Here is a 53,971-nt window from a genome sequence, read left to right on the forward strand (position 1 = left end):
GCGTTCAATCTGAGCCATGATCAAACTCTTCAATTTAAGTTTGGTTGCTTCGAAAAGCGGCTCAATGAATTGCTGAAATAAACTGTTCGACTTCTTATTGCTAAGAAATCGTCTTGGTCACTTCACCAGACATTGAAAATCAAAAATTGTTTTTGATGTTCGATGCTGCGAGTGCCCACACAGATTGCTTGATTCAAATTGTTAAAGAGCGACGCAACAGTGTGTTGCTGCGGGAGTGGCATTCTACTCAACCGCCTTCTCGAGTCAAGCCTTATTTGCAAAGGCTTTTCGAGGTTATCGACTTAGGCTTTGCGTTGCCGCTTGCCGTGTCGATGGAGGCGCATTATAGGGAGTGAATTCGTTCTGGCAACCCCTCTCCTGCAATAAAATTGCAAAAAACTGCTCTTTTTTAGTTATTCATATCCAGCCACAGCTTTTATACAAACTTATCCACAGAAACAGGCTTCAGGTTGTTAGAATGACCGAAAACAAGGAGGCCAAGATGGACTTGCGACTGAGACCCTACAAAGGAAAACGCCCGCAATTAGGCAAACGGGTATATGTAAGACCCCTGCGTCACCCTGGTAGGTGATATCAACTGGCCAATGATGCTTAAATGAAGTGAGCTGGCTATCCATCATTTCGCCAGGCTCAGGAACCACCCTTCCTTCATATATAGATGCAACAAGATGATAGAGTGAGGCAGTTGAGGCAGTTGAGGCAGTTGAGGCAGTTGAGGCAGTTGAGGCAGTTGAGGCAGTTGAGGCAGTTGAGGCAGTATCAAAATCTCTTAAAAGAAAAGCCGGGACAAGCCCGGCTTTTTCTTTATCACTCAGCAGCTGCTTCAGCAGCGGCCGGGCGGTCTACCAGCTCAATATAAGCCATAGGGGCGTTGTCGCCAGCACGGAAACCGCATTTCAGAATGCGAGTATAACCGCCGGCGCGCTCCAGGTAGCGCGGGCCCAGTTCATTGAACAGCTTAGCCACGATCGCGTTGTCGCGAGTGCGGGCAAATGCCAGACGACGATTAGCAACGCTATCAGTCTTGGCAAGGGTGATCAGCGGTTCAACTACACGACGCAGCTCTTTTGCCTTAGGCAGAGTCGTCTTGATGATCTCATGACGAACCAGGGAGCTGGCCATGTTGCGGAACATAGCCTGACGATGGCTGCTGTTCCGGTTCAGTTGACGACCACTCAAACGATGGCGCATGACCTTATCCTTCTAACTAAATCTGTGAAACCCGTAATCTGGATTACTCGTCAGCGATGCTGGCGGGCGGCCAGTTCTCAAGGCGCATGCCAAGAGACAGACCACGGGAGGCCAACACGTCCTTGATCTCAGTCAGGGACTTCTTACCGAGGTTAGGAGTCTTAAGCAACTCAACTTCGGTACGCTGTACCAGATCACCAATATAGTGGATAGCTTCTGCCTTCAGACAGTTCGCAGAACGAACTGTCAGCTCCAAATCATCGACAGGACGCAGCAGAATCGGATCAAACTCGGGTTTCTCTTCTTTCTTCTCGGGCACACTGACATCGCGCAGATCCACGAAGGCTTCCAGTTGCTCAGCCAAGATAGTGGCAGAACGACGGATGGCTTCTTCAGGATCCAGAGTACCATTGGTCTCCATGTCGATAACCAGCTTGTCCAAGTCGGTACGCTGTTCCACACGTGCTGCCTCAACATTGTAGGCAATACGAACGATGGGGCTGAACGCGGAGTCCAGCAGCAGGCGACCAATCGGACGCTCTTCGTCATCGTTGTGAACACGAGCAGAAGCAGGCACATAACCACGACCGCGCTGAACTTTCAGGCGCATGCTGATTTCAGCATTGGCACCAGTCAGGTGGCAGATTACGTGCTCCGGGTTTACGATCTCGACTTCATCACCGTGAGTGATATCACCTGCGGTAACGGGGCCTGTTCCAGACTTGGTCAGGGACAGAGTTACCTCGTCCTTGCCTTCCAGCTTCACAGCGATACCTTTCAGGTTGAGCAGGATTTCAAGAATGTCTTCCTGTACACCTTCTTTGCTGCTGTACTCATGCAGTACCCCGTCAATTTCGACTTCAGTAACTGCACAACCGGGCATAGAAGACAGCAAAATACGACGCAGGGCGTTGCCCAGCGTGTGACCAAAGCCACGCTCGAGTGGCTCAAGAGTCACTTTCGCATGAGTCGGGCTAACTTGCTCGATGTCAACTAGCCGCGGTTTAAGAAAATCTGTTACAGAACCCAGCATTGTGTCCTCTCTTTAGAAGCTAGCTTTACTTGGAGTAAAGCTCGACGATCAGCTGTTCGTTAATGTCGGCAGACAGGTCGGAACGCTCTGGCAGGCGCTTGAAGGCACCTTCCATTTTAGCGGCATCAACCTCTACCCAAGTCGGCTTCTCGCGCTGACCAGCAACCTCAAGGGCAGCTTTGATACGCGCTTGCTTCTTAGCCTTCTCACGAACGCAGATCACGTCCTCAGGGGAAACCTGGAAAGAAGGAATGTTCACAACGCGGCCGTTTACCATGATGGCCTTGTGGCTCACCAGCTGACGAGATTCAGCGCGGGTAGCACCGAAGCCCATGCGGTATACGACGTTGTCCAGACGACCTTCCAGCAGCTGCAACAGGTTTTCACCGGTGTTACCCTTTTGACGGGCAGCGTCGCGGTAGTAGTTGCGGAACTGTTTTTCCAATACGCCGTAGATACGACGAACTTTTTGTTTCTCGCGCAGTTGCACACCGTAATCGGACAGACGGGGCTTGCGAGCGCCGTGCTGACCAGGAGCGGTGTCAATCTTGCACTTAGAATCAATCGCACGAACACCAGACTTCAGGAAGAGGTCTGTGCCCTCACGACGGCTAAGCTTAAGCTTAGGACCGATATATCTTGCCATCTTCTTTCTCCAACAATCCTAGACCAAGTAGCTACAGCGTTACACGCGGCGCTTCTTGGGAGGACGACAACCGTTGTGCGGGATCGGAGTCACATCAGTAATGTTAGTGATGCGGAAACCAGCCGCGTTCAGGGCGCGGATGGAAGACTCACGACCGGGACCCGGACCTTTGACCATGACTTCCAGGTTCTTGACGCCATATTCTTTGGCCATCTCACCAGCGCGCTCGGCAGCTACCTGAGCAGCGAACGGGGTGGACTTACGAGAACCACGGAAACCGGAACCACCAGAAGTAGCCCAAGACAGAGCATTGCCCTGACGGTCAGTAATGGTCACGATTGTGTTGTTGAAAGATGCATGAACGTGCGCAATACCGTCGCTCACTTGCTTTTTAACGCGCTTGCGAGCACGAGTCGGAGTTTTAGCCATTTTCTACCTTCCCGTTACTTCTTGATAGCCTTGCGCGGACCCTTACGGGTACGAGCGTTGGTCTTGGTACGTTGACCACGAACAGGCAGGCTACGACGGTGACGCAAACCACGGTAGCAACCCAGATCCATCAATCGCTTGATGTTCATGGAAATCTGACGACGCAGGTCACCTTCAACGGTGAATTTACCTACTTGTTCACGCAGACTCTCGATCTGAGCTTCGTCCAGGTCTTTAATTTTCACATTCTCAGCGATACCGGCTGCGGCACAAATGGCCTTGGAGCGGGTACGACCGACGCCATAAATCGCAGTCAAAGCAATGACTGCATGCTTATGGTCAGGAATGTTAATGCCAGCGATACGGGCCACTATTCACTCCTACATATAGTAGATTACGACCACCACAAAGCCCGTGAGCGGATACGTGGCGGTCAACCAATACACAACAAAAGTTGGCTGGCTATATTAGCCAGCACAACTATTTGTTGCAAGTACTAACCGTAAAAAATTAGCCTTGGCGCTGTTTATGCTTTGGCTCGCTGCAAATCACACGCACCACACCGTGACGCTTGATGATTTTGCAGTTACGGCAGATTGCCTTAACGGAAGCACGAACTTTCATTGCTTAACTCCGTAACTACGCCGACCTTTAGCGGCCGTAGCCCTTCAGGTTGGCCTTCCTCAGGACGTCACCATATTGATGAGACATCATATGGGTTTGTACCTGAGCCATGAAGTCCATGATAACCACCACAATAATCAGCAGCGAAGTGCCACCGAAGTAGAACTGTACGTTCCAGGCAGTCATCAGGAACTGGGGTACCAGACAGATAAAGGTTATATAGAGCGCACCTGCCAATGTCAGGCGAGTCATAACCTTATCGATATAACGTGCTGTCTGCTCGCCCGGGCGGATCCCCGGGATAAAGGCTCCACTCTTCTTCAGGTTATCTGCTGTCTCGCGGGGGTTGAACACCAGCGCGGTATAGAAGAAACAGAAAAAGATAATGGCTGCTGCATACAGCATCTCGTAAAGCGGCTGACCCGGCTGCAGGACCATAGAGACCTGTTGCAGGATATCAGCGACTTTACCCTCACCCTGACCAAACCAGGAGGTAATGGTACCCGGGAAGAGGATGATACTGGATGCGAAAATCGCAGGAATCACACCAGCCATATTCACTTTCAACGGCAGGTGCGTGCTTTGCGCGGCAAATACCTGGCGGCCTTGTTGACGCTTGGCATAGTTAACGACGATACGACGCTGACCACGCTCCACGAACACCACAAAGTAAGTCACTGCGAAAACAATCAAGCCCAGCAACAACAACAGCAGGATGTGCAATTCCCCTTGACGTGCCTGTTCGGCCGTAGCGCCAATGGCATGCGGCAGACCAGCAACGATACCTGTGAAAATAATCAACGAGATACCATTACCAATCCCACGCTCGGTAATCTGCTCACCCAACCACATCAAGAACATGGTACCGGTGACCAGACTCACAACCGCTGTGAAATAGAAGCCCAAACCCGGATGAGTCACGAGTCCTTGCATCATATTCGGCAGACCGGTTGCAATACCAATGGCCTGGAAAGTTCCCAAAACCAGCGTGCCCCAACGGGTATATTGGCTAATCTTGCGACGGCCGGATTCACCCTCTTTCTTGAGTTCAGCAAGAGCAGGATGAACCACTGTCAGCAGCTGGATAATGATCGACGCCGAAATGTACGGCATGATCCCCAACGCAAGAATAGAAGCACGCGATAGTGCACCACCACTGAACATGTTGAACATCTCAATGATGGTGCCCTTCTGTTGCTGGAACAACTCGGCCAGTACGGCGGCGTCAATACCAGGAATCGGCACATAAGAGCCTGCACGGAAAACGATAATCGCCCCGAGAACGAAGAGCAGACGGCTCTTCAGTTCACTCAGACCACCCTGTGCTTTAACATCCAATCCTGGTTTCTTAGCCATTGTACTGATTATTCCTCGATTTTACCGCCAGCGGCCTCGATGGCTGCACGTGCACCTTTGGTGACGGACAGACCACGAACGGTCACAGCACGGTCAATGTTGCCAGACAGAACAACTTTAGCGAACACGATGTTCTTGGTCAGAACGCCGGCTTGCTTCAGAGTGCTCACGTCGACTACATCACCTTCTACCAGGGCGATTTCGTTCAGGCGCACTTCGGCAGATACCAAAGATTTGCGAGAGAAGAAACCGAACTTCGGCAGACGGATTTTCAAAGGCATCTGGCCGCCTTCGAAACCGTTGCGGACTTTACCGCCACCGGAACGAGAGGTTTGACCTTTAACACCACGACCACCGGTCTTGCCCAGACCAGAACCGATACCACGGCCCGGACGGTGCTTAACGCGCTTGGAACCAGCGGCCGGAGACAGAGTATTCAGACGCATGCTTAGCCCTCCACCTTAACCATGTAATAAACCTGGTTGATCATACCGCGTACGCAAGGAGTATCTTCCAGCTCAACGGTGTGACCAATGCGACGCAGACCCAGACCACGCAGAGTCGCCTTGTGCTTTGGCAGACGGCCGATAGAGCTGCGAGTTTGAGTTACTTTTACAGTGTTAGCCATGTCGCATTACCCCAGAATTTCTTCAACGCGCAGACCACGCTTGGCAGCGATCTGTTCCGGTGACTGACCGTGAACCAGAGCGTCTACAGTTGCGCGAACAACGTTGATTGGGTTGGTGGAACCGTAGGTCTTAGCCAGCACGTTGTGGATACCAGCAACTTCCAGAACGGCACGCATAGCGCCGCCTGCGATGATACCAGTACCTTGGGAGGCCGGCTTCATGAACACGGTGGAACCGGAGTGAACACCTTTCACCGGGTGGTGCAGGGTGCCGTTGTTCAGTTCAACCTTGTTCAGGTTACGCTTGGCCTGTTCCATTGCTTTTTGAATAGCAGCCGGAACTTCACGGGCTTTACCGTAACCGTAACCTACACGGCCGTTACCATCACCCACCACGGTCAACGCGGTGAAGGACATGATACGACCACCTTTAACAGTTTTCGAAACACGGTTTACTGCAATGAGCTTTTCTTGCAGTTCGCCGGCTTGAGATTCGACTTTAGCCATCTTCGACTCCTAGCTTAGAACTGAAGACCAGCGTCACGTGCGGCAGCTGCCAGGGCAGCGATGCGACCGTGATACTTGAAACCGGAACGATCGAAAGATACGTTCTGAACGCCTTTGGCAATAGCACGCTCAGCGATAGCTTTACCTACAGCGGTAGCCGCATCTGCGTTACCGGTGTATTTCAGAGCTTCACTGATGGCTTTCTCTACTGTGGAAGCAGAGGCCAGAACTTCGGAACCGTTGGCTGCAATAACCTGCGCATAGATATGACGCGGGGTACGGTGAACAACCAGACGGGTAGCTCCCAGTTCCTGCATCTTTTTCCGAGCACGAGTAGCACGACGGAGACGAGCTGCTTTCTTGTCCATAGTGTTACCTTACTTCTTCTTAGCTTCTTTAGTACGCACTTGCTCGTTGGCATAGCGTACACCCTTGCCCTTGTAGGGCTCCGGAGCGCGGTAAGCACGGATATCGGCGGCGACTTGGCCAACCAGCTGCTTGTCGACACCACGCAGAACGATTTCTGTGGCAGTCGGGCACTCAGCGGTCACACCAGCCGGCAGCGCATGCTCTACCGGGTGAGAGAAGCCCAGAGCCAGCGCAACAGCATTGCCCTTGATGGAGGCTTTATAACCTACACCAACCAGCTGCAGCTTGCGCTCGAAGCCTTGGGTAACACCGATTACCATGTTGTTGACCAATGCACGGGCAGTACCGGCCTGAGCGTCAGCACCAGCGATGCTGCCGCGCGGGGCGAACTTCAGTACATTGTCTTCTTTGGTCACTTCTACACCGGCGTGAATAGAGCGAACCAGAGAACCTTTACCACCTTTGATGGTCAGTTCCTGGCCGTTCAGAGTCACCTCTACGCCAGCAGGAATAGTGACGGGTGCCTTAGCAACACGAGACATTTCCTACCTCCTATTAAGCGACGTAGCAGATGATCTCACCGCCCATGCTTGCTTTGCGAGCAGCACGGTCAGTCATCACACCTTTAGACGTGGACACGATAGCAACACCGAGACCGCCCATAACTTTCGGCAGATCAGTAGTGCGCTTGTAAATACGCAGGCCTGGACGGCTTACGCGTTGGATCAGTTCTACAACTGGCTTGCCCTGGAAATATTTCAGTTCAATTTCCAGTTCCGGCTTCACGTCACCAGCTACGGAGTAGCCAGCGATGTAACCTTCTTCTTTCAGCACTTTGGCGATAGCCACTTTCAGCTTGGAAGAAGGCATGGAAACCGCAACTTTGCTCGCCGCCTGACCGTTACGGATGCGGGTCAGCATATCCGCGATCGGATCTTGCATGCTCATAAGTCTAACTCCCGAGATTCGTTACCAAGAAGCCTTCTTCAGGCCCGGAATTTCGCCCTTCATGGCATGCTCACGCACCTTGATGCGAGACAGGCCAAACTTGCGCAGGAAACCGTGCGGACGACCAGTAATATTGCAACGGTTACGCTGGCGGGACGGACTGGAATCACGGGGCAGCTGTTGCAGTTGCAGTACAGCATCCCAACGCGCTTCTTCAGAAGCGTTCATGTCAACGATGATAGCTTTCAGCTCGGCACGCTTGGTCGCGTACTTGGCTACCAGCTTGGCACGCTTTGCTTCGCGCGCTTTCATGGATGTTTTAGCCATAACCCTAACCTTACTTGCGGAATGGGAAGTTAAAGGCAGCCAGCAGAGCACGGCCTTCTTCATCGGTATTCGCGGAAGTGGTGATGGTGATATCCAGACCACGGACGCGATCGACTTTGTCATAGTCGATTTCCGGGAAGATGATCTGCTCACGCACGCCCATGGAGTAGTTACCACGACCGTCGAACGCTTTAGCGTTCAGGCCACGGAAGTCACGGATACGCGGTACGGAGATGCAGATCAGCCGTTCCAGGAACTCCCACATACGCTCGCCACGCAGGGTTACTTTACAACCTATCGGGTAGCCTTCACGAATCTTGAAGCCCGCAACAGATTTGCGAGCTTTGGTGATCAGCGGCTTCTGACCGGAAATGGCAGCCATATCGGCAGCAGCATTTTCCAGCAATTTCTTGTCAGAGATCGCTTCACCAACACCCATGTTCAGGGTGATTTTCTCGATCCGAGGGACTTGCATGATAGTCTTGTAACCGAACTGCTTGGACAGTTCATTTACTACATCGGATTTGTAGTAATCATGCAGTTTCGCCATCGTTAAACTCCAATTACTTCACAAGTTCGCCGGTGGATTTGAAGAAACGGACTTTTTTGCCGTCTTCAATCCGGAAACCAACGCGGTCAGCTTTGCCAGTGGCAGAGTTGAACAGCGCTACGTTTGATACATCGATGGGGGCTTCTTTGGTGACGATACCGCCAGCCTGACCCAGTGCGGGTACCGGCTTCTGGTGTTTCTTCACCTGGTTGATGCCTTCCACGATTACCTTACCTTTTGCAATCAGGACTTGAGTGACTTTGCCACGCTTGCCCTTGTCTTTGCCGGTAAGAACAATCACTTCGTCTTCGCGACGGATTTTAGCTGCCATCGTTCGACTCCTTACAGTACTTCGGGTGCCAGGGACACAATCTTCATGAACTTCTCATTACGCAGTTCACGGGTCACCGGGCCAAAAATACGAGTACCGATTGGCTGTTGGTTGTTGTTAAGCAACACAGCCGCATTGTTGTCGAAACGGATGACAGAGCCGTCCGGACGACGAACGCCTTTACGGGTGCGTACGACCACCGCGTTATACACATCACCTTTCTTCACTTTACCGCGAGGAATGGCTTCCTTGATGGAAACCTTGATGATGTCGCCGATGCCGGCGTAACGGCGGTGCGAGCCACCCAGAACCTTAATACACATTACACTGCGAGCGCCGGAGTTGTCGGCAACACCCAGCATACTTTGCATCTGGATCATCTTAGTGCTCCGCTTTGTTTACTTCTTATCCCTAATGGGATCTGGCTGCCTTCAAAAGGCGCGAAACTATAACACAGGATTTTCAGAAAAGGTAGCCTAAAAAACAAACGGCCCCTGAAAGGGGCCGCTTGGACTACAAAGTACCGATTAGGCCTTTTCTACAACGGCAACCAGGGTCCAGGACTTGGTCTTGGACAGCGGGCGGCATTCGCGGATTTCCACGAGGTCGCCAGCTTTGCACTCGTTGTTTTCGTCATGCACGTGCAGCTTGGTAGTGCGCTTGATGATCTTACCGTAGATCGGGTGCTTTACCTTGCGCTCGATAGCAACAGTGATGGACTTGTCCATCTTGTCGCTGATTACACGACCTTGCAGAGTACGGATCTTGTCAGTCATTACGCACCTGCCTTCTCAGTCAGTACAGTCTTGATACGTGCGACGTCACGACGCACTTGTTTCAGAGTGTGAGTCTGAGCCAGCTGGCCGGTGGACGCTTGCATGCGCATGTTGAATTGCTCACGCAGCAGGCCCAGCAGCTCCTGGTTCAGTTCTTCGACGCTCTTTTGACGCAGATCTTGGGCTTTCATCACATCACCGTCTTAATTACGAAAGTGGTCTGAACAGACAGCTTAGCTGCGGCCAGGGCAAACGCTTCACGCGCCAGAGCCTCAGGTACACCGTCCATCTCGTACAGAACCTTGCCAGGCTGGATCGGGCAAACCCAGTATTCCACGTTACCCTTACCTTTACCCATACGAACTTCGAGGGGCTTTTCGGTGATGGGCTTGTCCGGGAACACACGGATCCAGATCTTACCTTGACGCTTAACGTGACGGGTCATGGCACGACGGGCTGCTTCGATTTGACGAGCAGTCAGTTGACCACGGGATGTCGCCTTCAGGCCAAAGGTACCGAAGGATACTTCGTTACCAGAGGTGGCCAGACCGCGGTTACGACCCTTGTGGGTCTTGCGGAATTTAGTACGCTTAGGTTGCAACATTTACCGAATCTCCTTACTTAGCAGCGCGGCGCTTGTTGTCACGCTTGGGCTTTGCAGGAGCTTGCTCTTGAGCAGCGGCAGCGTTAACAGCAGCCAGACCGCCCAGAACTTCGCCCTTGAAGATCCAAACTTTAACGCCGATCACACCGTAAGTGGTGTGGGCTTCAGAAGTTGCGTAGTCGATGTCGGCACGCAGGGTGTGCAACGGCACACGACCTTCACGGTACCATTCGGTACGCGCGATTTCAGCGCCGCCCAGACGACCGGAAACTTCCACTTTGATGCCCTTGGCACCCAGGCGCATTGCGTTCTGTACGGCGCGCTTCATAGCACGACGGAACATTACACGACGCTCCAGCTGGGAAGTGATGCTGTCGGCAACAAGTTTGCCATCCAGCTCCGGCTTGCGGACTTCGGAAATGTTGATCTGAGCAGGCACGCCAGCAATAGTGGCTACAGCTTTGCGCAGCTTCTCAACGTCTTCGCCTTTCTTACCAATTACAACACCCGGACGAGCGGTGTGAATGGTCACACGGATGCTCTTGGCCGGACGCTCAATGGTGATCTTGGACAAGGACGCGTTTTTCAGTTCCTTGGTCAGGAACTGGCGTACTTGAAAATCGCTGTACAGGTTGTCAGCGAAGTCTTTGGTGTTCGCGAACCAGGTAGAATTCCAAGGCTTGGTAATACCCAGGCGAATGCCATTAGGATGTACTTTCTGACCCATTGCTTATCTCCCAGCCTTAGCGTCGGATACCACTACAGTGATGTGAGCGGTACGCTTGAGGATACGATCCGCACGACCTTTGGCACGCGGACGGATGCGCTTCATGGAGGGACCTTCGTCGACCATGATAGTAGCAACACGCAGCGCGTCGATATCGGCGCCTTCGTTGTGCTCAGCGTTTGCAATGGCAGATTCCAGCACTTTCTTAACCAGCACTGCAGCCTTTTTCGGGCTGAAGGTCAGGATATTCAGAGCCTTGTCTACGGACAGACCACGTACTTGATCGGCTACCAGACGAGCTTTCTGGGCAGAAGTACGGGCATAACGGTGTTTAGCGATAGCTTCCATCATTTATCCCTTAGCGCTTCTTAGCCTTCTTATCAGCAGCATGGCCGCGATAAGTACGAGTCGGTGCGAATTCACCCAGTTTGTGACCGATCATTTCTTCGGTAACGAAAACCGGAACGTGCTGACGACCATTATGGACAGCGATGGTCAAACCGATCATGTTCGGGATGATCATTGAACGACGGGACCAGGTTTTAACCGGCTTTTTATCCCCGCTTTCCACCGCTTTCTCTACCTTCTTCAGCAAGTGCAGGTCAATAAATGGACCCTTCTTGAGAGAACGTGGCATGGTGATTCCTCTATGTTAACAATTACTTGTTACGACGACGTACGATGTACTTGTCGGTACGCTTGTTCTTACGGGTCTTGAAGCCTTTAGCCTTCTGGCCCCATGGGGACACAGGCTGCATGCCCTTGTTACGACCCTCACCACCACCGTGCGGGTGGTCAACCGGGTTCATCGCCATACCGCGAACGGTCGGACGAATACCACGCCAGCGGTTTGCACCGGCTTTACCCAGTTGACGCAACATGTGCTCGGAGTTACCGACTTCACCGATGGTAGCGCGGCACTCGGCCAGAACTTTACGTACTTCGCCGGAACGCAGACGCAGAGTTACATAGTTACCTTCACGAGCCAGGATCTGGATGAAAGTACCAGCGGAACGAGCCAGCTGGGCACCTTTACCAGGCTTCATCTCTACAGCGTGAACGGTAGAACCAACCGGGATGTTGCGCATCGGCAGGGCGTTACCTACCTTGATGGCTGCATCAGCACCAGAAGCGATCGCGTCACCAGCTTTCAGGCCTTTCGGAGCCAGGATGTAACGACGCTCACCATCTGCATACAACACCAGAGCGATGTTAGCGGTACGGTTCGGATCGTATTCCAGGCGCTCTACTTTAGCCGGGATACCGTCTTTGTCGCGCTTGAAGTCGACGATACGGTAGTGCTGCTTGTGACCACCACCGATATGACGGGTAGTGATACGGCCGTTGTTGTTACGACCACCGGACTTGCTTTTGCTGTCCAGCAGAGCGGCGAAGGGCTTGCCCTTGTACAGCTCTTGATTGACGATCTTGACGACGTGGCGGCGGCCCGGAGAAGTAGGCTTGCACTTAACGATTGCCATTTTTGAGAACTCCTCTTACTCGGCTGCGCCCATGAAGTCGATGTCCTGACCAGCTTTCAGGGTCACATAAGCCTTTTTCCAATCGGAACGACGGCCTACGCGTGCACCTGCGCGCTTGGTCTTACCCTTCATGTTCAGGGTACGGACGGTCTCAACTTCGACCTCGAACAGTTTCGCAACTGCAGCTTTGACTTCCGCCTTGGTAGCATCAACAGCAACTTTGAACACGATAGTGTTCTGCTTTTCTGCAACCATGGTGCTCTTTTCAGAGATGTGCGGAGCCTTCAGAACTTTCAGCAGACGCTCTTCACGGATCATGCCAGCATCTCCTCGATTTGCTTAACTGCGTCAGCAGTCATCAGAACCTTGTCGAAAGCGATCAGGCTGACCGGGTCGATACCGGCAACGTCACGCACGTCAACTTTGTACAGGTTGCGAGCAGCCAGGAACAGGTTCTCATCGACTTCAGCAGTCACGATCAGAACGTCAGTCAGTTCCATTTCTTTCAGCTTGGCGATCAGTTCTTTGGTCTTCGGAGCTTCGATGCCGAACTTCTCAACAACGATCAGGCGCTCTTGACGTACCAGCTCGGACAGAATGCTACGGATAGCGCCGCGGTACATCTTCTTGTTTACTTTCTGGCTGTGATCTTGCGGCTTAGCAGCAAAAGTCACACCACCGGAACGCCAGATGGGCGAACGGATGGAGCCAGCACGGGCACGACCAGTACCCTTCTGACGCCACGGCTTTTTGCCGCCACCAGACACTTCAGAGCGAGTCAGCTGCGCACGAGTACCCTGACGGGCACCAGCGGCATATGCAACGACAACCTGGTGAACCAGAGCTTCGTTGAATTCGCGCCCGAAGGTAGTCTCGGAAACTTCAAGAGCGCTCTTGGCGTCTTTCATTACCAATTCCATTACTATCTCCTCAGACGTTACGCTTTGACGGCAGGTTTGACGATCACGTTGCCGTTGGTTGCACCCGGTACTGCACCTTTGATGAGCAGCAGGTTGCGTTCAGCGTCAACACGAACCAGTTCCAGGTTCTGAGTCGTTACACGCTCAGCACCCATGTGACCAGCCATCTTTTTGCCCTTGAATACACGACCCGGAGTCTGGTTCTGACCGATAGAACCCGGAACGCGGTGAGACAAGGAGTTACCGTGGGTCATATCCTGGGTGCGGAAGTTGTGGCGCTTAACAGTACCAGCAAAGCCCTTACCTTTGGATGTGCCGGTAACGTCTACCAGCTTAACGTCAGCGAGAAGATCTACTTTCAGCTCGCTACCAACAGTGAAAGTTTCACCGTTGTTCAGGCGGAATTCCCACAGACCGCGACCGGCTTCTACACCAGCTTTGGCGAAGTGGCCAGCTTCCGGCTTGGTCACACGGCTGGCTTTTTTGGCGCCAGTGGTAACCTGAATAGCGTTGTAGCCGTCGGTTTCTACAGATTTGACCTGAGTTACACGGTTAGCTTCAACTTCGATAACAGTCACCGGGATAGAAACGCCATCTTCAGTGAAGATGCGAGTCATACCCACTTTGCGACCTACAAGACCGATTGTCATTGTTATCAACCTCTTTCCGTAATTAACCCAGGCTGATCTGGACGTCTACACCAGCTGCCAGATCCAGACGCATCAGGGCGTCTACGGTCTTGTCAGTCGGCTCAACGATGTCTACCAGACGCTTGTGAGTGCGGATCTCGTACTGATCACGCGCATCTTTGTTGACGTGCGGGGAGATCAGGACGGTGAAGCGCTCTTTGCGAGTCGGCAGCGGAATAGGACCGCGAACCTGCGCGCCAGTGCGCTTAGCAGTTTCAACGATTTCCGCAGTGGATTGATCAATCAGGCGATGATCAAAAGCCTTCAGGCGGATACGGATTCTTTGGTTCTGCATTGACAGAGCTCCAATAGATAAAAGAACATAAATCAACACCGCCCGACCGAGATTGCTCCCGCCAGAGGTGTGATTTTTCACGTTTCCCCCCATATCGGGAGGACTGTATGGCTGGCTCCTGTAAACAGGAAACTCAGCAGCAGACATATCGTCTGGCTTACCTCATGGGTAAGCGGAGGGGATTATACGGATTTTTCAAATTTGCGCAAGGGCGAGCGAACAGATTATGCGCAGTTTTATGTGACAGATGGATCTCGCCTGCGGCAACGCACTCTGCTGCCAACACCCAGGTAACGACAATGTTACAAGCAGACTGGTAGACTGTGTGCTTGCCTCTGTCAGTGGAACAACATCCCATGCTCAAAGATCAAAAGAAAGCCTATCAGTATGGCCTTTGCGCCGTTGCCCTCTGGTCGACGGTCGCCACAGCCTTCAAAATCTCCCTCGCCTATTTCGAACCTGTGCAACTGTTGCTTGTGGCCGCCTTCACCTCGACTCTCACGCTGACAGCCGTCGTCGCCAAACAGGGCAAATTGCCGCTGCTGAGGAGCTACATCAAGGCCCGCCCTTTCTACTACCTGACTCTGGGCGTGCTGAATCCCTTTCTCTATTACCTGTTGCTGTTCAAAGCCTATGATCTGCTGCCTGCCCAGCAGGCACAGACCCTCAACTACACCTGGGCCATTACCCTCAGTCTGCTGGCCGTCCCCTTCCTCGGCCAGAAGCTGCGTCGGCGTGATGGCGTCGCTATCGTGCTGGGGTATTTTGGCGCGCTGGTGATCGCCACCAGAGGGGATGTATTCGGCCTCCAGTTCGACAGCCCCCTCGGCGTGACGCTGGCGCTGGTCTCGACCCTCATCTGGGCCAGCTACTGGATCCTCAACACCCGCAATCAGGGCGATCCCATTGTCAGCCTGTTGATCGGCTTTATGATCAGCCTGCCTTTTATCGTCGTGGCGACCTGGTTGCTCTCCGATTTTGCCATGACCGCCTGGCAGGGATGGGCTGGTGCCATCTATGTGGGACTGTTCGAAATGGGCTTCGGTTTCGTGCTCTGGCTGATGGCGCTGCGCCATGCCACCAACACGGCCCCCATCAGCAACCTCATCTTTATCTCGCCGTTTGCCTCACTGGTGCTGCTCAACCTGTTGATCGGCGAAGCCATCCATCCAGCCACCCCCATCGGGTTAGCGCTCATCGTTGCCGCCCTGTTGATCCAGCAGCTCAAGTACGGCAAACGCTATCGTGCATCAGTCGAAACAAAGAGCTGACCATGCAGAAGGGCGTATCCACGGATACGCCCTTCTCTCAATCCATCCACTCCTGTGGCTGATGTTTCGGCAGCCGCATCTCGACCAGCAGGCCGCCGAGATCCGAACTTCCCAACCGGATAGTGCCGTGGTGCTGGGCGACTATCTTGGCCACGATGGCCAACCCCAAGCCACTGCCGCCAACGGTCCGCGCCACATTACCCTGAGTAAACGGCTTGAGCACCCGGGAGTAGTCCTGCTCCGGAATGCCGGGACCATCATCGGAAAGGCGCAGGCGCACCCAGTGCCCATCGTCCTTGAGCTCGGCATGCAAGCGGCTCGCCCCATAACGCAGTGAGTTGCTTGAGAGGTTGTTCAACACCCGCCGGATGCTGACCGGATTGCAGGCCACCCGCACCGCCTCTTGCGGCAGCGCCAGATCGACCTCCAGCCCCTGCTCCGAGTAGATCAGCAGGGTATCATGCACCAACTGGGTCAGATCGACAGGTACCGGAGCCTGCCCCTCATCCGGACGGATGTAGTCGATGAACTGATCGATGATGGCATTGGACTCATCAATGTCTGAATTGATGCTCTCCTTGAGATATTCGTCACCGGAGGACATCATTTCGGTAGCCAAACGGATGCGAGTCAGCGGAGTACGCAGGTCGTGGGAAACCCCCGCCATCATCAGGTTACGCTCTTCGATTAGGCTCTTGATGGAGTGCGACATATGGTTGAAGGTGCGAGTCAGACGGCGTACCTCTCGTGACCCCTGCTCCCCCAGTGCCTCCGGGAAATGGCCTCTGGCCACTGCAACCGCGCCAGCCTCGAGATCCTCGAGCGGGCGCACCAGCTGGCGGGCAAAGCGCCAGGCCGCAAACAGGGTGATCACCAACAGTACACTTAGATAGATGATGAGGGGTTCAATATCGTCATCTTCAATCTCGGTCAGCGGGATCCGTACCCAGATTTTGCTGGCCTGCGGTGGCTGGATCCAGATGATGTAGTGATCCTGGATCTCGACCCGCACCTTGGCCGGACCGCCCAGTTCGCGGCTGATGTTCTCCTCCAGATAGGGGTACGGCTTGGCATCGTTGAAGCCATGCTGCACCGCCTCGCTCTGGGTGTAGATGTCGGTACCGGTCGTCACATAGACCAGCGCCTCGGCATCTTCACTCAACGCCAGTTGCTCGGTATTGACTGGAAAGATCAGCTTGACCTGATTGGCCAGCAAGTGACTGATCTGCTTGACGGTCGGCGCCAGTAGATAGTTGTAGAAGGTGACGTAGGATACCGCTTGATAGACCACCAGGACGGCGGCCAGAAACCAGAGCATGCGGGAAAACATGCTGCCGACTTTTTTCATGCACCGTCACCATCTGGCACAAAGACATACCCCAGACCCCAGACGGTCTGCAGATAGCGAGGTTGGGCCGGGTCCTGCTCCAGCAGGCGGCGCAGGCGAGAGACCTGTACGTCGATACTGCGCTCGGTGGCGGTATATTCGCGGCCACGTGCCAGATTCATCAACTTGTCGCGGGAAAGCGGCTCGCGCGGATGGCTGACCAGTACCTTGAGCACCGCAAATTCACCGCTGGTGAGCGCCATCGGCTCGCCATCCCGGCTCAACTCGCGGGTCGCCAGATTGAGCTGGAAGGCCCCGAAGTTGACGACTTTCTCTGCGGCAGAGGGGGCTCCGGGCAACTCGACGGTATGACGGCGCAGCACGGCACGGATCCGCGCCAGCAACTCACGGGGATTGAACGGCTTGGGCAGATAGTCATCGGCACCCATTTCGAGTCCGACGATGCGATCCACTTCATCCCCCTTGGCGGTGAGCATCAGCACCGGGATCTGGTTGCCCGCTTCCCGCAGACGACGGCAGATGGAGAGCCCATCCTCCCCCGGCAACATCAGATCGAGCACCATCAGGCTGAAGTTTTCACGAGTCAGCAGGCGATCGGCCTGTTCGCCATTAGCCACGCCGCGCACCACGAATCCCTGCTCGGTGAGATAGCGTTCCAACAGGGAACGTAATTTCAGGTCATCGTCCACGACCAGGACCTTGTATTGCTGCTGACTCATTGCTTTGCCTCTTCATTCTTTCGCTGCCCACCATACTAGGGGGGGATATCGCGGGAGAAAAGCATAAATATGTTACCGGTTATTACCCATGATCAGAGCGTGACGACCGTCAAGCCCTCCTCCAGACCAGTACCGCTGAATGGCTCCCGCCAAGCTGGCGCAATTTCTCTCGACAGAAGGAGGACAAAAGCTAATATTCCCGAGCAGTTAGCGATGAATCCCCCTCTTTGACCAGGTCCGCATCACCATGAAGACAAAGCTGATCACCCGCGAAGGCTACAACAAGCTGAAAGAAGAGCTCGATTTCCTCTGGCGCCAGGAGCGCCCCGAGGTCACCAGGAAGGTGGCATGGGCCGCCAGTCTGGGGGATCGCAGCGAAAATGCCGACTACCAGTACAACAAGAAGCGGCTGCGGGAGATCGATCGGCGGGTGCGCTACCTGCGCAAATGTCTCGAAGAGCTGGGGATCGTCGACTATGCCCCCGCGCAGGAGGGCAAGGTCTTCTTCGGTGCCTGGGTCGAGGTGGAAAACGATGAGGGCGAGACCAAGCGCTTTCGCATCGTCGGCTATGACGAGATCTTCGAGCGCAAGGATTACATCTCCATCGACTCCCCCATGGCCCGCGCCCTGCTCAAGAAAGAGGTCGGTGATGAGGCCATCGTCCGTACGCCAGTTGGTGACGTCTGCTGGTATATCAACGAGATCAGCTACCCCAAATAGCCGGACTGCTTGCCACAGGCACATCCTGAGTCACAGGTGCAATGGCAAGAAACGCCCCCCCTGCGACTTTATCAGTCTGACGGGTGCAGACCCCGGCGCAGGGTGGCATCCCGCAACACGACCCCATATAGTGCTCACACTTGGCGCCTGATGGCGCGGACTCGACCACAGAGGCCCTCAACAACATCATGATGCAAACCATAGAGAGACAGATTGCCGGTGAGCTCAATGCTCGCCCGGAGCAGGTGCAGGCCGCAGTGCGCCTGCTGGATGAAGGCTCGACCGTGCCCTTTATCGCCCGTTACCGTAAAGAGGTGACTGGCGGTCTGGACGATAGCCAGCTGCGTACTCTGGAGAGCCGCCTCGGCTATCTGCGTGAACTGGAAGATCGCCGTCAGGTGATCATTCGCTCCATCGAAGAGCAGGGCAAGCTGACCCCCGAGCTGATGCGCGAATTGAATGGCGCCGACAGCAAGACCCGGCTGGAAGATCTCTACCTCCCCTACAAGCCCAAACGCCGCACCAAGGGGCAGATGGCGATCGAAGCCGGGTTGGAGCCACTTGCCAACCTGCTGCTCAGCGACCCGATGCAGGATCCCGAGCAAGCGGCAGCCACCTTCCTCAATCCCGAACAGGGCATTGCCGACAGCAAGGCTGCCCTCGACGGCGCCCGCTATATCCTGATGGAGCGCTTCGCCGAGCAGGCCGACCTGCTGGAGAAGTTGCGCGACTACCTGTGGCAAAATGCCACCCTGCGCGCCCGCGTGGTGGCAGGCAAGGAGCAGGAAGGGGCCAAGTTCAAGGACTATTTCGAACACGACGAACCACTGCACAAGGCCCCCTCCCACCGGGTGCTGGCCATGCTGCGCGGCCGCAATGAGGGGATCCTCAATCTGGCGCTGGTCACCGGTGACGACGAGAGTGCCAGCCACTGCGAAGGGATCATTGCCCACCACCTCAAGCTCAATCTGCAGAACCGCCCGGCCGACAAATGGCTGCAGGGGGTAGTGAGCTGGACCTGGAAGATCAAGTTGTCGCTTCAGATGGAGACCGAGCTGATCGGTCGCATCCGCGAGTCGGCAGAGGAGGAGGCGATCAAGGTGTTCGCCATGAACCTCAAGGATCTGCTGATGGCGGCCCCGGCCGGCATGCGCTGCACCATGGGGCTGGATCCGGGCATCCGCACCGGGGTCAAGGTTGCCGTGGTGGATGCCACTGGCAAGCTGGTCGAGCACGCCACCATCTATCCGTTCGAACCAAAACGCCAGATTGATCAGAGCCTCAAGACCCTGAGCGAGTTGTGCCAGAAGCACAAGGTCGAGCTCATCAGCATCGGCAACGGCACCGCTTCGCGGGAGACCGACCGGCTGGTGAGCGATCTGTTCGAGCGCTACCCCGCAGCCAAGGCGCAGAAGATAGTAGTGAGCGAAGCGGGGGCCTCGGTCTACTCCGCCTCCGAGCTCGCCTCCCAGGAGTTCCCGGATCTCGACGTCTCGATCCGTGGCGCCGTCTCCATCGCCCGCCGCCTGCAAGACCCGCTGGCCGAGCTGGTCAAGATCGACCCCAAGAGTATCGGGGTGGGCCAGTATCAGCACGACGTCGGCCAGAGCCAGCTGGCCCGCCGACTGGATGCCGTGGTTGAGGATTGCGTGAACGCGGTCGGGGTCGATGTGAACACCGCCTCGGTCGCCCTGCTCAACCGGGTTTCCGGCCTCTCCCAGACGTTGGCCCAGAACATCGTCGCCTATCGGGATGAGCACGGCGCCTTCAAGAGCCGTCAGCAGTTGCTGAAAGTGAGCCGACTCGGCCCCAAAGCCTTCGAACAGTGCGCCGGCTTCCTGCGCATTCGCGGCGGCAGCAATCCCCTCGACAGCTCGGCGGTACACCCGGAGTCCTATCCGGTCGTGGAGCGGATCCTCGCCAAGCTGGATCAGACCGTGGAGAGCCTGCTCGGCAACAGCAGCCTGCTGCGCAGCCTGAAACCGGCCGATTACACCGATGAGCAATTCGGCGTACCTACCATCACCGACATCATCGGAGAACTGGACAAGCCGGGCCGCGACCCGCGCCCCGAGTTCAAAACCGCAACCTTCAAGGAAGGGGTGGAGCAGATCAGCGACCTGGTGCCCGAGATGGTGCTGGAAGGGGTGGTCACCAACGTCACCAACTTCGGCGCCTTCGTCGATATCGGTGTTCATCAGGACGGTCTGGTGCACATCTCCTCCCTGACCGACCGTTTCGTCAAGGATCCCCGTGAGGTGGTCAAAGCGGGCGACATTGTGCGGGTCAAGGTGCTGGAGGTGGATGCCCCGCGCAAACGGATCAGCCTGACCATGCGCCTCGACGAAAAGGCAGGGCAGCCCGCCCGCAAGCCAGCTGAAGCGCGCAACAGCAGTGCTGGCAACGCCAAACCAAGAAATGAGCCGCGCCAAAGCGCCCCTATGGGTGGAGCCATGGGCAACGCCTTCGCAGCGGCGCTCTCTAAAGCGAAAAAGTAACGAAACCGTCCGAAACGCCTCTGAATGCAAAAAGCCCCGCAAGGGGCTTTTTTACACGCGAAGCTCAGGATCACTGCGTCAGGGCAGCAAGAATACTCTCGGGCTCTCCATGCTGGGCCAGCACCTCCCGCAGTCGGTTGAATGCCTTGCAGGCCTCTTGCGGATATTTGCCGTAAGAGACGACGCCGGTGTGGCTCCAACCAGCCGCCAGCATCACTTTCTTCTTGAAACTGGTTCCTTCAGTTCCCCCTCCCCCGAGCTGCATCAGAAACTGCTCCATCTGCAGGTGGGGGGGCGGTACACGGGAGAAGGTGGTGAAATCTTCCGCTTTGACTTCATCGAAATGCATGACAGCTCCTGTGAAATTGGAATGGGCCTGATCTTCAGGTTAGTTGCAAAACAGGCAAAGCAGCTGAAAGTTTGGCGAGGGTGATTCAGATATGCAGACTGAGGGACTGGGTCGAGGCCGGGCTGACAGCCTGTTGATAGTGGCCCGCGATGACGCTGTTGCGCTTGTCCATATAGGCACTCAGCACACCGCCCGATTTCGCGCTCTGCTCGGCCATCAGCTCTTTGCGTGCCTTGGCCTCACTCGCGGCGGCGCTGCGCGCGACGGCCAGATCCTGCGCGGAAGGCTCGGCAGGCGCCAGCGCTGCAGCGCGGATCTGCTGCATCTTGGCGATGGTAGCTGCAGGGTCACCGGGTACGACACTGGTATCGATCTGGACTTCGCCACCCGTCGCATAACGCTTGCCATCCGGCCCTTGCGTAAACTGATAGGTGGGCGAGCTGGCGTACTCTCCACCCGCAGACTGGTGCGCCTGCTCGTGAGTGCGCACCTCCTTGTCACGCTCGACAAGATCCTGAACCTGCTGCTCTTGCCGCTGTTGCTGCTCCTGCTGTTTAGGATCTTGCTGCTTGCGCTGACCCTCTTCACCAGTTGCCTCAACAAAGCGATTGTCTGGCAGTGTCGTCGGGGCTAATTGCCCGGTTTCACGGCTGTTCTGGGAGGTCTGATTGCTGGAGGCCTGACCGGCTTTGGATTTCTCTTTCTGGGAGCCGACTTCAGATTCGGCAACGGAGGCTTGGCCCGCACGGGCCTGCGGGATCAGTTCTGCCCGGCGATTATCCGTCCTCGCCGCTTCCACCTGGGGTTGCAGCTGTGTCGGGATAAGGGGAGGCAGACTGACATTGATGTTCATCTCACACCCGGATGTCGATCAGGGTTCCCATCATCTCGCTGGCGGTCTGCACTACCTTGGCGGAAGCGCCAGCCTGCTGCTCGGCCACCTTGAGATTGACAAGCTCATCGGTCACTTGCACCTGATCCCCGCTGGGGGTGTTGAGGCGGGCGATCTGATTGGATGCCTTATCGGCAATCTGCTCGGCTCGCTGAAATCCCTGTACCCCGCTGTTGAAAGCAGAATCAATACGCATGATGTTACTCCTCTGGTCACAGCTTAATTATCCGCCAGACCAGAGGATTAATGAAGCTTGCAGGCTGTTTTTTAGCCAACAAAATCTCGAACGATTTCAATGAATTCGTCAGGATGGGAGATAAAAGGTGCGTGTGAGGCCTTATTAAGGGTCACGCTGCGGCTGGCAGGGTAGAGATCATCCAGCAGGGGAATGGCCGCCTTGGGTACCAATGAATCCAGTCGGCCATAGATCCGCAACCAGGGCAGATCCAGCTCCTGAAGCGGTTCGCGCAGATCAATCTCGGCCAACAGCGTCAGTCCAGCCTCGAGTGCGGCAAACGCGGGCGCCGGCCGCTCGGCCAGCCAGTGGCGCAACTGACGGATATCGTCCCGGGCGTGTTCACTGCCCATGGCCTGGATCGCCAGAAAACGCTCTATGGTCTGGCGAAAATCCCCTGCCAGCATCTGGTTGAAACCGGTCAGTACCTTGGGGGCGATCCCCGGCCACTCATCGCGGGCCATGAAACAGGGAGAGCTGGCTACCGTGATCAGGGAGTGCAGCCGATCGGGATGCGTCAGCGCCAACTGGCTTGCCACCAGACCGCCGAGCGACCAGCCAAGCAGATGACACTTCTGCGGCAAGATGGCAGCCACCTGCTCGGCAAGCCAGGGCAGGCTGTAATCCACCTCGTCTGCCAGCAGGCTGTTGCCAAAACCGGGCAAATCTACCAGATGAACCCGATAGTGGGGCGCCAACTGTTGGGCAATGCCATGCCAGACCGCACCGTTCATCCCCCAACCGTGCAACAGCACCAGATCGGGCCCCTGGCCAAACTGCTCTACCGATATGCTCATCTAGACTCAAGATCCCTGTTCATGCTCTTGGGGTCAGCATGTTAAAGCGACTGCTCGCTAAAGCAAGCCCGCTGCTCGGCAACCACGGCGACTGGCAAGGGAGTTGCCTCCTCTGTCATCAGCCTTGCGACAACGAGCCCCTGCTCTGCAGCTGGTGTCGGCAGGCGCTGCACCAGTCACAGCCGAGATGCCGCCTCTGCGCCGCACCGCTGACTGAATATATAGAAGAACGCATACCGGTCTGCGGCCGCTGCCAGCGCAGACCTCCCCCCTGGGAGCGGTTGCAGGTGATCGGCGACTACCAGGCTCCCTACCCCATGCTGATCCCCCGGCTCAAATATTCCGGCCAAATCCTGCTGGCGCCACTCCTGGCACGCCTCCTGGCCGATCATCTGGATGACAACGAGCCGCCGGAGGCGATCATTCCGGTTCCCCTGCACTGGTGGCGGCAGTGGCGGCGTGGGTTCAACCAGGCGGAGGAGATCGCGCAAGCCCTTGGCGAGTTCACCGACATTCCCTGCGACAACACCCTGTTGCAACGCATCAAGGCGACCCCGCAACAAACAACCTTGAGCGCCGGGCAGCGGCGGCGCAATCTGCGCGGGGCATTCCGGATCCGCCCCCACCACTATCGCCATGTCGCCCTGCTCGATGACGTCGTGACCACAGGCGCCACCGCTGGGCAGCTCAGCCGTTTGCTCCATGAGAGCGGCATCACAAAGGTAGAAGTGTGGGCAATCTGTCGTACCCTGCGGCACAGCAAGTAGCCATCGGCATGCTACCCAAGCATTAATAACCGCGTTATCATGAATACCCTAGTCGTACACTCAGGTTTATGAGGATAGTGATGATCAGCATTTCCGACGCCGCCCAGGCCCATTTCCGTAAACTGCTGGAAAAACAGCCTGATGGCACCAATATCCGGGTGTTTGTGGTCAATCCGGGAACCCAGAATGCCGAGTGTGGCGTATCGTATTGCCCGCCCGATGCCGTGGACCCGGAAGATCAACACCTGCCCTTCAGCGGCTTCGACTGCATGGTCGATCCCCTGAGCGCCCCCTTCCTGGTGGATGCCACCATCGACTTCGTCACCGATCAGATGGGCTCCCAGCTCACCCTGAAAGCACCGAACGCCAAGATGCGTAAAGTGGCCGACGACGCGCCGCTAATCGAGCGCATCGAGTACGTGTTGATGTCCGAAGTGAACCCTATGCTGGCCGGTCACGGTGGCAAGGTCACCCTGGTCGAGCTGACTGAAGATAAACTGGCCATCCTGCAGTTTGGCGGTGGTTGCAACGGTTGCTCCATGGTCGATTACACCCTGAAAGAGGGGATCGAGAAGCAGCTGCTGGAGAAGTTCCCGGGTGAGCTCAACGGTGTGAAAGACGCCACCGAGCACCAGCGCGGCGACCACTCTTACTACTGATTTGCAGCCCTTGCAGCAAAGAAAAGGCCCCGCCAGATGGCGGGGCCTTTTGCATGGGCAATCGGCAGATTACTCGTCCTTCTTGTCTCGCGACAGCAGGGCGATGGCCGCCTCTTTCGGGTTCTTACCCTCGTAGAGCACCTTGAAGATCTGCTCGCAGATGGGCATCTCGACGCCGCAGCGGGCCGCCAGCAGATGCACCTCTTTGGTGTTGCGATACCCCTCCACCACCTGACCGATCTCGGTCATGGCGGTGTTCACATCCTTGCCAGCCCCGAGGGCCAGCCCGAAGCGACGGTTGCGCGACTGGTTGTCGGTACAGGTGAGCACCAGATCCCCGAGCCCCGCCATCCCCATAAAGGTTTTGGCATCGGCACCCAGCGCCGCACCCAGACGCTGCATCTCCACCAGACCCCGGGTGATGAGCGCAGTTCTGGCATTGGCGCCAAACCCTAGCCCGTCGGAGAGACCGGCACCAATAGCGATGACGTTCTTCACCGCCCCACCCAGCTGCAGACCGACGAAGTCCGGATTGGTATAGACCCGGAACGAGCGGCCACAGTGCAGCAGGTGGGAGAGATTGTCGGCAAACTCGTCGTGAGTCGAGGCGACCGAGATGGCGGTCGGCAGACCGGCAGCCAGCTCCTTGGCGAAGGTGGGGCCGGAGATCACCGCCAGCGGTATCTCGTCACCCAGCACTTCACGGGCCACGTCCTGCAGCAGACGGCCACTGTCCGGCTCCAGACCCTTGGTGGCCCAGGCGATACGGGTATCGGGGCGCAGGAAGGGTTTGATCCGGGTCAGCACATCGCCAAATACATGGCTTGGCACGACCAGCAGCAGCACGGGAGCCGCTTGTACCGCACGTTGCAGATCCGCAGTTAGCTGCAAATCAGCAGGAAAAGGGACATCAGGCAAAAATGCCTTGTTGCAGCGGTCTTGTTCCAGCTCGGCGACATGAGCAGGGTCGTGACCCCACAGCAGGGTCGGATGACCATTGCGCGCCAGAGAAATGGCAAGGGCGGAGCCATAAGACCCCGCCCCCAAGACCGAGATAGCGATCTGGTCAGCCATTATCAGGCTTCCGCAGTCGCCTGCTGGGCCTGTGCTTGCGCCATGTGCTGGGCAAACAGGGCATCGAAGTTGACCGGTGCCAGGTTCAGCTGCGGGAAGGAACCCTTGCTCACCATGTTGGCCACGGCTTCGCGGGCATACGGGAACAGGATGTTAGGGCAGAAGGCAGCCAGGCAGTGAGCCAGTTGCGGCTCCGGCAGGTTACCGATGGTGAAGATACCAGCTTGCTGTACTTCGCACAGGAAGGCAGTTTCGGTTTCCAGTTTGCAGGTTACGGTCAGGGTCAGGACAACCTCGTACACGCTCTCAGCCAGGATGTTGGTCTTGGTATCCATATCCAGCTTGACGTCCGGCTGCCACTCTTTCTGGAAGATGTGCGGGGTGTTCGGCGCTTCGAAAGATACATCCTTGGTGTAAACACGCTGGATGTGGAATTCCGGTTGTACTTCCTGGTTGTTGATCTCGTCAGCCATTTCGTTTGATTCCTTGTTATATGGATAAGTGGGCTCAGGCCCTGCTTAAATCAGCGTTTCTTGGTTACCGGCAGATTTTCTGCACGCCATTGGGCCATGCCACCGCCGAGCACATAAACCTGCTTGAAGCCAGCTTTGCTCAACTGACGGCCCGCGCCGCCCGCAGTCATTCCCGACTCGCACACTACTATGATGGGGGCATCTTTATGCTTTTCAACCGGGCCCAGATTATTGCTCTGGATCTGGGTCAGCGGCAGGTGCTGGGCACCGGCCAGATGGCCCTTGGCGTACTCTTCCTGACTGCGAATATCCACCACGGTGGCATTCTCGCGGTTGATCAGCAGGGTCGCGGTGTGATTGTTGACGGTTTTTACCGGGGACAAACGGGCACGCACAGTGGTGTAAACCAGGGTGCCAGCCAGACCCAACCAGGCTGCGGTCAGCAGCGGGTTACGGGCCGCAAAATCCAAATACTCTTGCATCTTCTACTATCCAGGGACCAAGACAAGGGCCCGAGTATACATGGGGGTATTGATAAGATCAGCCATCTTGGCGGCAAAGCGCGAGCAGGCTCCCATCATCATTGGGCAGCGAGCATGGCAGGAAGGGCATGGCTTGCGGGGCCGCGGGAGCGCCCCTTGGCTATCAGGTGACTATTTCGGCAGATGTAGTAATATTACGCTAGTTTCATTTCCCGCATTTTTTCCAATCCGAGAGGACATAGTCTTATGTCAACAGCTAAGAAACCTTTGGTTCTGGTCATCATGGACGGTTGGGGCTACAGCACCAAGCAAGAGCACAACGCCGTCGCTGCCGCCAAGACTCCCAACCTCGATCGTCTGGCCCGTGACTACACCAGCACCCTGATCTCCGGTTCCGGTCTGGACGTCGGTCTGCCGGATGGCCAGATGGGCAACTCTGAAGTAGGCCACGTCAACATCGGTGCCGGTCGCATCGTCTATCAGGAGCTGACCCGCATCTCCAAAGACATCCAGGATGGCGAATTCTTCCAGAACGTCGAGCTGGCCAAGGCTGTTGACGCTGCCGTGACCAACGGCAAAGCCGTTCACATCATGGGACTGATGTCCCCGGGTGGCGTACACAGCCACGAAGAGCACATCATGGGCATGATCGAAATGGCTGCCAAACGTGGCGCCGAGAAGATCTACCTGCACGCCTTCCTGGATGGCCGTGACGTTCCGCCGCGCTCCGCCCAGTCCTCCATCGAGCTGTTCGACGCCCTGTTCGCCAAGCTGGGCAAGGGTCGTTTCGCCTCAATGATCGGTCGTTACTTCGCCATGGACCGCGACAACCGCTGGGATCGCGTGCAGCAAGCCTATGACCTGATGACCCAGGGCAAGGGCGAGTTCACCGCTGAGAGCGCCACCGAAGCACTGGCTGCCGCCTATGCCCGCGACGAGAACGACGAGTTCGTCAAGGCGACCCGCATCGGCGAAGCGGCACCGATGGAAGATGGCGATGCGCTGATTTTCATGAACTTCCGTGCCGACCGTGCCCGTGAAATCACCCGCGCCTTCGTTGACACCGACTTCACCGGCTTCGCCCGTGCAGTCGAGCCGAAGCTGAACTTCGTGATGCTGACCGAATACGCGGCCGACATCAAAACTGCCTGTGCCTACCCGCCGACCGCTCTGGTCAACACCCTGGGTGAGTGGCTGGCCAAGCAGGGCAAGACCCAGCTGCGTATCTCCGAAACAGAGAAGTATGCTCACGTCACCTTCTTCTTCAACGGTGGCGAAGAGTCCTGCTTCACCGGCGAAGATCGCGAGATCGTGGCCAGCCCGAAAGTGGCGACCTATGACCTGCAGCCGGAGATGAGCTCCGAAGAGCTGACCGACAAGCTGGTTGCGGCCATCAAGAGCGGCAAGTACGACGTCATCATCTGTAACTACCCGAATGGCGACATGGTTGGTCACACCGGTGTGTTCGATGCCGCCGTCAAAGCGTGTGAAGCCGTTGACCACTGCATCGGTCGCGTCACCGACGCCCTGGCCGAAGTGGGTGGCGAGTGCCTGATCACTGCCGACCACGGCAACGCCGAGAAGATGCTGGACGAAGAGACTGGTCAGGCCCACACCGCCCACACCAATCTGCCGGTTCCGCTCATCTATTTCGGTCGCAAAGCCGAGGTAGTTGAGGGTGGCAAACTGTCCGATCTGGCCCCCACCATGCTGACCCTGATGGGTCTGCCGGTGCCGCCGGAAATGACTGGCAAGCCCCTGATGATTCTGAAATAATCCTTCCCCATGCGGGGATGCGAAGTTATTTCACAGAAAACCAGTCGCGTCGGCCTGTTGGCCGGCGCGCTGTTTTTTTGCCTGTCGTTTGGCGCCAGCAAACCGGCTTTGGCCGCCAATCAGCAGCTGGGGACCATGCAGTCCCAGATCAAGGAACAACAGCAGACCATCAAGCTCAGCAAGCAGGAGCTTGCCAAGCTCAATACCCAGCTCAAGGCTGACGAGCAGGCCATCTCGGCCGCCGCCGCCAAACTCAACCAGACCAGGCAGCAGTTGAAGCAGAACCAGCAGAAGCTGGCGACCCTGCAAAAAGACAAGCTGGCGCTGGAAGTTCAAGCCAAACATCAAAAGCAGTTGCTGGCCAAACAGGCGGAGAGCGCCTTTCAAGCGGGCAACCACGACTACCTCAAACTGCTGCTCAATCAGCAGGATCCGGCCAAACTGAGCCGCTCACTCGACTACTACGACTACCTCAACAAGGCGCGCATCGAGGCCATCGACGCCCTGCGCGCCACCCGCGACAAGCTGGCGAAAAACCAGCAGGCCACCAAAGAGACCGAGACCAGACTGCAAACCCTGCTTGCCGAACAGCAAGAGCATCACCAGACCCTGCTGGCCAGCCAGCAGAGCCGGGCCAAGGTGCGCAACCAGTTGCAGCAGTCGGTACAGGATGACGAGCAGAAGCTCACCAAGCTGGTCAAGGCGGAGAAGGCGCTGAAAGCCCGGCTGGAAGAGCTGCGTCGCAAGCGGGAAGAGCAGGAGCGCCGTGAACGGGCCGAGCGGGAACGGCTGGCCAAGCTGAAAGCAGAGCAGGAGCGTCAGCGCAAGCTGGCCGAACAGCGCCGCGCCGAGCAACAACGACTCGCTGCCCAGCAGAACAAAACCGTCAAACCGGTAGAACCTGCCGAAGAGGTGGCCAGCAGCAAACCGGAGCGCGGCTCGGGCATCAGCAGTGCTGGCCACTATAGCGGCCTCAAGACCAATGGCAGCCTGCGCTGGCCGGTGCAGGGACCGATCCTCATCTCCTATGGCTCGCCCCGTACCGCCCAGCTCAAGTGGAAAGGCACCCTGATCGGCGCCAGCGAAGGAACCCAGGTCAAGGCGGTTGCACCGGGACAAGTGGTCTACGCCGACTGGCTCGACGGCTTCGGTATGCTGCTGGTGATCGACCACGGTAAAGGCTATATGAGCCTCTACGGTCACAATCAGTCGCTGCTGCGCCAGGTTGGCCAGAATGTGGAACAGGGTGAACCGGTGGCACTGGTCGGTGACAGTGGCGGTCAGGACAGACCTGGCCTCTACTTCGAAATTCGCTATCAGGGCGAGGCGATCAACCCGACCAAATGGCTGGCCAAGGGTTGAGTCAACCCGGCCGACAAACGCGTCACACGCTCACTAGCAAAAGCCTGCCTCACGCAGGCTTTTGTTGTTTCAGGAGCGCCCTCCCTACTGTCGGTCCCATTTGATGAAAAATTACCTAATTTTCGATCGGCTCAGGGGAAGACAACCAGACCGATCTGCTCCAGCAAGGTCTGCTGCTGATCCTCGTTAATCTGCACCCCTTGCAGATCGACCCGGCGCAGATCCAACCCCGGCAGATCGCACTGGCGCAGATCGCAGCCCTGCAGCTTGAAGCTGGTCCAGTCGATCTGGCCAAACTCGGAGCCGCTGAGATCGGAACCCGCCAGCGAGGCACCAAACAGGTTGGCTCCCTGCCAGCGGTTTCCGGTCAGCTCGCACTTCTCCAGCAGACAGCCCTCGAAGCTGGCGTAGCTGAAGTTGTTGCCGGTCAGATGGGCCTCGCAGAAGTAGCTTTTGGCGGTGATCTGGTTGGCGAAGCTGGCGTGGCCGAAGTTGATGCCGACCGCCTGACAGTCGCGCATCTCCAGCCCCAGACACAGGCTGCGGCTGCAATCGGCCATGGTGAGATCGCAGCGCAGGAAGCTGGCCTCGCGCAGCTCGCAACCCTGCAACAGGCAGCCCCGTTCACTCTCCCGATCGTAGAAGCTGCAGTCAATGAAGCGGCTATCGCTCAGATCCAGCCAGGAGAAGTTGCAGCCGATAAAGCGGCACTCCGAGAACTGTTCCCCCTCCACATCCTGTTGCTCGAACCGGACATCCACGAACTGCTTGCCTCTGATCATCGGAAAACTCCTGCAAAAACGGCTTCATATGCTGACTTTATCCGCCAAAAACGGTAATGTTACATGTAACATCCACGCTGGACACCCCTATGAGCCCCACCCGCAAGCGCCGCCCCACCCTGCAAGATATCGCCGACCAGACCGGCGTGACCAAGATGACTGTCAGCCGCTATCTGCGCGACCCGCAGACCGTAGCGGAGGGGACCCGCGAGCGGATCGCAGCTGTAGTGGAAGAGCTGGGTTATATCCCCAACCGGGCGCCAGATATTCTCTCCAACGCGACCAGCAAGGCGATCGGCATCCTGATCCCCTCCCTCTCCAACCAGGTTTTCTCGGCGGTGATCCACGGCATCGAGTCGGTGACCCGACCGGCCGGTTACCAGACCCTGCTGGCCCACTACGGCTACAGCCCGGAGCGGGAGGAGGAGCAGGTCGCGTCCCTGCTCTCCTATCACGTGGATGGGCTGATCCTCTCCGACAGCCAGCACACCGAACGCACCCGCAAGATGATCGCCACCGCCGGCATTCCGGTGGTGGAGACCATGGATCTGCCGCAAACCCCCATCGACATGGTGGTCGGGATGGACCATAGAGCCGCGGCCCGGGCCATGGTAACAGAGATGCTGCGACGGGGCCGACGCAAGGTGGTCTATCTGGGGGCGCGGCTCGACGTGCGTACCCAGCTGCGGATGGAGGGTTACTATCAGGCGATGACCGACTTCGGCCTCACCGGCCAGCATCTGCTGACCGAACAATCCTCCAGCTTCACTCTGGGGGGCGAGCTGCTGGATCAGGCGCTGGTGCGCTATCCCGACCTCGATGGCCTGTTCTGCACCAACGATGACCTGGCGGTGGGTGCTCTGCTGCAGTGTCAGGCCAAGTGGATCCCGGTGCCCCAGCAGATCGCCATCGCCGGTTGCAACGCCCTCGACATTGGCCACGCCATGACCCCCAAGCTGGCCAGTATCGCCACCCCGCGGGAAGCGATCGGTCGGGAGGCGGCCACCATGCTGCTGGCACGTCTCAACGGCCAATCTCAACCCGACCCCCGCAAGGATATCGGCTTCTCCCTCTATGTCGGGGAGAGTCTGGGGTAATCCCTTCCCTCACCCACTTAAGTCACGCTGATAACAAACAGGCCACCCGAGGGTGGCCTGTTTGGTTTTCGGCACAACTGATGCTTAGCGTTTAACCAGCTCAACCGCTTCGCGGGAGAGGCGGGTCACCTCCTCCCAGTTGCCGCTCTTGACCGCATCGGCCGGCAGCATCCAGGAGCCGCCGACGGTGGCGACGCACTTGAGCGCCAGATAGTCGGCCACGTTTTTCGGGCCGATACCGCCGGTCGGGCAGAACTTCACCTGGGGCAGCGGCGCGGCAATGGCGGAGAGCGCCTTGGTGCCGCCGTTCGCTTCGGCCGGGAAGAACTTCAGATGGTCATAACCCGCTTCCAGCGCCTGCATCACTTCAGACGGGGTAGCGACGCCCGGGATCAGCGGTGCAGTGCTCTTGGCCGCGTGGGCCAGCAGGGCCGGGGTCATCCCCGGGGAGATGACGAAGCGGGCACCGGCAGCGACGGCTGCGTCAAACTGCTCGCAGTTGAGCACGGTACCGGCACCGACCATGGCATCCGGCATCGCCTTGGCGATGAGGGCGATGGCATCGAGGGCCACCGGGGTGCGCAGGGTGATTTCGAAAACGGAGATGCCGCCGTCGAGCAGCGCCTTGGCCATCGGCAGGGCCTGATCCAGCTCGTTGATAACCATCACGGGTACCAGCGGGGAGGCGGCAAACACCTCGGCCGGGGTCACTTTCCAGTTCTGCATAGCTCTTCCTTAGTCAAAGATGGTAGCGCCACACTCGGCGCTCGATACCGCGCGACGCATCACGCTGAACAGTTCACGGCCCCACCCCTCTTGTTCCAGAGTGAGGTCAATCTCGGCCTGGGTACGGCCACTCAAATCGGTCAGGCAGTCGAGGCTGCCGTTTACCGCATCAACCCGCAGCAGGTCGCCGTCAGCAAGCAGGCCGATGGCCCCGCCGTGCAGCGCTTCCGGGGTGACGTGGATGGCGGCCGGGATCTTGCCGGAGGCGCCGGAGAGACGGCCATCGGTGACCAGCGCCACCTTGTAGCCCGCCTTCTGCAGGTTGCCGAGCACCGGCATCAGCTTGTGCAGCTCCGGCATGCCGTTGGCGGCCGGACCATTGTGGCGCACCACGATCACGGCATCCTGATTAAGATCGCCCGCCTTGTAGGCCGCTTCCACCGCATGCTGGGAGGAGAAGACCCGCGCCGGGGCTTCAATCACTCGATACTCGGGAGCCACGGCGGAGACCTTGACCACGGCGCGGCCCAGATTGCCCGCCAGCAGCTTGGTGCCGCCGGTAGCCTGGAACACGCTGCCGGAAGGTGAAAGCACGCTCGCATCGCCGCTTTCGCCCACCGGCTGCCATACCAGCTGGCCATCGACCAGTGCCGGACGGCTGAGGTAATCCTGCATCTCGCCAAAGACCGGAGTGGCATCCATGTGGATCAGCCCCTCTTGCGCCAGACGGCGCATCAGGCCGGGCACGCCGCCTGCCTGTTCGAAGGCGTTGACGTCGGCCGGGCCGTTCGGGTACATGCGAACCAGCAGCGGCACCACGTCGGAGAGATCGCTGATGTCATCCCAGGTCAGTACCAGACCGGCCGCGCGGGCCAGCGCCACCATGTGGATGCTGTGGTTGGTGCTGCCGCCGGAGGCGAGCAGGGCCACCAGACCGTTGACCAGCGAGCGCTCATCCAGCACCTCGCTCAACGGGCGATAGGCCGGGGAACCCGGGATCATGGCGCTGATACGACGGGCCGCTTCGGCGGTCAGGGCGCGGCGCAGCTCGCTATGCGGGTGCACAAAGGCAGAGCCCGGCAGCATCAGGCCCATGGCCTCGAACACCAGCTGGTTGGTGTTGGCGGTGCCGTAGAAGGTGCAGGTGCCTGCCGCGTGGTAGGCGCCGCACTCCATCTCCAGCAGGGCATCGCGACCCACTTCACCGGCAGCGTACTTCTGACGCACCTTCACCTTCTCGTCGTTGCTGATGCCGCTCGCCATCGGGCCGGCAGGCACAAATGCAGTCGGCAGGTGAGCGTGGGAGAGGGCCCCCATGATCTGGCCCGGGGCGATCTTGTCGCAGATACCGAGCAGCAGGGTCGCATCGAAAGTGTTGTGAGAGAGCGACAGTGCGGTTGCCTGAGCGATCAGGTCGCGGGAGAAGAGGGACATGTCCATTCCCGGCTGACCCTGAGTCACCCCGTCGCACATGGCGGGCACGCCGCCAGCGACCTGAGCACTGTGGCCCAGTTCGGCCAGCGCGCCCTTGATGATATCCGGATAGCCCTGATAGGGCTGATGGGCGCTCAGCATGTCGTTGTAGGCGGTGACGATGCCGACGTTGGCGCGGGTCATATCGAGAATGCGCCCCTTCTCGTCACTGCTGCAGGCGGCCACGGCGTGGGCCAGGTTGCCACAGGCCAGCGCGGCGCGGGTCTTGCCCTGCTCTGCCTGACGCTGGATGCGGGCCATAAAGGCCTGACGACGGGCGACACTGCGCTCGCGAATGCGGGCGGTGACGTCGGAAATTACCTGATGAATCATTGGGCTTGCTCCAATGCTGTGACGGCGCGGTCAACCACCTGTTCGAAGGTGCCGTCTATATCAATGTGGAATACACCGGCTTCGCCGTCCGGGCGCTCCAGGGTATCGAACTGACTTTGTACCATGCTTTCACGCATGAAGTGGCCCTTGCGGGCACGCATCCGCTCGAGGATCAGCGGCTGGCTGCCATCGAGGAAGATGAAGCTGACCGACTCGTTACCTTCGCGGATCTGGTCGCGGTACTTCTTTTTGAGGGCGGAACAGACAATGATGCCGGTCTCGTTCTTCTGCTCGAGACTGTAGGCGGCATCGCGGATCCGCTCCAGCCAGGGGGCACGATCCTCATCGTTGAGGGGGTTGCCGCCAGCCATCTTCTGGATGTTGGCCTTGGGGTGCAGGTCATCACCATCGATGAACTTGGCGCCCAGCGCTTCGGCCACTTTCAGACCCACGCTGGATTTGCCGCTACCACACACACCCATCACGATAATGCACTTACCCGCCATAATTTGACCTCTGTCCCACTTTTCAAAAAACCAGCTGTTGATGGGTTCTAATCTAACACGTTACCGGTAACATGTTACCGGTAACGATTGAAAATGTGAAGTCTGCCACAGACTGAGCAAACCCATAGTCACCTGGGCATATGATGTTGAGCCCTTGCCATAAATCTAAATAAATCATAAAGATATGGTTTGCCGACGGATCGGCAAGGTGTCACGACTGAACTTGGAAAAAGGAACGCATAACAATGTCTGACCTCTCCCTGATCATGACAGCCGCCGGCTCGATTGTGCTGCTGCTCTTCCTGGTGATGAAGGCCCGGCTCCACGCCGTGGTAGCCCTGATCCTGGTCTCCATGGTGGCGGGTCTCGCCGCTGGCATGAACCCGGCCGACATCGCCAACACCATCCAGAAAGGGATGGGTGGCACCCTCGGTTTCGTCGCGGTAGTGGTGGCGCTGGGCGCCATGTTCGGCAAGGTGATGGAAGTGACCGGTGCTCTCGACCGGGTGGCTCACACCCTGCTCGGCAAGTTTGGCGTCAAGCGCGCCAACTGGGCCATGGCCCTGACCGGCTTTGTCTGCGCCCTGCCGCTCTTCTTTGACGTGGCCGTGGTGCTGCTGATCGGCGTCGCCTTCGCCATCGTCCGTCGTGGCGGCGGCAGCGTAGTGAAGATCGGTATCGCCCTGCTGGCGGGTATCGCCACCTGCCAGGCGTTCCTTATTCCGGCGCCGGGCCCGATCCTGGTGGCATCCCAGCTGGGTGCCGACTTCGGTTACATGATCCTGTTCGGCCTGATCGCCGCCGTACCGGCGCTGATCCTGGCTGGCCCGCTGTTCGGTGACTTCATCAGCAAGATCGTCGATGTACCGCTGCCTGCCGATGCCCAGAACAGCGTCCACGATGACAGCAAATCCCTGCCCTCCTTCGGGCTGGCCATGGGCCTCATCGGTCTGCCGCTGCTGCTGATCGGCCTCAAGACCATCGTCGGTCGCTTCGTCGAGGCGGGCTCCACTCTGCACAACTGGCTGGAGTTCATCGGTCACCCCTTCACCGCCATCATGGTCGCCTGTCTGGCCGCCTTCTATCTGCTGGGTATTCGCCGCGGCATGTCCCGTGACGAGGTGATGAGCGTCTGCAACAGCGCCATCCAGCCGGCAGGTGTCATCATTCTGGTGACCGGTGCCGGTGGCGTGTTCAAACAGGTACTGGTTGATTCCGGCGTGGGTGCCGCGCTTGGCAACATGCTGGCCGACTCCGGTCTGCCCATCGTCGCGCTGGCCTTCATTCTGGCCGCTGCGGTACGGGTGATTCAGGGTTCCGCCACCGTCGCCATGCTGACCGCCTGCGGTCTGGTGCTGCCGATGCTGGAACCCCTCGGCCTGAGCGGTGCCCAGCTGGCTGCCGTCACCATCGCCATCGGCGGCGGTGCCATCGTGCTCTCCCACGTCAACGACTCCGGTTTCTGGCTGGCGAACCGCTACCTCGGCCTGACCGAGAAGCAGACCCTGCAGACCTGGACCGTGATGGAGACCATCATCGGCACCACCGGCGGCGTGATGGCGATGATCATCTACAGCTTCCTCTGACAAGGGCAAAAAGCTGACAAAAAGGCCTCACTCGTGAGGCCTTTTTCATCTTTCTGATGATTCTTTCTTTGGCTGAGAGGGCGAGATTGCTAGAATCGCCTATTCATCGCTCCGAGTGGAACGCTTAACCCCGTGATTTCAGGTTTATCTATGCATTCATCGGCCCATTATCGACAACTGCTGGCGCGCCTGCCCCAGATCGCCGTCGCAGCGGATCAGTTTGAAGTGCTCTACAGCGCCCAGGATTTCAAACGCCGCATTCTTGCGCTTATCGCCAGTGCCACCCGGCGCATCTATCTGGTCGCGCTCTATCTGCAGGATGACGAAGCAGGCCGGGAGATCCTCTCCGCCCTCTACGCCGCCAAGCAGCGCAATCCGGCCCTCGACATCAAGCTGTTCGTCGACTTCCACCGTGCCCAGCGCGGCCTGATCGGCAAAGGCAAGCAGGGCGGCAACCACCTGATGTACCAGGCCATGGCTGCCGAACACGAGCACCAGATCGAAATCTACGGCGTGCCAGTCAAGGGGCGCGAGCTGCTCGGCGTGCTCCACCTCAAGGGCTTCATCTTCGATGATGTGGTGCTCTACTCCGGCGCCAGCCTCAACGACATCTACCTGCACCAGCAGGATCGCTACCGCTTCGATCGCTATCACCAGATCACCAGCCCGGAGCTGGCCCGCAGCATGGTCAACTATGTGGATGACCTGTTCGTGAAGAGCGACGCGGTGCAGCGACTGGATCACAGCGATATCCCCAGCGCCAAACAGCTGAAGGGGCCGATCCGCCGCTTCAAGCAGAACCTGCGCCAGAGCCAGTACCGCTTCAGCACCATGCCGGTCAACACCCAGGAGGTGGCCGTCACCCCCATGGTGGGTCTGGGCAAGCGCAACAATCAGCTCAACCTGATGATCCGCAATCTGGTGCGCGCCACCGAGCGGGAGATCTTTATCTGTACCCCTTACTTCAACCCGCCCAAGGAGTTGAGCAAGGATATCGAGGATCTGCTGCAGCGCGGTTGCAAAGTCACCATCGTAGTGGGCGACAAGACCGCCAACGACTTCTTCATTCCGCCGGAAGAGAAGTTCTCCACCATCGGTGGCCTGCCCTATCTCTACGAGACCAACCTGCGCAAGTTTGCCGAGCGCAACCAGCGTCACATCGACGACGGTCGCCTCAACCTGATGCTCTGGTGTTGCGAGCGCAACTCCTACCATCTCAAGGGGATCTTCGTGGATGACGAGTGGGCCCTGCTCACCGGCAACAACCTCAACCCCCGCGCCTGGGCGCTGGATCTGGAGAACGGCCTGCTGGTGCACGATCGTCGCCACCTGCTGCGTCCCCAGTTCAACGCGGAGCGGGAGAACATCCTGACCAACACCAAGCGGATCAGTCACTTCGATCAGGTGGAACAGATCCAGGACTACCCGGAACAGGTGCGCAAGCTGCTGGGACGGATCCACCGGGTCAAGGCGCATCTGCTGCTCAAGCGGATCATCTGATTTCCAATAACCCATTGTTGTTGTACAAGAGGGATATATGTCATTAATCATCTCAACCCAAGATGTTGATACATGGAAAAAACGGATTCAAAAAGATGGGCTTAAAGGCTCAACATACTTTTGTCAGCAAGGTGGAAAAGTTTGGGTTTCAGCATCTGCGGATCATAAGCAGATATGCCAGCAAGTTCTTGGCGCAGATTCAGGCACAAGTTCTCTGCCAAGCTACCTTCGCTGGGATGATGTCAGTGCTGTGAATTTAGTAGAGTTGCTGTACCAAATTGAAAAGGCGTAGTTCTTTTAAAGAGTCACATTTACACACACCTCATCTGATTTTTCTCCAGCGCCAACAAAGGCCTCCCGTTTTCGGCAGGCCTTTGTTCTATCCGCCGTTTCCCCCGCCTTGACGGCCCTGCCAGCAGCAACTCGGCTTGCATCGGCCCCTCAACAACCCCTATCATCTGGACATATTTACAGTGTTTTCGGGCATCTAATTGATGAAATTGGATAAAATTCCTCTCGATAGCCTCAAGGGTGTCGGCAGCAAGATGCTGGAGAAGCTCGAGCGGCTGGGGCTGGCCACGGTACAGGATCTGCTGTTCCACCTCCCCCTGCGCTACGAGGACCGCACCCAGGTGTGGCCCATCGGCGATCTGCCGCCCGGCCTGCACGGCGCCGTCGAGGGCGAAATCCAGGACACTCAGCTGGTGATGGGGCGCCGCCGCATGATGGTCTGTCGCATCAGCGATGGCACCGGCACCCTCACCTTGCGCTTCTTCAACTTCACCGCCGCCCAGAAAAACAGTCTGGCGGCGGGCCGCCTGATCCGCTGTTTTGGCGAGGTGCGTCCCGGCAAATACGGGCTGGAGATGGCCCATCCCGAGTACAAGCTGCTCGGCGAGGAGCAGGCCGGTCAGACCGAAGAGGCGCTCACCCCCGTCTACCCGACTACCGAAGGACTGCGCCAGCTCACCCTGCGCAACCTCACCGATCAGGCGCTGGCCCAGCTCGACCTCTATGGCGTGGAGGAGCTGCTGCCCGCCGGCCTCTATCCCCACCAGATTGAGCTGGCCTCAGCTCTGAAATTGCTGCACCGCCCGCCCCCCTCGGTGGCGCTGCCGCTGCTGGAAAGCGGCCAACATCCGGCCCAGCAGCGACTGGTACTGGAGGAGCTGCTGGCTCACAACCTCTCGGTACTCAAGGTGCGTGCTCAGGCACAAACCCAGCTGGCTCGCGCTCTCAAACCAGCGCCCGAGCTGGTTGAACAACTGCTCGGCGCCCTGCCGTTCAAGCCGACCGGTGCCCAGAGCAGGGTAGTAGCGGAGATAAGTAAGGATCTGCAACAGAGTCACCCCATGATGCGGCTGGTGCAGGGTGACGTAGGCTCCGGCAAGACCCTGGTCGCAGCGCTGGCCGCCCTGCAGGCCATCGGCAACGGCTGTCAGGTGGGCTTGATGGCGCCGACCGAGCTGCTGGCGGAACAGCACGCCATCAACTTCGCCAAGTGGCTGGAGCCGCTCGGCATCGGAGTCGGCTGGCTGGCGGGCAAACAGAAAGGCAAGGCGCGGGAAGAGTCGCTGGCCGCCATCGCCGATGGCAGCGTCAAGATGGTGGTGGGCACCCACGCCATCTTTCAGGAGCAGGTAGTGTTCCAGCGTCTGGCGCTGGTCATCATCGATGAACAGCACAGATTCGGGGTGCATCAGCGCCTCGCCCTGCGCGAGAAAGGGGAGCGGGAAGGGGTGCATCCCCATCAGCTCATCATGACCGCTACCCCCATCCCCCGCACCCTGGCGATGACCGCCTATGCCGACCTCGACACCTCGGTCATCGACGAACTGCCGCCGGGCCGAACCCCCATCACCACGGTAGCGCTGCCCGACAGCCGTCGCGGCGACGTGATCGAGCGGGTCAAACTCGCCTGCACCGAGGGCAAGCAGGCCTACTGGGTCTGCACCCTGATCGAGGAGTCGGAGGTGCTGGAGTGCCAGGCTGCCGAGGATACCGCTGCCGAGCTGCAAAACCTGCTGCCGGGGCTGCATATCGGGCTGGTGCATGGCCGGATGCGCCCGGTGGAGAAACAGCGGGTGATGGAGGAGTTCAAGGCGGGCATACTGCAACTGCTGGTCGCCACCACCGTCATCGAGGTGGGGGTGGATGTGCCCAACGCCAGCCTGATGATCATCGAGAACCCGGAACGTCTCGGGCTGGCCCAGCTGCACCAGCTGCGCGGCCGGGTTGGCCGGGGTGCGGTGGCCTCTCACTGCGTGCTGCTCTATCATGCCCCCTTGTCCAAGACGGCCCAGAGCCGACTCGGGGTGCTGCGGGAGACCAACGACGGCTTCCTCATCGCCCAGCGCGATCTGGAACTGCGCGGCCCGGGGGAACTGCTCGGCACCCGCCAGACCGGTCTGGCCGATCTCAAGATCGCCGATCTGGTGCGGGATCAGCCGCTTATTCCACAGGTGCAAAAGATGGCGCGCTTCCTCATGGATAGGCACCCGAGTCATGTCGAACCCTTGATTCGCCGTTGGCTCGGCTTACGGGATCACTATTCCAATGCCTGATCGAGGTAGATGCAGAAGATGGGCACATGTCCTTATGGATAGGCATCCGAGTCATGTCGAACCCTTGATACGGCGCTGGCTCGGTCTGCGAGACCACTACTCAAACGCCTGACAACACACCCCAAAACAGGAGGAAAGCAACCATGAATTCCTGGCTACGCGGCCTGCTCTACACCTTCGCCTTCCTGCTGCTGTTTGTCTGGGTTGCCCTCGGCCTGTTCGACGCCGAGCGCGCCAAAGGCCCCATCGCCAGCTGGATCAGCCAGCAGACCGGCGTACCGGTCACCATAGGGCGACTGGTGTTCAACCCGCTGCACCCCTACACCCTGCTGGCGGAACAGGTGCGCTACGGCGATGCGGTCTCACTCGACAAGATCTATCTGGAGATCGAGAGCATCGACTGGCTGAGCCGCGATGTGCGGATCGCCCATCTCGATATGATCCGTCCCGCCATCAAGCTGCCGCTACCCAACCAGCTGCCCAGTCTGCCGGTGCACTCCCTCACCATCAGTGACAGCACCATAGACCGGCTCAGTCTGGAGAGCCCCGAGCTGACCCTGCGCGGCCTCAATGCCACCCTGAGTGACTGGGAGCTGATCGACCCGAAACGGCAGCCACAGGCCAACCTGAGCCTCAATATCGGCCAGCTGGAGACTCCACAGTTCACCTTCGCCCGTCTCAACCTGCAAGGACGGCTGGAAGGAGAAGTGCTGCGCACCGACAAACTGGTGACCAACCTGTTCGACGGTCTGCTGGAGACCGGCATGGTGCTGGACTGGCCCGCCCGCACCCTGCAACTGCATGACCTCAAGGCGCGCGGCATGCGGGTGGAGCTGGGGGATCTGACACAGCAAGGCTTCCCGCAGCGCTTCCCGTTGCAAAGCGTGTCGCTGGATCGCGGCCAGCTGGACGGCGTCAGCCTCAACGACATCAATCAGGAGCTCTCCTTCAACAACTTCAGCGGCCAGCTCACCGCCTTCAACTGGCAGGCGGGCAACCAGCCCACCGGCTATCTGAGCGGCACCCTGGGGGACATGGGCCGTGGCCTGTTCCAGCTGGAGGAGATCAAGGGCAAGCTCGCCTTCTCGCCCCAGCAGATCGACGGCGAACTGCAGGGCAAGGCCTATGAAGGGGAGTTCAATGTCGAGCTCTCCCTCGATAGCCAGCAGCAGAAGCTGACCCTGAAAGACCTGGCGCTGAGCGGCATGGATATCAGCCTGCCGCAAGGTTGGTGGCAGGATTGGCAGAGCTGGCGCCCGCAGCAGGTCGATATCCGCAAGCTGGCGTTCGACAAGCTCAAGGTGCTCTCCTTCGACGATTCCATCCCTCTGTCGCTGACCGGCTGGCAGCTCTATCTGAGTGATCTCGCCCTGCGCGATAACCAACCCGGCCCGCTGCTCGGCCGTACTCGTATCGAGAGCAAGTGGTTCGAGCTGGTGTGGGATGGCCTCAGCGCCCGTAACGGCGAGCTGGATGGGGAGCTGACCCCCAGCTCCTGGCAACTGGGCAAACTCACCAGCTCGCTGCCGGATGAGGGCACCCTCAGTCTGAGTGGCCAGTGGGGCCGCGAACCTGGTCAGAGCAGCCGCCTGCAACTGCAGGCGACCAAGCTGGATCTGCAGCAGTGGGGCAAGATATTCCACTCTCCGGTCTCCTTCGCCGGCAAGGCGGACATGAGCGCCGACCTGCAAGCCGAACATGGAAAGGCGGCGGGCGAGTGGCGCCAGACCCTGCAGGGGAGCTTTGCCCTCGATGCCGACGAGCCGTTCTGGGACAAGGTGAAGATAGATCCGCTGCTGGATGAGTGGTTCAAGGGGGCGACCCCGCCCACCCTGACGCCGGATCAGCTGTGGCAGGCGATGCAGGAGGGTGACACCCCCTTCTACCGCATCAAGCTGCAGGGCAAAATCGACAAGGGGCAACTACAAGTCGAGCAAGCTGGCGCCTCCACCATCACTCATCTGCTGGCGCTGCAAGGGGGGATCGATCTGGTCAACGAGCAGTGGCAGCTGGATCTGGGGATCCTCAATGGCAACCGCTGCGCCGAGCTGCTCGGCCAGTGGCGCGGGCCGCTGACGGAACCCACACTGGCCTGGAGCTTCCCGCAGAAGCAGGACGCCTGCGACTGGGAAGTGGGAGTACGCTATCCGCCGCAAGGCAACAGCGCCCCGCTCTGGCGACCAGCTCCCGCAACGAAAGCCCAAAACCAGGCCCAAGTGCAGACCCAAGCCGGGCAGACAAGCGACAGCCAGCAAGGGTAAAAACAGACAAGGCCTCATGATGAGGCCTTGTTGTTTGATGGGGAAACGACGCGGTTACTGGCCCGGGCGGCGGGGCGGCTGCACCACGTAGTGACCGCAGAACTCCGCCGCCAGCTTGCTGCCGCTGAACAGCTGGATCTTGAGGCTGAAGGTGGCAGGCTCCCCCCGTTTGAGCGGCTGCAGCACGGCGGGCATCCCCTCGCGGGCCACTCGCGCCTCGGGCTCCTCATCGACCGGGCCATGATATTTGATGGTGCTCTCGGCCAGCACCGGCTCGCCCACCAGCCCCTCCTCTTTAAGCTGCAACCAGATCAACCCCCAGCCTGCCAGCACGCACTGGCTGTAGACACTGCCGGCGAACATGCTGCCATGCACGTTGAAATTGGCCGCCAGATTGGCCTTGAGATGGAAGGTCTGGCCATCGTAGTGGCTGATGTGCATCCCCATCTTCTCGCTGATGGGCACCCCGCGCGACCAGCGGGTGGTGAGGTCCTGACACCACTCCGGCCGGTACTGGATAGTCTGCAACGGGCTCAGGGATTTGATCATCTGGCGATGGGGAATCCGGCCAAAGGAGACGGGGCCGCCCCCCACTTCGAGAAAGCCGCACTTGCGATAGAACTCCACCGCCTCCTGACGGGCATTCATCACCAGCCGTTTCACCTTCTCGCTACGGGCCAGCTGCTCGAGATCCTCCACCATTTTGGCGCCCAGCCCTTGACCGCGATATTCGGGACGCAGCGCCATAAAGCGGATCTGCGCCTCGTCGCCGCCGATAAAGAGGCGCCCCACCGCGATGGGGGTACCATCGGGTGCCAGCATCAGCCGGTGAATGGCAACCGTGTCGTATTCGTCCCGCTCGGAACCGACGGGCAGATTGAAGGGTTTACGAAGAAGTTCCCAGCGCAACTGGTAGTAGGCATCCAGCTCGGCGACTGTCTGAGGGGTGACTACCCGGTACATAGTTTCATCCTTGAGTTACACTGGTCGGAAACCATCTTGCCGTGCAAATTCATGGACTTCAATCTGCAAGCGTACCAAGCCGATCACTTGTTGCACCTCAGCGTCAAACCCCAGCGCCGCCTCACGGTACAGGAAAATGACCAGCACCGCTGGCTGGAGATAGACGGCGTGGTGCAATCCGCCATGTCGCTCGCCGACCCCGCAGCCCTCTGTCTGCCCCATCAACGTGTCATCGCCTGCCTGCTGCCGGAGCAGGCCACCCGGATCCTAGAACTGGGTCTGGGTGGCGGCGATCTCACCCGCCATCTCTGCCAACGCTGGCCAGATGCTCGCCACGAGTGCGTCGACCTCGACGAAGAGGTGCTGACCGTTTATCAGCAGTTTTTCCAGCATCAGGAGCACGATGGGCAAGCCGTTCCGACACTCCATCAGGCTGATGCCCTCGCCTTTCTGGAGCAGAGCGAGCAGCAGTACGATCTCATCCTGCTCGATCTCTTCAGTCAGGATGGCAACCCGCTGCTGCTGTTTCAGGAGCGGCTCTACCGGGCGCTGGCTCCCCGCCTCTGCGGCACTCTGGTCATCAACCTGTTGCCGCGCACCGCACTTGAGCTAACCCACGCCCTGACACTGATAGAACAGTGGATTGGCCCGGCCACCCCCTATCCAGTCGCAGGGCTCATCAACGTGATCGTCCACGTCATACCGCGGGATCAGGCATCCTCAGACCTGTAGCCAGAAGGTAACCGGGCCGTCGTTGACCAGCGCCACCTTCATGTCGGCGGCAAAACGCCCGGTTGCGGTCGGGATGCCGCTGGCAGCAGCCTTCGCCACGAAGTAGTCATAGAGGCGTTCGGCCTCGCTCGGGTGGGCACCGCAGGAGAAGCTGGGGCGCATCCCGCTCTTGGTATCGGCCGCCAGGGTAAACTGGGAGACCACCAGCAGGCTGCCACCGATCTGGCTGACATTGAGGTTCATCTTGCCGTTCTCGTCACTGAAGACCCGATAGCCGCTCACCTTGTGCAGCAGCTTGTCGGCCTTGGCCTCATCATCCCCCTGCTCCACCCCGAGCAGCACCAACAACCCCTGACCGATGGCGCCGGTCACCTCCCCCTCGACGGTCACGCTGGCCTCGGAGACCCGCTGAATCAGTGCAATCACATCCCTCTCCTCTCAAAACAGAACGACCGCCCCGGCTCGATTGCAGGGGCGGTCGTCGATGCTACCAATAAACCGATGGCCAAGGCGATGGCTTAGCCAAGCTCCTCGCTCGCCGGCTTCTCGTACTCGCCGAGGCAGGCGGTAGTCTCCGCACCAAGCAGCACCACCAGCCAACTCAAATAGACCCAGACAAACAGGATCGGGATGGTAGCCAGCGCGCCGTAGATGGCCTGATAGGAGGGGAAGCTGGTGATGTAGATGGCAAAGCCGCGCTTGGCAAGCTCGAACAGGGTCGCCGCCACCAGCGCGCCGATAAAGGCATGGGCCAGCCGCACCTTGCAGTTGGGCACCACGGTATAGACCAGCAGGAAGGTGAGCACCGAGAAGAGGAACGGCAAGCCGCGCAGCAGCAGATAGCCGATGCCGAACAGGCTCTCGGCGCCAAACAGCCGCAGCGAGAAGATGTAGGAGGAGATGGCGATGCTGGCCCCGATAAGCACGGGCCCCAGGGTGAGGATCATCCAGTACATGGCAAACGCCTGCGCCAACGGGCGGCCCTGGGTCGAACGCCAGATGTAGTTGAGGTTCTTGTCGATGGCGGAGATCAGCATCAGCGCCACCACCACCAGCGCCCCGATCCCCACCGCAGTGGTGTTTGTGGCATTGGCGACGAAGCCGTCGATGTACTCCTTGAGCACCTCTCCCGCCGTCGGCACGAAGTTGTGGTAGACGAACTGCTCCATCGCCTGTTTGAGGCTCTGGAACACCGGAAAGGCGGACATCATGCCAAAGACCACGGCGATCATCGGCACCAGTGAAAGCAGGGTGACATAGGCCAGATAACCGGCGGTGACCGTCAATCTGTCCTGCTGGAAACGGCCCCAGACAAACTGGGCAAAGTGGCGACCATCATGGCGCAAGAAGGAGAGGGCGTGGGCCAAACGGCCGCTGACAGGCTGCTGCATCTTGATTCTCGTTAGCGTCATAGTGGCAATATTGTGTCAGAGGAGAGCGCTGTTTGACCACCTTTGAACCCGATTTGCCCCCATCTCCCCCAACCTGTCACCCGGGTTACGCCTCCGACTGTCGCCAGAAGCAGAGATAAAAACGGCCCCGCTATGGGGCCGTTTGCAACGCCGGATTACAGCATGTAGTCCGCAGGCAGCTCGATGCGGGCGACGCCAGAGGCCACCGCCGCCAGCGCCACGGCGCGGGCTACGCGCGGCAGCAGACGGGCATCCATCGGCTTGGGAATGACGTAATCCTTGCCGAAGGCGAGCTCGCTCACCCCGGCGGCGGTCAGCACCTCGGCCGGCACCGGCTCCTTGGCCAGCGCGCGGATCGCCTCGACCGCGGCAATCTTCATGGCATCGTTGATGCGGCTGGCGCGGGCATCGAGGGCACCGCGGAAGATGAAGGGGAAACAGAGCACGTTGTTGATCTGGTTCGGGTAGTCGGAGCGGCCGGTACCCATGATGAGGTCGCGGCGCACCCCGTGGGCCAGCGCAGGCTTGATCTCCGGGTCCGGGTTGGAGCAGGCAAAGATCACCGGGTTGGGCGCCATCAGGGCGACCGCCTCGGCGGGCAACACGTCGGGGCCTGAAACACCGACAAACACATCTGCCCCTTCGATAACATCCATCAGGGTGCGCAGCGGGGTCTCGTTGGCGAAGCGCTGCTTGTACTTGTTGAGATCGCTGCGGCCGGTGTGGATAACACCCTGACGATCCAGCATGAAGATGTTGTGCGCCCTGGCGCCGCACTTGATCAGCAGGTCCATGCAGGCGGTGGCGGCAGCCCCCGCCCCCATGCAGACGATGCGGCTGTCACTGATCTGCTTGCCCTGCACTTCCAGCGCGTTGAGCAGCCCGGCGGCGGTGACGATGGCGGTACCATGCTGATCATCGTGGAACACCGGAATGTCGCAGCGCGCGATCAGCGCCTCTTCAATCTCGAAACACTCCGGCGCCTTGATATCTTCCAGATTGATGCCACCGAAGGTATCGGCGATAGCCGCCACCGTGTCGATAAACTGCTGGCTGGTCTCGTGCTTCACCTCGATGTCAATGGCGTCGATACCGGCGAAGCGCTTGAACAGCAGGGCCTTGCCCTCCATCACCGGCTTGGAGGCCAGCGGCCCCAGATTACCCAGACCCAGAATGGCGGTGCCGTTGGAGATGACGGCCACCAGATTGCCCTTGCCGGTATAGCGGTAGGCATCGGCCGGGTTGGCAGCGATCTCGCGCACTGGCTCGGCAACACCCGGGCTGTAGGCCAGCGCCAGATCACGGGCGGTTTCGGCAGGCTTGGTCAGGGCGATGGCAATTTTGCCCGGTACGGGCTGGGCGTGGTAATCGAGTGCTTCTTGACGCAGATCGGACATGGGGGACCCCGATGTGGTTGGTGCAAATGAGGTGCCGACAGGGGGCACGCAGAAGGGCGGGGATCATAAAAGAAAGCAGGGGTCATTCCCAGCAGATCATGCTGCCATTAGCCAGATCAGACCAGTTTGTTTAGCACCATCCCCCAGTCACAGATACCACTTTAGTTATAGATCCTGCTGCGTGGGGTAAAAATGGCGCAAAAAGGGCGGCAAGTTGGCCTTGCCGCCCTTTCTGTCAGTGCTGTAGACCTGACTCAGTTGCCCAGATAGACCGGCAACAGATTTGCCATCGACAGGAAGTGGAACAGCGCGGTCGCCAATCCGAACAGGATCAGCAGCCAGGCCATCAGCTTGCCGCCGGGGGTGACGAAATGGGGAGTCACTTCGCCCCGCTCGGCCCGCGCCCGGGTGCGCAGCACCAGCAGTGCCGGGATGATGCAGGTCCAGATGGTGGCGGCGGCACCGGCATAGCCGATGGCCAGCAGGAAGCCGAACGGGAAGAGCAGGGAGAGCACCAGCGGCGGCAGGAAGGTGACCGCCCAGGTCTTGCAGCGACCGGCGCGGCTGTTGTCGAACTTGAACAGATCAGCCAGATAGTCGAACACCCCGAGCCCCACTCCGATAAAGGAGGAGAGGATCGCCGCCATGGAGAAGCCGTTGATGGCGCTAGCCACCTTCTCCGATTCGATAACCCCGGAGAGGGCGGAGAGCAGCACGCTCACGTCCCCTCCCTTGGCAATCACGGGGGCAAAATCCTGACGGGGCAGGTTGCCGAAGATCCCCAGCAACCAGAGCACGTAGAGCGCCAGCGCGATCAGGGTTCCCCCCAGAATGGCCCATCTGGCCTGCTGCTCGTTCTGGTAGTAGGCACGCAGGGAGGCCACCGAGTGGTGATAGCCGAACGAGGTGAGTGCCACCGGCAACATCGCCATGGCATAGGGGGCGTAGCGGCTCTCGCTGCCCGTCAGATCGAGCAGGGTCGGCAGCTTGATACTGCCGAGCAGCCCGGCCACGCCGAGGGCGAAACTTAGGATCATGAAGGCGATCAGCACCACAGAGATGCGGTCAACGGCGCGAGTCGAGTGCCACACCACCGCAGAGAAGAGCGCCACGAACAGCACAGATGCAAGCTTGCTGTCGATCCCCAGTATCCCCTGCAAGATGGCACCGGAGGAGGTGATATAGGCGTAGAGCAGAATGCCGCCAACAAAGTAGACCGAGAGGTTGTTGAGGAGATTGAGCTTCTCCCCCAGCAGCTCGCGAGTCACGGTATTGAAGGAGACCCGCATGTCGTGGTGCTGGAAGGATTCCAGTAGCATCCAGCCGGAGAGGGTCATCATCACCATGGTGACGGTCAGCGCCAGCACCGACCAGAGGGTCCAGGCCCCCGCCCCCGAACTCGGCAGACCGAGCATGCCGGCTCCCACGCAGACGCTGGCAATGATGCAGGCGCCCCCCAAAATTGACGGTTTTTTCTTCATAATCCCTTCTTTTTCTGACTGATTATCTATCCGCGGTAAACAAGACCGCGGCATGATGCCAGCCTTTGCCATGAGACGCCTACCACTATCTGCCATAACCGGGCATGGCCGCCGCATAAAAAGTGCCCCGAACGGGGCACTCTATCAGCGGGAATGATGTGAAGAGGGTTAATCCATCACCGGGATACCTGCCCTCGCCTCGGCCTGACGGGCGATGGCCTCGGTCATCCCCTGAAATATAAAGAGGTGGAACGGCAGCATGGCGAGCCAGTAGGCCAGCCCCCAGGCGCCCTGCGGGTGCCAGTGAGCGGTGACCCGGATGCGGGTCAACCCGGACTCCTCCGGCAGGATGTTGAACTCCAGCCGCCCGACGCCCGGGGCCTTCATGTTGAACAAGAGATCGAGCCTGCGCCCCTCATCCACCCCGAGGATCTGCCAGGAGTCGAGCATATCCCCCTTCACGAAACGATCCGGATTGGTGCGGCCACGGGTGCGGGCCGGGCCGCCGATCAGGTGATCCATCCATTCGCGCACCACCCACAGCTCGTTCATGTAGAAGTAGCGCTGCTCACCCCCCAGCTGCTGCAACACCTGCCACACCACCTCGGGGGAGGCGAGACAGATGGCCTCGCCGCTGGCGGTACGGTCGTAGAAGCCATATTCGGGATGGCGCCAGCGCAGGCCGAGGGGCGTCTCCTGCCCCTGCTGTTCGGCCCCCAGCTTCTGCTCCAGCGCCAGACTCTCCGCCAGCGCCTCATCGAAGCTGAGCAGGGTCTGTGGCAGCAGGGCTCGCAGCGGGCCATCATCGGCCGGGATGTCGTGCTTGAGACCGCCCACCAGCGCCTTGGCCACCGGCTGCGGCACAGAGGTGACAAACTGCAGCCACCAGGCAGAGAGGCGCGGACTCAGAAACGGGATGGGAATGATGGGGCAGCGCTTGCCGATATGGGCGGCGAACTTCTGCAACTGCTGTTGATAGCTGAGCAGCTCGGGGCCGACCGCGTTGAAGATGCGGCCATCCACCTCGTCGGCCTCTACCAGCCCGCCCAGATAGTGCAGCAGGTTTGACAGCGCAATCGGCGGCGTGCGCGAGCGCACCCATTTGGGCGTCACCATCATCGGCAGGTTGAACACCAGATCCCGCATCACCTCGAACGCCGCCGAACCGGGCCCGATGATGATGCCGGCGCGCAGCTCCACCGTCGGCACACCGGATTCGCGAAACAGCTCGCCACAGTGGCGGCGGGAGTTGAGATGGCGGCTGTTGCACTGCTCGGGCTGGATTGCCCCGAGATAGATGATACGGCGCACCCCGGCAGCACGGGCGGCGGCAGCGAAGTTCTTTACCCCCTGCTGCTCCAATCGGTGAAAATCGGCCCCCGCCCCCATGGCATGCACCAGATAGAAGACGGTATCTATGCCCGCCAGCGCAGGCAGCAGTGTGATGGGCTTGAGGCTGTCGGCGAGGCGAAACTCGACCCCCTCAGGCAATCGGCAGGGACGGCGCGCCCCGGCAATCACCTTGTAGCCCAAGGTTTGCAGGTGGGGTACCAGATAGGAACCGATATAGCCTGCCGCTCCCATCACCAGACAGTTACGCATGAGTGAAGCCCTCAACATCATTGATGCAAGGGGCGCCAGACAGGAATCCACCATATCCCGCCACACCCATCACCAGACAATTTCTCATGTAATTCTCCCTATCCTCACCGATGCCGCTTGTCAGCCAGCATGCGCAGCGCTACCTGAAAATGTTCAACCACTGCGCCACCATCCAGTCTCTTGCCATCCTGCCACGTCACCACCTTGCAACCTAGTACTAACCACCTCCCTGATTAGTCCGATTTGGTGTTAAGCCCTGCTTATTCTCTGGTCGATAACTGACCAGATGTATAGCGCCGAGGGCGAATGTATGCGCATCGATCACTACGACCTCCAGGGGGAGGTGCAATACCGGCAACAGCAGGCCCAGAGCCGCAAGGTGCGCAACCTCGGGCCAGTGCCACCCGTCGTCAATCCACCGGAAGGCAACAACGCGGCAGTGGCCGGCGAACGCAGCAGCACCCTGACCCTCACCAGCGCCCTGACGCTGCAAACCGCGAGGCAATCCGCCGCCAGCCAGCAAGCGACAACACCTCCCGCCCCGCCCGCAGCGGACGTCGGCAAAGAGCAGGATGGTATTCCCGACGATGGGCTGGATAACCGCCAGCGACTGATCAAGCTGATGATTGAGGCGATGCTGGGCCACGAAATCGAGCTGCCCAAGCCGATCAAGCCCACCGAAGAGGGGGGCGATGGAGGGACCCAAGGAGACGCCGCTGCTCAAGCCGCCGAGCCGGATCAACTGGTGGAGGTGACTGACACCCTGCTGCAACAGGAGCAGCTCAACGTGGTGGCATCGGCCAGCGTAGCGACTCGGGATGGTCAGACTATTCAGCTCGATCTCGGCTTTGTGCTCGACTGGCGCCAGCTGGAGGTGAGCCAGCGGCGCACCACCCTCAATGCCCTCAAAGATCCGCTGGTGCTCAGTCTGGATGGCAAGATTGCCGATCTGACCGAGGCACGGGTCAATTTCGATATCGATCAGGATGGCAAGGAGGATAGCCTGCCGGGTCTGCGGGAAGGCAGCGGCTTTGTGGCGCTGGATCGCAATGGCAACGGCACCATAGACGATGGGGGCGAGCTGTTTGGTGCTCGATCCGGCAATGGCTTCGGCGAGTTGGCCACCCTGGATGAGGATGGCAACGGGGTGCTGGATGAGGGGGATAGCCAGTTTTCAGCCCTGCAGTTCTGGCATCCGGAGCACGCACCTATAGCTCTGGTCGAACTGGGGATCGGCGCCATCCTGCTACGCCCCCTCGACACCCCCTTCAACCATCTGGGGGAGAGCGGCAATCAGGGGGTGCTGCGCCAATCCGGCCTCTATCTCACCGAACAGGGTAAAGGAGGCTGGGTGCAGCAGATCGATCTGCGGGTCTGAGCCTTGAAATGAAATCACCCATCGGTCGCTGACGATCTCTGCCAACGACCGGCTCCGGCACCATCAACTCAGCTCGGTGGGGTCGATATCCAGACTCCAGCGCACCTTTTTGGTCTCGGGCCAGCCTTCCAGCTCCTTCACCGCCCAATCCAGCAGTTGGGCCAGCGGTGCTCGATTCGGCCCCTGCACCAGCAACTGCATGCGAAACTTGCCCGCCTTGCGCTCCATAAAGCCGCTAATGGGCCCCAGCACCTGAACGTGGGGATAGCGGGCGCTGCGCAGAGTATCGGCGAGGCGGGCGAGGAACAGCTGCACCTCGTCGCGGCCGTTGGCCTCGGCGCGGAACAGCCCCTGATAGCTGAAGGGCGGCAGCCCCAGCAAGCGGCGCTCTTTCAGCGCCGTATCGGCGAAGTGGCCGTAACCGTTCTGGGTCAAATCCTGCAGCAAGGCGTGCTCCGGATGATGGCTCTGCAGCACCACCAACCCGGGTTTGCTGGCGCGACCGGCACGGCCCGCCACCTGGGTGTAGAGCTGGGCCAGTTTCTCAGCTGCGCGAAAATCAGCGCTGAACAGGGCGCCATCCACATCCAGCAGACCCACCAGCGTCACATCCGGGAAGTGGTGGCCCTTGGCCAGCATCTGGGTGCCGATCAGGATCTTGTACTTGCCCGCCTTGATGTCGCCAAGATGGGTCTCCAGCTCTCCCTTGCGACGGGTGTTGTCCCGATCGATGCGCACCACCGGATATTGCGGGAACACTGTGGTAAGCAGCTGTTCCAGCTGCTCGGTGCCCACTCCCGATCCGATCAGTTCGTTGCTGCCACACTCGGGGCAGTGGTGGGGCAAGGGGCGCACGCTGTCACAGTGGTGGCAGTGCAGCCGTCGTCCGGCCTGATGCCAGGTGTACCAGGCATCGCAACGCTCACAAGCGGCGCTCCAGCCACATTGGTGACAGATCAGAGCCGGGGCATAGCCACGGCGGTTGAGAAACAGCATCACCTGATTGCCCGCCGCCAGATGCCCTGCCATCAGCTGCTCCAGCTGGGGGGAAAGCCCGGCCTGCAACCGCACGTTTTTGATATCGAGGATCACCTGACGGGCGGTCTGGGCATTGCCGGCGCGGCGAGTCAGGGTGAGGTGGTGATACTTGCCGGTGCGGGCGTTGTGCAATGTCTCCAGGGACGGGGTGGCCGAGCCAAGCAGGATGGGGATACCGGCACGATGGGCCCGCATCACCGCCAGATCCCGCGCGTGGTAGCGAAAACCATCCTGCTGCTTGAAGGAGCCGTCGTGCTCCTCGTCGATGATGATGATGCCGAGGTTGTGAAACGGGGTGAACACCGCGGAGCGGGTGCCGATCAGGATGGCGGCGCCGCCGTCGCGGCAGGCGAGCCAGGCGTCGAGCCGCTCCCTGTCGTTCATGGCGGAGTTCATCGCCACCACAGGCACGTTGAAGCGGCGCCGGAAGCGGTTGATGGTCTGCGGGGTAAGACCGATCTCCGGCACCATCACCAGCGCCTGTTTGCCCGCCTTGAGCAGGGGCTCGAGGATGCTTAAATACACCTCGGTCTTGCCGGAACCGGTGATGCCATCGAGCAGGAAGGCACCGAACTTGTCGCTCTGGCTGGTGACGGCGGAGACCGCCAACGCCTGTTCGCTATTGAGGCGCAGCCCCTCCCCCGGCTCAAAGCGGGCAGCCCAATCGCCATCGTGGCTCGGCTCCAGTGAGCGCTTCTCCAGCAGCCCCTTCTTCTCCAGCGCGGTGAGAGCGGCGCTCTGGATCTCCTCCTGCTTGAGGGCGGAAGGGGTCTGCGGCCCCTTGCGCAGCAAGGCGAGCGCTTGCTGCTGCTTGGCCGCCCGCTTGAGCTCGTTGAGGTCGATGGCCATCCCTGCCTCGGTGGCAAACCAGAACTCCAGCTCGCGATAGGCGGCAGGCTCCCCCTTGCGTACCAGCACTGGTAGGGCGTGAGGCAATACTTCCCCCAGCGGATGCTGGTAGTAGCTGGCGCTCCAGTTCATCAGCGCCAGAATATCCGGCCCCAGCACCGGCGTCGCATCGAGTACCCGCTTGATGGGCTTGAGCTTGTTGCGAGCCACCTGGCTGTCAACCGGATGATCCACCACCAGCCCGACCAGGGTCTGGGGACCGAAAGGGATCTCGACCCGGCAACCGGGGGCAGGTAACGGCAGGGGAGAGAGATAGTCGAAGTGACGGCGTAACGGTACCGGGACAGCGACACGAACCAGATCCAGCGTTTGGGAAGAATTCACCAGGGGTTGCCTATTTTTTCTGCGAAGCCACT

At 59.0% G+C, this 53,971-nt stretch carries 64 protein-coding genes and 1 pseudogene; 17 read left to right on the forward strand and 48 right to left on the reverse strand.

Going from position 1 to position 53,971, the window contains the following annotated elements; genetic code table 11:
• The first annotated feature begins 113 nt into the window (after nt 1-113).
• Nucleotides 114-356, forward strand: a complete 243-nt coding sequence (locus G5179_RS15500; protein WP_421258694.1) for a hypothetical protein — start codon at nt 114-116, stop codon at nt 354-356.
• A gap of 122 nt (nt 357-478) precedes the next feature.
• Nucleotides 479-611: pseudogene (locus G5179_RS15505) on the forward strand (gamma carbonic anhydrase family protein); the annotation flags it as partial.
• A 217-nt stretch (nt 612-828) separates the two neighbouring features.
• On the opposite strand, the gene rplQ reads toward G5179_RS15505, so the two are convergent.
• The 28 genes from rplQ to rpsJ all read right to left on the reverse strand — a co-directional run bounded on the left by rplQ (nt 829) and on the right by rpsJ (nt 14,452).
• The gene (rplQ, locus tag G5179_RS15510) at nt 829-1,212 is read right to left on the reverse strand and encodes a 50S ribosomal protein L17 (protein ID WP_005307999.1); all 384 of its coding nucleotides are present in this window, start codon (nt 1,210-1,212) and stop codon (nt 829-831) included.
• A 43-nt stretch (nt 1,213-1,255) separates the two neighbouring features.
• Entirely contained in the window at nt 1,256-2,245 is a 990-nt protein-coding gene (locus G5179_RS15515) for a DNA-directed RNA polymerase subunit alpha (RefSeq protein WP_005307997.1), read from the reverse strand.
• Between the two features lie 25 nt (nt 2,246-2,270).
• Complete coding sequence (gene rpsD, locus G5179_RS15520) at nt 2,271-2,891, reverse strand: 30S ribosomal protein S4 (protein ID WP_005342696.1); 621 nt, start codon at nt 2,889-2,891, stop codon at nt 2,271-2,273.
• 39 nt (nt 2,892-2,930) lie between these two features.
• On the reverse strand, nt 2,931-3,320 hold the full coding sequence (gene rpsK / locus G5179_RS15525) for a 30S ribosomal protein S11 (RefSeq protein ID WP_005307993.1): 390 nt from the start codon (nt 3,318-3,320) through the stop codon (nt 2,931-2,933).
• Nucleotides 3,321-3,334: 14 nt separating this feature from the next.
• The gene (rpsM, locus tag G5179_RS15530; protein ID WP_005307991.1) at nt 3,335-3,691 is read right to left on the reverse strand and encodes a 30S ribosomal protein S13; all 357 of its coding nucleotides are present in this window, start codon (nt 3,689-3,691) and stop codon (nt 3,335-3,337) included.
• 139 nt (nt 3,692-3,830) lie between these two features.
• Entirely contained in the window at nt 3,831-3,944 is a 114-nt protein-coding gene (rpmJ, locus tag G5179_RS15535; RefSeq protein ID WP_005319705.1) for a 50S ribosomal protein L36, read from the reverse strand.
• 27 nt (nt 3,945-3,971) lie between these two features.
• Nucleotides 3,972-5,300, reverse strand: coding sequence for a preprotein translocase subunit SecY (gene secY, locus G5179_RS15540; protein WP_005307989.1), 1,329 nt, complete (start codon nt 5,298-5,300; stop codon nt 3,972-3,974).
• A gap of 8 nt (nt 5,301-5,308) precedes the next feature.
• Nucleotides 5,309-5,746, reverse strand: coding sequence for a 50S ribosomal protein L15 (gene rplO / locus G5179_RS15545; RefSeq protein WP_005342691.1), 438 nt, complete (start codon nt 5,744-5,746; stop codon nt 5,309-5,311).
• A 2-nt stretch (nt 5,747-5,748) separates the two neighbouring features.
• The gene (gene rpmD, locus G5179_RS15550; protein ID WP_005307985.1) at nt 5,749-5,928 is read right to left on the reverse strand and encodes a 50S ribosomal protein L30; all 180 of its coding nucleotides are present in this window, start codon (nt 5,926-5,928) and stop codon (nt 5,749-5,751) included.
• A 6-nt stretch (nt 5,929-5,934) separates the two neighbouring features.
• Entirely contained in the window at nt 5,935-6,435 is a 501-nt protein-coding gene (rpsE, locus tag G5179_RS15555; protein ID WP_005342686.1) for a 30S ribosomal protein S5, read from the reverse strand.
• Nucleotides 6,436-6,449: 14 nt separating this feature from the next.
• Nucleotides 6,450-6,803 carry a 50S ribosomal protein L18 gene (gene rplR, locus G5179_RS15560; protein WP_005340606.1) on the reverse strand — a complete coding sequence of 118 codons (354 nt, stop codon included), beginning with the start codon at nt 6,801-6,803 and terminating at the stop codon, nt 6,450-6,452.
• Nucleotides 6,804-6,812: 9 nt separating this feature from the next.
• A complete protein-coding gene (gene rplF / locus G5179_RS15565; RefSeq protein WP_005340607.1) occupies nt 6,813-7,346 on the reverse strand; it encodes a 50S ribosomal protein L6 in 534 nt (177 codons plus the stop codon).
• Nucleotides 7,347-7,359: 13 nt separating this feature from the next.
• Nucleotides 7,360-7,752 (reverse strand): 30S ribosomal protein S8, encoded by a 393-nt coding sequence (gene rpsH / locus G5179_RS15570; RefSeq protein ID WP_005307980.1) that lies wholly within the window; start codon nt 7,750-7,752, stop codon nt 7,360-7,362.
• Between the two features lie 21 nt (nt 7,753-7,773).
• Nucleotides 7,774-8,079, reverse strand: coding sequence for a 30S ribosomal protein S14 (rpsN, locus tag G5179_RS15575; RefSeq protein ID WP_005340609.1), 306 nt, complete (start codon nt 8,077-8,079; stop codon nt 7,774-7,776).
• Between the two features lie 10 nt (nt 8,080-8,089).
• Entirely contained in the window at nt 8,090-8,629 is a 540-nt protein-coding gene (rplE, locus tag G5179_RS15580; RefSeq protein WP_005331162.1) for a 50S ribosomal protein L5, read from the reverse strand.
• A 13-nt stretch (nt 8,630-8,642) separates the two neighbouring features.
• Entirely contained in the window at nt 8,643-8,960 is a 318-nt protein-coding gene (gene rplX / locus G5179_RS15585; protein ID WP_005307977.1) for a 50S ribosomal protein L24, read from the reverse strand.
• Nucleotides 8,961-8,971: 11 nt separating this feature from the next.
• Nucleotides 8,972-9,340 (reverse strand): 50S ribosomal protein L14, encoded by a 369-nt coding sequence (gene rplN / locus G5179_RS15590; protein WP_005307975.1) that lies wholly within the window; start codon nt 9,338-9,340, stop codon nt 8,972-8,974.
• Between the two features lie 147 nt (nt 9,341-9,487).
• On the reverse strand, nt 9,488-9,736 hold the full coding sequence (gene rpsQ / locus G5179_RS15595) for a 30S ribosomal protein S17 (RefSeq protein WP_005307966.1): 249 nt from the start codon (nt 9,734-9,736) through the stop codon (nt 9,488-9,490).
• The gene (gene rpmC / locus G5179_RS15600) at nt 9,736-9,927 is read right to left on the reverse strand and encodes a 50S ribosomal protein L29 (protein WP_005307965.1); all 192 of its coding nucleotides are present in this window, start codon (nt 9,925-9,927) and stop codon (nt 9,736-9,738) included. The genes rpsQ and rpmC overlap by 1 nt, the downstream gene beginning before the upstream one ends.
• Entirely contained in the window at nt 9,927-10,340 is a 414-nt protein-coding gene (gene rplP / locus G5179_RS15605) for a 50S ribosomal protein L16 (RefSeq protein WP_005340612.1), read from the reverse strand. Before rplP ends, rpmC begins: the two co-directional genes overlap by 1 nt.
• 13 nt (nt 10,341-10,353) lie before the next feature.
• The gene (gene rpsC, locus G5179_RS15610) at nt 10,354-11,067 is read right to left on the reverse strand and encodes a 30S ribosomal protein S3 (RefSeq protein ID WP_005307962.1); all 714 of its coding nucleotides are present in this window, start codon (nt 11,065-11,067) and stop codon (nt 10,354-10,356) included.
• Between the two features lie 3 nt (nt 11,068-11,070).
• On the reverse strand, nt 11,071-11,415 hold the full coding sequence (rplV, locus tag G5179_RS15615; RefSeq protein WP_005319741.1) for a 50S ribosomal protein L22: 345 nt from the start codon (nt 11,413-11,415) through the stop codon (nt 11,071-11,073).
• Nucleotides 11,416-11,425: 10 nt separating this feature from the next.
• Entirely contained in the window at nt 11,426-11,704 is a 279-nt protein-coding gene (gene rpsS, locus G5179_RS15620; RefSeq protein ID WP_005307960.1) for a 30S ribosomal protein S19, read from the reverse strand.
• Nucleotides 11,705-11,726: 22 nt separating this feature from the next.
• A complete protein-coding gene (gene rplB, locus G5179_RS15625; protein WP_005340614.1) occupies nt 11,727-12,548 on the reverse strand; it encodes a 50S ribosomal protein L2 in 822 nt (273 codons plus the stop codon).
• Nucleotides 12,549-12,563: 15 nt separating this feature from the next.
• Nucleotides 12,564-12,866, reverse strand: a complete 303-nt coding sequence (gene rplW, locus G5179_RS15630) for a 50S ribosomal protein L23 (protein WP_005307955.1) — start codon at nt 12,864-12,866, stop codon at nt 12,564-12,566.
• A complete protein-coding gene (gene rplD, locus G5179_RS15635) occupies nt 12,863-13,468 on the reverse strand; it encodes a 50S ribosomal protein L4 (RefSeq protein WP_005340616.1) in 606 nt (201 codons plus the stop codon). Before rplD ends, rplW begins: the two co-directional genes overlap by 4 nt.
• Before the next feature lie 17 nt (nt 13,469-13,485).
• The gene (gene rplC, locus G5179_RS15640) at nt 13,486-14,118 is read right to left on the reverse strand and encodes a 50S ribosomal protein L3 (RefSeq protein ID WP_005340620.1); all 633 of its coding nucleotides are present in this window, start codon (nt 14,116-14,118) and stop codon (nt 13,486-13,488) included.
• 22 nt (nt 14,119-14,140) lie between these two features.
• Nucleotides 14,141-14,452, reverse strand: coding sequence for a 30S ribosomal protein S10 (gene rpsJ, locus G5179_RS15645; protein ID WP_005307944.1), 312 nt, complete (start codon nt 14,450-14,452; stop codon nt 14,141-14,143).
• A 356-nt stretch (nt 14,453-14,808) separates the two neighbouring features.
• Between rpsJ and G5179_RS15650 the strand changes: the two genes are divergently transcribed.
• A complete protein-coding gene (locus G5179_RS15650) occupies nt 14,809-15,723 on the forward strand; it encodes a DMT family transporter (RefSeq protein ID WP_421221926.1) in 915 nt (304 codons plus the stop codon).
• A gap of 37 nt (nt 15,724-15,760) precedes the next feature.
• On the opposite strand, the gene envZ is transcribed toward G5179_RS15650, so the two are convergent.
• On the reverse strand, nt 15,761-17,071 hold the full coding sequence (gene envZ / locus G5179_RS15655) for a two-component system sensor histidine kinase EnvZ (RefSeq protein ID WP_421258695.1): 1,311 nt from the start codon (nt 17,069-17,071) through the stop codon (nt 15,761-15,763).
• Entirely contained in the window at nt 17,068-17,790 is a 723-nt protein-coding gene (gene ompR / locus G5179_RS15660; RefSeq protein WP_005340625.1) for a two-component system response regulator OmpR, read from the reverse strand. Before ompR ends, envZ begins: the two co-directional genes overlap by 4 nt.
• 247 nt (nt 17,791-18,037) lie before the next feature.
• Here ompR and greB point away from each other — a divergent pair, with 247 nt between their 5' ends.
• Nucleotides 18,038-18,511, forward strand: a complete 474-nt coding sequence (greB, locus tag G5179_RS15665; protein WP_005340627.1) for a transcription elongation factor GreB — start codon at nt 18,038-18,040, stop codon at nt 18,509-18,511.
• Nucleotides 18,512-18,699: 188 nt separating this feature from the next.
• Entirely contained in the window at nt 18,700-21,009 is a 2,310-nt protein-coding gene (locus tag G5179_RS15670) for a Tex family protein (RefSeq protein ID WP_421258696.1), read from the forward strand.
• 70 nt (nt 21,010-21,079) lie between these two features.
• Here the strand turns inward: G5179_RS15670 and G5179_RS15675 are convergent, their stop codons facing one another.
• From G5179_RS15675 to bioH, 4 genes are all read right to left on the reverse strand, one after another.
• The gene (locus G5179_RS15675) at nt 21,080-21,358 is read right to left on the reverse strand and encodes a hypothetical protein (protein WP_005355353.1); all 279 of its coding nucleotides are present in this window, start codon (nt 21,356-21,358) and stop codon (nt 21,080-21,082) included.
• Nucleotides 21,359-21,443: 85 nt separating this feature from the next.
• Nucleotides 21,444-22,211: a putative metalloprotease CJM1_0395 family protein gene (locus G5179_RS15680; RefSeq protein WP_201987305.1), complete on the reverse strand. Its 768-nt coding sequence runs from the start codon at nt 22,209-22,211 to the stop codon at nt 21,444-21,446.
• 1 nt (nt 22,212) lies between these two features.
• Complete coding sequence (locus tag G5179_RS15685; protein WP_005342675.1) at nt 22,213-22,446, reverse strand: flagellar basal body rod C-terminal domain-containing protein; 234 nt, start codon at nt 22,444-22,446, stop codon at nt 22,213-22,215.
• A gap of 71 nt (nt 22,447-22,517) precedes the next feature.
• Nucleotides 22,518-23,282: a pimeloyl-ACP methyl ester esterase BioH gene (bioH, locus tag G5179_RS15690; protein ID WP_100652342.1), complete on the reverse strand. Its 765-nt coding sequence runs from the start codon at nt 23,280-23,282 to the stop codon at nt 22,518-22,520.
• 38 nt (nt 23,283-23,320) lie between these two features.
• On the opposite strand from bioH, the gene G5179_RS15695 reads away from it, so the two are divergent.
• Together G5179_RS15695 and nfuA are read left to right on the forward strand one after the other, a co-directional pair.
• Nucleotides 23,321-24,049: a ComF family protein gene (locus tag G5179_RS15695; protein WP_216952668.1), complete on the forward strand. Its 729-nt coding sequence runs from the start codon at nt 23,321-23,323 to the stop codon at nt 24,047-24,049.
• Between the two features lie 80 nt (nt 24,050-24,129).
• Complete coding sequence (gene nfuA, locus G5179_RS15700; protein WP_005340636.1) at nt 24,130-24,708, forward strand: Fe-S biogenesis protein NfuA; 579 nt, start codon at nt 24,130-24,132, stop codon at nt 24,706-24,708.
• A gap of 69 nt (nt 24,709-24,777) precedes the next feature.
• Here nfuA and gpsA read toward each other — a convergent pair whose 3' ends face one another.
• Genes gpsA through G5179_RS15715 form a run of 3 tightly spaced genes read right to left on the reverse strand, consistent with a single transcriptional unit; the run spans nt 24,778 to nt 26,737 of the window.
• Nucleotides 24,778-25,782 carry an NAD(P)H-dependent glycerol-3-phosphate dehydrogenase gene (gene gpsA / locus G5179_RS15705; protein WP_421258697.1) on the reverse strand — a complete coding sequence of 335 codons (1,005 nt, stop codon included), beginning with the start codon at nt 25,780-25,782 and terminating at the stop codon, nt 24,778-24,780.
• A gap of 2 nt (nt 25,783-25,784) precedes the next feature.
• Nucleotides 25,785-26,255: a protein-export chaperone SecB gene (gene secB / locus G5179_RS15710; RefSeq protein WP_042054222.1), complete on the reverse strand. Its 471-nt coding sequence runs from the start codon at nt 26,253-26,255 to the stop codon at nt 25,785-25,787.
• A gap of 50 nt (nt 26,256-26,305) precedes the next feature.
• Nucleotides 26,306-26,737: a rhodanese-like domain-containing protein gene (locus tag G5179_RS15715; RefSeq protein ID WP_005340640.1), complete on the reverse strand. Its 432-nt coding sequence runs from the start codon at nt 26,735-26,737 to the stop codon at nt 26,306-26,308.
• Between the two features lie 246 nt (nt 26,738-26,983).
• Here G5179_RS15715 and gpmM point away from each other — a divergent pair, with 246 nt between their 5' ends.
• Together gpmM and envC are read left to right on the forward strand one after the other, a co-directional pair.
• Nucleotides 26,984-28,513: a 2,3-bisphosphoglycerate-independent phosphoglycerate mutase gene (gene gpmM / locus G5179_RS15720; RefSeq protein WP_005356867.1), complete on the forward strand. Its 1,530-nt coding sequence runs from the start codon at nt 26,984-26,986 to the stop codon at nt 28,511-28,513.
• Between the two features lie 9 nt (nt 28,514-28,522).
• Nucleotides 28,523-29,875 (forward strand): murein hydrolase activator EnvC, encoded by a 1,353-nt coding sequence (gene envC, locus G5179_RS15725; protein WP_421258698.1) that lies wholly within the window; start codon nt 28,523-28,525, stop codon nt 29,873-29,875.
• Nucleotides 29,876-30,006: 131 nt separating this feature from the next.
• Here the strand turns inward: envC and G5179_RS15730 are convergent, their stop codons facing one another.
• Nucleotides 30,007-30,657 (reverse strand): Qnr family pentapeptide repeat protein, encoded by a 651-nt coding sequence (locus G5179_RS15730; RefSeq protein ID WP_421258699.1) that lies wholly within the window; start codon nt 30,655-30,657, stop codon nt 30,007-30,009.
• 89 nt (nt 30,658-30,746) lie between these two features.
• Here G5179_RS15730 and G5179_RS15735 point away from each other — a divergent pair, with 89 nt between their 5' ends.
• The gene (locus tag G5179_RS15735) at nt 30,747-31,754 is read left to right on the forward strand and encodes a substrate-binding domain-containing protein (protein WP_421258700.1); all 1,008 of its coding nucleotides are present in this window, start codon (nt 30,747-30,749) and stop codon (nt 31,752-31,754) included.
• A gap of 84 nt (nt 31,755-31,838) precedes the next feature.
• Here the strand turns inward: G5179_RS15735 and G5179_RS15740 are convergent, their stop codons facing one another.
• The 3 genes from G5179_RS15740 to G5179_RS15750 are packed head-to-tail and all read right to left on the reverse strand — an operon-like array spanning nt 31,839 to nt 34,792.
• Entirely contained in the window at nt 31,839-32,480 is a 642-nt protein-coding gene (locus tag G5179_RS15740) for a bifunctional 4-hydroxy-2-oxoglutarate aldolase/2-dehydro-3-deoxy-phosphogluconate aldolase (RefSeq protein WP_005342660.1), read from the reverse strand.
• A gap of 9 nt (nt 32,481-32,489) precedes the next feature.
• Nucleotides 32,490-34,286 carry a phosphogluconate dehydratase gene (edd, locus tag G5179_RS15745; RefSeq protein WP_421258701.1) on the reverse strand — a complete coding sequence of 599 codons (1,797 nt, stop codon included), beginning with the start codon at nt 34,284-34,286 and terminating at the stop codon, nt 32,490-32,492.
• Nucleotides 34,283-34,792: a gluconokinase gene (locus G5179_RS15750; RefSeq protein ID WP_005340649.1), complete on the reverse strand. Its 510-nt coding sequence runs from the start codon at nt 34,790-34,792 to the stop codon at nt 34,283-34,285. Before G5179_RS15750 ends, edd begins: the two co-directional genes overlap by 4 nt.
• A gap of 245 nt (nt 34,793-35,037) precedes the next feature.
• Here G5179_RS15750 and gntU point away from each other — a divergent pair, with 245 nt between their 5' ends.
• From gntU to G5179_RS15775, 5 genes are all read left to right on the forward strand, one after another.
• Nucleotides 35,038-36,378, forward strand: a complete 1,341-nt coding sequence (gene gntU, locus G5179_RS15755) for a gluconate transporter (protein ID WP_203119844.1) — start codon at nt 35,038-35,040, stop codon at nt 36,376-36,378.
• A 150-nt stretch (nt 36,379-36,528) separates the two neighbouring features.
• On the forward strand, nt 36,529-37,878 hold the full coding sequence (gene pssA, locus G5179_RS15760; RefSeq protein WP_005342654.1) for a CDP-diacylglycerol--serine O-phosphatidyltransferase: 1,350 nt from the start codon (nt 36,529-36,531) through the stop codon (nt 37,876-37,878).
• Nucleotides 37,879-37,915: 37 nt separating this feature from the next.
• Nucleotides 37,916-38,170 carry a hypothetical protein gene (locus tag G5179_RS15765; RefSeq protein WP_133164115.1) on the forward strand — a complete coding sequence of 85 codons (255 nt, stop codon included), beginning with the start codon at nt 37,916-37,918 and terminating at the stop codon, nt 38,168-38,170.
• Nucleotides 38,171-38,372: 202 nt separating this feature from the next.
• Nucleotides 38,373-40,442 (forward strand): ATP-dependent DNA helicase RecG, encoded by a 2,070-nt coding sequence (gene recG / locus G5179_RS15770; RefSeq protein ID WP_219265129.1) that lies wholly within the window; start codon nt 38,373-38,375, stop codon nt 40,440-40,442.
• A gap of 143 nt (nt 40,443-40,585) precedes the next feature.
• Nucleotides 40,586-42,703, forward strand: coding sequence for an AsmA-like C-terminal region-containing protein (locus tag G5179_RS15775; protein ID WP_421258702.1), 2,118 nt, complete (start codon nt 40,586-40,588; stop codon nt 42,701-42,703).
• A 54-nt stretch (nt 42,704-42,757) separates the two neighbouring features.
• Here the strand turns inward: G5179_RS15775 and G5179_RS15780 are convergent, their stop codons facing one another.
• A complete protein-coding gene (locus G5179_RS15780) occupies nt 42,758-43,666 on the reverse strand; it encodes a bifunctional GNAT family N-acetyltransferase/hotdog fold thioesterase (RefSeq protein ID WP_069527624.1) in 909 nt (302 codons plus the stop codon).
• Between the two features lie 51 nt (nt 43,667-43,717).
• On the opposite strand from G5179_RS15780, the gene G5179_RS15785 reads away from it, so the two are divergent.
• Nucleotides 43,718-44,398, forward strand: coding sequence for a spermidine synthase (locus G5179_RS15785; protein WP_421258709.1), 681 nt, complete (start codon nt 43,718-43,720; stop codon nt 44,396-44,398).
• On the opposite strand, the gene dtd is transcribed toward G5179_RS15785, so the two are convergent.
• The 5 genes from dtd to G5179_RS15810 all read right to left on the reverse strand — a co-directional run bounded on the left by dtd (nt 44,387) and on the right by G5179_RS15810 (nt 50,290).
• Nucleotides 44,387-44,824 (reverse strand): D-aminoacyl-tRNA deacylase, encoded by a 438-nt coding sequence (gene dtd, locus G5179_RS15790; RefSeq protein ID WP_033138812.1) that lies wholly within the window; start codon nt 44,822-44,824, stop codon nt 44,387-44,389. The genes G5179_RS15785 and dtd overlap by 12 nt on opposite strands.
• Before the next feature lie 92 nt (nt 44,825-44,916).
• Entirely contained in the window at nt 44,917-45,789 is an 873-nt protein-coding gene (locus tag G5179_RS15795; RefSeq protein ID WP_041209731.1) for a virulence factor BrkB family protein, read from the reverse strand.
• A 176-nt stretch (nt 45,790-45,965) separates the two neighbouring features.
• Nucleotides 45,966-47,207 (reverse strand): malic enzyme-like NAD(P)-binding protein, encoded by a 1,242-nt coding sequence (locus tag G5179_RS15800; protein ID WP_219265128.1) that lies wholly within the window; start codon nt 47,205-47,207, stop codon nt 45,966-45,968.
• Between the two features lie 254 nt (nt 47,208-47,461).
• A complete protein-coding gene (locus G5179_RS15805; RefSeq protein ID WP_201937650.1) occupies nt 47,462-48,688 on the reverse strand; it encodes an aromatic amino acid transporter in 1,227 nt (408 codons plus the stop codon).
• Between the two features lie 168 nt (nt 48,689-48,856).
• Complete coding sequence (locus G5179_RS15810) at nt 48,857-50,290, reverse strand: DUF2867 domain-containing protein (RefSeq protein ID WP_113740156.1); 1,434 nt, start codon at nt 50,288-50,290, stop codon at nt 48,857-48,859.
• A 286-nt stretch (nt 50,291-50,576) separates the two neighbouring features.
• Between G5179_RS15810 and G5179_RS15815 the strand changes: the two genes are divergently transcribed.
• Nucleotides 50,577-51,668 (forward strand): hypothetical protein, encoded by a 1,092-nt coding sequence (locus G5179_RS15815; RefSeq protein WP_421254524.1) that lies wholly within the window; start codon nt 50,577-50,579, stop codon nt 51,666-51,668.
• Between the two features lie 63 nt (nt 51,669-51,731).
• Here the strand turns inward: G5179_RS15815 and priA are convergent, their stop codons facing one another.
• Nucleotides 51,732-53,939, reverse strand: coding sequence for a primosomal protein N' (gene priA, locus G5179_RS15820; protein ID WP_421258703.1), 2,208 nt, complete (start codon nt 53,937-53,939; stop codon nt 51,732-51,734).
• Nucleotides 53,940-53,971: the final 32 nt, after the last annotated feature.

This window comes from Aeromonas sp. 600886 (assembly GCF_049174935.1).
Classification (GTDB): Bacteria; Pseudomonadota; Gammaproteobacteria; order Enterobacterales; family Aeromonadaceae; genus Aeromonas; species Aeromonas veronii_A.

Excerpts from the sequence above, each read along its gene's own strand:
- rplQ (WP_005307999.1), bottom strand. The coding sequence starts at position 1,212 with ATGCGCCATCGTTTGAGTGGTCGTCAACTGAACCGGAACAGCAGCCAT.
- G5179_RS15515 (WP_005307997.1), bottom strand. The coding sequence starts at position 2,245 with ATGCTGGGTTCTGTAACAGATTTTCTTAAACCGCGGCTAGTTGACATC.
- rpsD (WP_005342696.1), bottom strand. The coding sequence starts at position 2,891 with ATGGCAAGATATATCGGTCCTAAGCTTAAGCTTAGCCGTCGTGAGGGC.
- rpsK (WP_005307993.1), bottom strand. The coding sequence starts at position 3,320 with ATGGCTAAAACTCCGACTCGTGCTCGCAAGCGCGTTAAAAAGCAAGTG.
- rpmJ (WP_005319705.1), bottom strand. The coding sequence starts at position 3,944 with ATGAAAGTTCGTGCTTCCGTTAAGGCAATCTGCCGTAACTGCAAAATC.
- secY (WP_005307989.1), bottom strand. The coding sequence starts at position 5,300 with ATGGCTAAGAAACCAGGATTGGATGTTAAAGCACAGGGTGGTCTGAGT.
- rplO (WP_005342691.1), bottom strand. The coding sequence starts at position 5,746 with ATGCGTCTGAATACTCTGTCTCCGGCCGCTGGTTCCAAGCGCGTTAAG.
- rpmD (WP_005307985.1), bottom strand. The coding sequence starts at position 5,928 with ATGGCTAACACTGTAAAAGTAACTCAAACTCGCAGCTCTATCGGCCGT.
- rpsE (WP_005342686.1), bottom strand. The coding sequence starts at position 6,435 with ATGGCTAAAGTCGAATCTCAAGCCGGCGAACTGCAAGAAAAGCTCATT.
- rplR (WP_005340606.1), bottom strand. The coding sequence starts at position 6,803 with ATGGACAAGAAAGCAGCTCGTCTCCGTCGTGCTACTCGTGCTCGGAAA.
- rplF (WP_005340607.1), bottom strand. The coding sequence starts at position 7,346 with ATGTCTCGTGTTGCTAAGGCACCCGTCACTATTCCTGCTGGCGTAGAG.
- rpsH (WP_005307980.1), bottom strand. The coding sequence starts at position 7,752 with ATGAGCATGCAAGATCCGATCGCGGATATGCTGACCCGCATCCGTAAC.
- rpsN (WP_005340609.1), bottom strand. The coding sequence starts at position 8,079 with ATGGCTAAAACATCCATGAAAGCGCGCGAAGCAAAGCGTGCCAAGCTG.
- rplE (WP_005331162.1), bottom strand. The coding sequence starts at position 8,629 with ATGGCGAAACTGCATGATTACTACAAATCCGATGTAGTAAATGAACTG.
- rplX (WP_005307977.1), bottom strand. The coding sequence starts at position 8,960 with ATGGCAGCTAAAATCCGTCGCGAAGACGAAGTGATTGTTCTTACCGGC.
- rplN (WP_005307975.1), bottom strand. The coding sequence starts at position 9,340 with ATGATCCAGATGCAAAGTATGCTGGGTGTTGCCGACAACTCCGGCGCT.
- rpsQ (WP_005307966.1), bottom strand. The coding sequence starts at position 9,736 with ATGACTGACAAGATCCGTACTCTGCAAGGTCGTGTAATCAGCGACAAG.
- rpmC (WP_005307965.1), bottom strand. The coding sequence starts at position 9,927 with ATGAAAGCCCAAGATCTGCGTCAAAAGAGCGTCGAAGAACTGAACCAG.
- rplP (WP_005340612.1), bottom strand. The coding sequence starts at position 10,340 with ATGTTGCAACCTAAGCGTACTAAATTCCGCAAGACCCACAAGGGTCGT.
- rpsC (WP_005307962.1), bottom strand. The coding sequence starts at position 11,067 with ATGGGTCAGAAAGTACATCCTAATGGCATTCGCCTGGGTATTACCAAG.
- rplV (WP_005319741.1), bottom strand. The coding sequence starts at position 11,415 with ATGGAAGCTATCGCTAAACACCGTTATGCCCGTACTTCTGCCCAGAAA.
- rpsS (WP_005307960.1), bottom strand. The coding sequence starts at position 11,704 with ATGCCACGTTCTCTCAAGAAGGGTCCATTTATTGACCTGCACTTGCTG.
- rplB (WP_005340614.1), bottom strand. The coding sequence starts at position 12,548 with ATGGCAATCGTTAAGTGCAAGCCTACTTCTCCGGGCCGCCGCCACGTC.
- rplW (WP_005307955.1), bottom strand. The coding sequence starts at position 12,866 with ATGATCCGTGAAGAGCGTCTGCTGAAAGTTCTGAAGGCTCCGCACATC.
- rplD (WP_005340616.1), bottom strand. The coding sequence starts at position 13,468 with ATGGAATTGGTAATGAAAGACGCCAAGAGCGCTCTTGAAGTTTCCGAG.
- rplC (WP_005340620.1), bottom strand. The coding sequence starts at position 14,118 with ATGACAATCGGTCTTGTAGGTCGCAAAGTGGGTATGACTCGCATCTTC.
- rpsJ (WP_005307944.1), bottom strand. The coding sequence starts at position 14,452 with ATGCAGAACCAAAGAATCCGTATCCGCCTGAAGGCTTTTGATCATCGC.
- G5179_RS15650 (WP_421221926.1), top strand. The coding sequence starts at position 14,809 with ATGCTCAAAGATCAAAAGAAAGCCTATCAGTATGGCCTTTGCGCCGTT.
- envZ (WP_421258695.1), bottom strand. The coding sequence starts at position 17,071 with ATGAAAAAAGTCGGCAGCATGTTTTCCCGCATGCTCTGGTTTCTGGCC.
- ompR (WP_005340625.1), bottom strand. The coding sequence starts at position 17,790 with ATGAGTCAGCAGCAATACAAGGTCCTGGTCGTGGACGATGACCTGAAA.
- greB (WP_005340627.1), top strand. The coding sequence starts at position 18,038 with ATGAAGACAAAGCTGATCACCCGCGAAGGCTACAACAAGCTGAAAGAA.
- G5179_RS15670 (WP_421258696.1), top strand. The coding sequence starts at position 18,700 with ATGATGCAAACCATAGAGAGACAGATTGCCGGTGAGCTCAATGCTCGC.
- G5179_RS15675 (WP_005355353.1), bottom strand. The coding sequence starts at position 21,358 with ATGCATTTCGATGAAGTCAAAGCGGAAGATTTCACCACCTTCTCCCGT.
- G5179_RS15680 (WP_201987305.1), bottom strand. The coding sequence starts at position 22,211 with ATGAACATCAATGTCAGTCTGCCTCCCCTTATCCCGACACAGCTGCAA.
- G5179_RS15685 (WP_005342675.1), bottom strand. The coding sequence starts at position 22,446 with ATGCGTATTGATTCTGCTTTCAACAGCGGGGTACAGGGATTTCAGCGA.
- bioH (WP_100652342.1), bottom strand. The coding sequence starts at position 23,282 with ATGAGCATATCGGTAGAGCAGTTTGGCCAGGGGCCCGATCTGGTGCTG.
- G5179_RS15695 (WP_216952668.1), top strand. The coding sequence starts at position 23,321 with ATGTTAAAGCGACTGCTCGCTAAAGCAAGCCCGCTGCTCGGCAACCAC.
- nfuA (WP_005340636.1), top strand. The coding sequence starts at position 24,130 with ATGATCAGCATTTCCGACGCCGCCCAGGCCCATTTCCGTAAACTGCTG.
- gpsA (WP_421258697.1), bottom strand. The coding sequence starts at position 25,782 with ATGGCTGACCAGATCGCTATCTCGGTCTTGGGGGCGGGGTCTTATGGC.
- secB (WP_042054222.1), bottom strand. The coding sequence starts at position 26,255 with ATGGCTGACGAGATCAACAACCAGGAAGTACAACCGGAATTCCACATC.
- G5179_RS15715 (WP_005340640.1), bottom strand. The coding sequence starts at position 26,737 with ATGCAAGAGTATTTGGATTTTGCGGCCCGTAACCCGCTGCTGACCGCA.
- gpmM (WP_005356867.1), top strand. The coding sequence starts at position 26,984 with ATGTCAACAGCTAAGAAACCTTTGGTTCTGGTCATCATGGACGGTTGG.
- envC (WP_421258698.1), top strand. The coding sequence starts at position 28,523 with ATGCGGGGATGCGAAGTTATTTCACAGAAAACCAGTCGCGTCGGCCTG.
- G5179_RS15730 (WP_421258699.1), bottom strand. The coding sequence starts at position 30,657 with ATGATCAGAGGCAAGCAGTTCGTGGATGTCCGGTTCGAGCAACAGGAT.
- G5179_RS15735 (WP_421258700.1), top strand. The coding sequence starts at position 30,747 with ATGAGCCCCACCCGCAAGCGCCGCCCCACCCTGCAAGATATCGCCGAC.
- G5179_RS15740 (WP_005342660.1), bottom strand. The coding sequence starts at position 32,480 with ATGCAGAACTGGAAAGTGACCCCGGCCGAGGTGTTTGCCGCCTCCCCG.
- edd (WP_421258701.1), bottom strand. The coding sequence starts at position 34,286 with ATGATTCATCAGGTAATTTCCGACGTCACCGCCCGCATTCGCGAGCGC.
- G5179_RS15750 (WP_005340649.1), bottom strand. The coding sequence starts at position 34,792 with ATGGCGGGTAAGTGCATTATCGTGATGGGTGTGTGTGGTAGCGGCAAA.
- gntU (WP_203119844.1), top strand. The coding sequence starts at position 35,038 with ATGTCTGACCTCTCCCTGATCATGACAGCCGCCGGCTCGATTGTGCTG.
- pssA (WP_005342654.1), top strand. The coding sequence starts at position 36,529 with ATGCATTCATCGGCCCATTATCGACAACTGCTGGCGCGCCTGCCCCAG.
- G5179_RS15765 (WP_133164115.1), top strand. The coding sequence starts at position 37,916 with ATGTCATTAATCATCTCAACCCAAGATGTTGATACATGGAAAAAACGG.
- recG (WP_219265129.1), top strand. The coding sequence starts at position 38,373 with ATGAAATTGGATAAAATTCCTCTCGATAGCCTCAAGGGTGTCGGCAGC.
- G5179_RS15775 (WP_421258702.1), top strand. The coding sequence starts at position 40,586 with ATGAATTCCTGGCTACGCGGCCTGCTCTACACCTTCGCCTTCCTGCTG.
- G5179_RS15780 (WP_069527624.1), bottom strand. The coding sequence starts at position 43,666 with ATGTACCGGGTAGTCACCCCTCAGACAGTCGCCGAGCTGGATGCCTAC.
- G5179_RS15785 (WP_421258709.1), top strand. The coding sequence starts at position 43,718 with ATGGACTTCAATCTGCAAGCGTACCAAGCCGATCACTTGTTGCACCTC.
- G5179_RS15795 (WP_041209731.1), bottom strand. The coding sequence starts at position 45,789 with ATGCAGCAGCCTGTCAGCGGCCGTTTGGCCCACGCCCTCTCCTTCTTG.
- G5179_RS15800 (WP_219265128.1), bottom strand. The coding sequence starts at position 47,207 with ATGTCCGATCTGCGTCAAGAAGCACTCGATTACCACGCCCAGCCCGTA.
- G5179_RS15805 (WP_201937650.1), bottom strand. The coding sequence starts at position 48,688 with ATGAAGAAAAAACCGTCAATTTTGGGGGGCGCCTGCATCATTGCCAGC.
- G5179_RS15810 (WP_113740156.1), bottom strand. The coding sequence starts at position 50,290 with ATGCGTAACTGTCTGGTGATGGGAGCGGCAGGCTATATCGGTTCCTAT.
- G5179_RS15815 (WP_421254524.1), top strand. The coding sequence starts at position 50,577 with ATGTATAGCGCCGAGGGCGAATGTATGCGCATCGATCACTACGACCTC.